The following is a 57,671-nucleotide window of genomic DNA, read 5'->3' as shown; positions in this document are numbered from 1 at the left end:
AAACCACTAACAAAAATATACATTCAAAACACCATAAATAAAGAGATTGGGATACCGGTAAACAAAAAAAGAAAAAGCTAGATCCAGTCTATTTTTTTTACATAATCACTTATTATCGGAAATTACTTTTAAAAGTTTCTCCAATTTTTGTTCTCCATCTTAAAAAGTTCTCTATTTATAAGAATTGAATGGTTCTGGTGCAGACACTCCAAAACGCTTGTAAGTAACCTCCTAAACTTGGACATACTGATACTAGTATTCTAAAAAGGATGTGATGGGTATGGAAAAGCAAAATCTATTCAAGTGGAAACATTATCAACCGGATATTATTTTATTAACCGTGAGATGGTACCTACGGTACAACCTCAGTTTTCGTGATTTAGTCGAAATGATGGAAGAACGCGGGCTATCCCTTTCCCATACAACTATCATGCGATGGGTTCATCAATATGGTCCCGAATTAGATAAGCGAGTACGACGTCATCTGAAGTCAACCAATGATTCTTGGTGAGTCGATGAGACGCATGTGAAAGTCAAAGGTCAATGGATGTACATATATCGTGCTGTTGATTCAAAAGGAAATACAATTGATTTTCATTTAAGCAAAACAAGAAATCATAGGGCTGCAAAGCGTTTTTTCAAGAAATCTTTGCGGTCTTTTCATGCTTCAAAGCCCCGTGTGATTACAGTAGACAAAAACCCAGCCTATCCTATAGCAATTGAAGAGTTGAAGAAAGAGAAAAAGATGCCTGTAGGCATCCAAATAAGGCAGGTAAAATACCTGAATAACATTGTAGAGCAAGATCATCGTTTTATTAAAAAGAGAGTACGTTCAATGTTAGGATTGAAGTCTTTTCGTACAGCTACATCTATTCTTTCAGAAATAGAAGCGATGCATATCATTAAAAAAGGCCAACTTATGTTACGAGACAAGTCTGGCCAAAATGAAATGAAGTTTATTCATCAACTATTCGGAATGGCTGCATAAGAATAGATTCCATTAGGAATCTATATACCTCTTTCAAATAAATGCAATCTTTGCAACAGAATCGGTACATCCATTGACTCTTTACTTTTATATATGTTTCATCAACTCTCCAAGAGTCATTGGTTTGCTTGAGATGACGACGGATTCTTTTGTCTAATTCAGGACCATACTGATTAAGCACCTGTTTTAGAGTAATAGTATCAGTATGTCCAAGATTTAGAGATTACTTGAAATTATCTTGAAGTTTTTGCACCAGAACCTTATTTAGTACTGCATTATAATCTACAAATTATCAGGAAATCAAAACCCGATTTTTAAAAAGTGGTTTAGCCAATAGAATCAGAAGTTATTTCTACACCCTTAAATTGTTTTAATAATTTCATATCATTCTCAACATATTCTTTTATATCTGATGAAAGATTGATGATACCAGCAACTTCATAGGATATTGTTGTATTTTTAACTTCCTGATTTATATCAACGAGCCATTGTATATTTGCTTCGCTTTGTAGAGAAGGAATATTAATTTTCTTTACTATACCATCAGTTTTTGGGAATTTAATCCATCCAGCATACTTTCTTTGTTTGAAAGCAGAAATCTCAATGGGATCTCCAAATTGAATTTGATACATAATCTTATTAAAATCTAACCCAATTGCATCCCTAATTGAGGGAACAATCCCTCCTCCTGCTGGTCGAGCAGCTATTTCAATAAAAACTAATTCATTTTCTTTAGTCAAAAATAATTCTAAGTGCGTAACACAATCCGGGGTGTTTAGAGCATTTAGTACCTTAGAGTTAAATTCTAGAACCTTATTTCTAACTGGATCTTCTTCATCTAAGATTAAACTTCCAACATTTTTTCCGTGCATTATCATTAAGTTGGGATAGGTATATTTACTTACTTCGGAAATTAGAATTTCTCCATTAATAACAACAGAATCACAATGATAAAAATCACCTTCAATAAATTCTTCCAACTCATAGACATCTAAATCAATATCATTATATTCTATTATATCAATGAAATGTTGAATATCTTTTATGATGTAAGTATTTTTACTCCCTTCTCCCTCGATAGGTTTTAAAACTTGTGGAAATGATAAATCGCTGAATTTTGATGCTAAATACTTATTATCCTTTAGTTCATTTGATAGTTTTTGGAAAGAAGGAACTCTAATATTATTCTCTTTTAATATATTTTTCATTACAATTTTATTTCTAAATGGATTAATTTGAGTCGGTTTAGGCCCTTTTAAATTAAAATATTCCCTCAATTCAGCTGCTAGTAATAAATCACATTCTCTTGTACATACAATAAACACATTTTCTTTAGAACTAGCTAATTTAATTTCTTTTTCTATAATCGGCTTAATTTCCTTAAAGTTAAGGGTTTTTACGTGTACTAACTCATCAAAAATATTTTTATATTCATCTGGGAATAATGAATAATATCTGTCATTTAAAATAAATACAAAGCGTTTTTCTTTCGGATTATAAAACTCATGGAAATTCCCTTTAAAATAGTTTTTCTGATCTAAAATAATATATGTTTTCATATATCTATACTCCCTTTTTAATTATAAAAAGCATTTTTACTAGTTTAGTAAAAATGCTTTTTCAATAATTTCAATAAAGCCAGCGACAGGGATTGAACCTGTGACCTTCTGATTACGATTCAGTTGCTCTACCATCTGAGCTACACCGGCGTCTAGATAAATAATACAATATTTTAAATTAATTGTAAATACTTTTTCTGAACATTTTATTAAATTAGAATATTCGTTTGATTTAATTACAATAAATGGGTTATTATGTTTTATAGAAATAATAAATATAAAAAAGGAGTAGGTACTTTTGAATAATAATTCACAGTCAACAGAATACGAAATACCAAAAGATTATGATCCATTGTTATTTAAGATTCGCCATAGCGCTGCACACATTCTTGCTCAGGCTGTAAAAGAAAGATTTGATTTTAATGATCAAATAATGTTTGCTATAGGCCCTCCTATTGAAGAAGGATTTTATTATGATTTTCTATTACCACGTTCTATAAATGAAGAAGATCTTGGGTGGATCGAATCTAGAATGAAAGAAATCATAAAAGAAAATCATATGTTCCAAAAGAAAAATATTACAGTTTCAGAAGCAAAGAAGAAGTTTGAAAATCAAAAATATAAATTAGAAATCATTAATGATTTAATCACTAAAGGTCATGAGGAGGTAACAATTTATCAGCAAGATCATTTTTATGATTTATGTCGAGGACCTCATGTAGAATCGACAGGAAAAATTGATAGTAGTGCAATAAAAATTTTAAAAACATCAGGTGCGTATTGGAAAGGTGATAATAAAAATGCAATGCTCACTCGTATTTATGGAACAGCATGGCTTAACAAAAAAGATTTAAAAAAATACATTTGGAAAGTGGAAGAAGCCTCCAAAAGAGACCATCGGAAAATAGGAAAGGAATTGGAGCTTTTCCATATTGATCCTACAGCTCCAGGTATGCCATATTGGTTACCAAATGGGTTAAAAGTATTAAACGAATTGATAAATTTTTGGAGAGAAGAACATGAACAAAATGGTTATCAAGAGATATCAACTCCATTAGTTAATGAAAAGAGTCTCTGGGAAACCTCTGGACACTGGGATCATTATAGAGAGAATATGTTTACAATTCCTGTTGACGAACACAGTACGTATGGATTAAAACCTATGAATTGTCCAAATGCAATGTTAGTGTATAACTTGAAAATTCGAAGTTATAAGGATTTGCCTTTAAGGCTCTCTGATGTAGATGTATTACACCGGAAAGAATCTTCAGGTTCTCTACATGGCTTATTAAGAACTCAAAAATTTCAACAAGACGATGCTCATATTTTCTTGACAGCAGATCAGATTGGTATAGAATTCAAAAACATTTTAGCAATTGCTAAAAAATTCTATGAAATATTTAACCTAAAATATACTTTCAGGTTAGGGACACGCCCTGTAGATTATATAGGTGATTTAGAAAGTTGGAATACAGCGGAAAATACATTAAAAGAACTCCTAAACGAAATGGTGGGACAAGAAAATTATTATATTGAAGAAGGTGATGGAGCTTTTTATGGTCCTAAAGTAGATATTATTATGGAAGATGCGATAGGAAGAAAATGGCAAATGGGGACTATTCAATTAGATTTCCAATTACCAAGAAGGTTTAATTGTACTTATGTAGATTCAAATGGAAATAAACAGCATCCTATAGTAATTCATAGGGTTATTTATGGATCGCTAGAACGTTTTATGGGAGTACTTATAGAACATACAATGGGGAAGTTTCCTTTATGGTTGTCTCCACTTCATGTTAAAGTAATCCCAGTCACAGAGACATTTGATAAATACGCTCAACTTATTGTTGATAAATTAAAGATAAATAACATAAAAACAGAATTATCAGACTCATATGACGGTCGTTTGAATGCGAGGATTAGAGAGGCACAGTTAATGAAAACCCCTTATATGCTTATTATCGGTGAAAAAGAGCTAGCTAATTCAACTGTCAGTGTGAGAAGAAGAGATGGAGAAAACATTGGTGAACTTAATATCGAAACATTTATTGACAGAGTAAAAAAAGAAATCAATACTAAGTTGAATTTTTAATACTAAGATTTAAGGGAGGTTTGCTAAAACTGATGGAGGAATTGCTAAACAGGGATCAAGTTGTAACAAATATAACATCAAAACATATCGTTCTACTTCCTAGTAGCGGGGAAGAAATTGTTATAAATAAAGATAATTTAAACAATATTAAGGATTATAAAAAAGTATATAAGCTTGTAAAGCATAAACTAACCAAAGCGGCTAATTCAGAGAAAGATAACGTTAATAATCACATACAAAAGTTTGGATGGATAGGATACGAACCAGCGTCAGATAGTGGCCATTTACGATATTATCCTAAAGGATCTTTAATATTTAGTCTTATTAAAGATTGGCAGGAAGAATTACTGCTTAATACTTTAAAGGCTGCAGAAATAAAAACCCCAATTATGTATGATTGGTCTAAAAATGATATTAAAAGTCAAGCAGGAACATTTTACGAAAGATTGTATTATGTTAGTACACATAATAAAGATAAGGATTATGTTTTAAGATTTGGGGGTGACCTTGGTTTATTTAGTATGTTAAAAGATATGAAAATTTCATATAAAAATTTACCCCTTAGATTTTATGAATTTACAAACAGTTTCAGAAATGAAAGAAGAGGAGAATTAAATGGCATAAAAAGAGCTAGGTCATTTTCTTTTTTCGATATTCATAGCATATGTGAAAACTTATATAGTGGATGGAAAGAATATAGTTCCTTTTTTAAATTTCAAGCTGATTACTCCAAACAACTCGGAATAGAATTTGCAATTGAATTTACTGTTGAAGAAAAATTTTATAAAGAATATAAAAAAGAAATTCAAGAGTTAGCAATCTATATAGATTCACCAATATTAATTGAAATAATTTCTTCTAAAAAACATTATTGGGCAATTAAACATGTTTTTTACGATGATAATAATTATAAATTTTTCAACTCACAATTAGATTTCGACAACTCTGATATATACGGTATATCGCACACTTCAAAAGAAGGGCAAAAACACGGATGTACAATTTGTCATCATTCTTTAGCTTCAATAGAAAGATGGATTTGTATTTTTTTAGAAAGAGCAATTAAAATGGAAAAGCCTGTTATGCCCATATGGCTTGCACCAACTCAAGTTCGTTTAATTCCATTAAATAATCAAATGACTCAAAAAACAGATGAAATCTTCGAAATATTAAATGCAAGTAATATTAGAGTAGATATCGACGATAGGTTTCGGAAAAGTATAGGATCGCGGATTAAAATGGCTAGTGAAGAATGGATCCCCTATACTTTAGTTGTGGGAGAAAAAGAATTAGAAACAGAAAATTATTTTTTCAAATGCAGGCATACAGATGATAAATATATGTCTATTGAACAATTAATAAATGATGTACGAAAATATACTGAAAAGAAACCTTTTAGACCTATATTTAATAAATTCCTTTCAGAATCGCCTACAATATAAAGAATAACTTTCTGTATTTTTTGTGAAAAGGTGGGGGGATATGATTTATTTCATTTCTACATTACTCTTTTTTCTTTTTTATTCAGTATATAAACATTTAATACTGCCATTGTTTTTTTTGAAGAAGATATCTCTTAAAAAAAATTTCATTGGAAATTTTAAGATAATAGATGTAAGAGACTCTATTACTTCATATAATGAACCATTTATAGGAGCAGAAAATATTCCTCTTTCTATTTTAAATAGAGAGATTAAAAAGCTATCTTTAAAAAATGAGATATTAATTGTAGTAAAAAATAAAAGACAAGCGCGATTAGCAACAAAAATATTTTTAAAAAAAGAGCGGAAAAATTATAACTTTTTAATTGTATAGTTTTAACAAAAATGTTTACATATTACTGCTTTTCGAATATAATATATTTTGTATTCGAAATTTACTGAATAATTTAATATTAGGATGGGGGAATTTTTGTGTTAGAACAAACAACGATTAAAGTAGGTACTGGAGAAATTCATGTTGAAAAATTACACCAAGGAGATATCTTTGATGTCACAGAAGGTATGTATCCTAGTAAATTAATTGGTTACACTGGAGAGGGAGTTTTAAAAGTAGGTGCTAAGACTTCAACTACATATGGATATGTTCAAAGTGGAACCGTCAAAATTAAAGGTCAAAAAGAATGGGAATTAGAAACAGGTTACTACTTTAGCTTTAACGAAGAAATTGAAGTCAGTGGAAATGGATCTGCTGTATTCTATGAAAGATATGGTTTTAATGGACCGTTTAATATCGGAGGCCCTGTAGAAAAAAGAGGCCGTTTAGCTTACATTGATGGATGTAGTGATTCTTTATTAGTATATCCTCCACGTTTAGGGGATCCTTGCTTAAATTTATTGGTATTCCCAAAAAATATTCATCAAACAATGCACATCCACCCATCAGTTCGCTTAGGATTAGTTATCGAAGGGAAAGGTGTATGTATTACTCCGGAAGAAACGATTGATTTAGTAGAAGGATCTGTATTCTGTCTAGATGAAATGAAGCAGCATTGTTTCCATACAGATGAAAACAACCATATGAAAATTGTGGCATATCATCCTGACAGTGATTGGGGTCCATCAGATGAAAATCACCCAATGCTAAATAGAACGTTTATCCAAAAATAAATTTGTTTGATATTGAGGTAAAACCATATGGGTTTACCTCAATATTTTTGCAACATAAAAATGGAGGGGAAATTTGATATGACAACAAAAAATATAATAAAACCTAATACTATTCATGGTCCAGTAAAGCTACCTTTAAAAATAAATAATGAATATTCCGATTTCAATTTGTGGTATTTTGAATTTAATGGAGATAGATGGGTTGCATCTATTAAAGGCGATATTGACCCAAATAAACACATCCCACTACGTATCGAATCAGCTTGTATCTTTGGACATGTATTCCATTCTGATAAATGTGATTGTGGTTATCAGTTAGATAAAGCCCTAGAACGGATTCATAGTCTTGGGGAAGGAATGGTTATCTATGGAATTGATCAAGACGCACGCGGTTTAGGGATAGAAGCTCATTTTAATATATATGTCCTAAGACAATTAGAAAATTTAGATACTGATGGTGTATATGGACGATTAAATAAACCTGTAGATGCAAGGAGTTATGATCCTGTTGCATTCATTTTAAACAAATTTAATATAAAAAAGGTATTATTACTTTCTAACAATAGAAAACGAATTAAATTCTTAAAAGAAAATGGATTTGAAGTCCAAAATGAAAAACTTGAGGCTCCATTAACCAAAAATAACATGCCAACTTTAATGCTTGAAAAAGAAGATTTAGAATATGATTTCTCATTTAAGACCCATGGTGATTGGTTAAAACCTATCCAAGATAAAGTAGATGGGAAACAAGATGTAACTATAGGTCGTTTAGTTTTTGAAACACATAAATTACTAAATGAAGTAACAACAGATAAAAAAGATCAATGGGGAATGGCTTACAATTTATATGAGGAGTATGGACATGAACAACAAGAACAAAATTCAAATTATGTAGCTTATAGTACGGACTTTCCTAGAATTGATGAATTAAATATATATAAAAAAATGGGTGTAACAACATTAGTAGTTCCGTTTGCTAAAATCCCTAATTGGCTTAAGTTAGCTGGTGAAGAATATGGTATCCATATCCAAGATTGGGAACGTAAAAATAAATATCAACATGATCGTGAACAATGGAATTTAGTACAAAACAACGACCATTTTGATGTTTACATTAAAGATGGTAAAGTAAGATATTTACAATTACAAGGTAAAGAATCTTCATTTTCACTAAATCGTATAAAAGGTTTATATCAAGAAGATGTATTTAAATACTCCTCCCAAACATATTTATATGAAGTGCAGAATAAACATTGCCATTGGTTAGAATTTGAATTAATTAATGAAGGTACAGCTAGACAATTGAATAAAAAATTAATTTCAGAAAATAATCTTATACTTAAAAAAGATAAAGATTCAAACTTATATTATCTTGGCAATTACAAAGGGGAGTAGTTGTATGAGTAAGGTACTAGATCTTATTAATACTATGGCCGTAGATAGAGCAACAGGGGAAAAACTATTACTTGATAATAATAAATACCTTTGCATTGATAGTGCTGATGTAGCACCAGAATCTATGAAAAAATATAAAAGCTTTAACCCTTTTAACTACAATAAGTATCTTACATACCCAGTTCCAAAAATGAATGACTTTTTTTCTCATTCTATTGAAAGTATCTGGCAAGGGTTAAAGATTATAGAGAATAAAACTGATTTTAATCTATTTAAAGTACAACCATATAAAAGACCTTCCATGGTTGAGAGAGAAAATAAAGATTTTTACTATGAAAATACACAGTTTCTATATGGAGATCAAATAATAGATCTCTTAGAGGCTCGTTTTTTGATATACTGTCCGGTTTATTTGTATAACTTGGAAAAAATTTGCCCAAAAGAATTAATTAATACTATTGGTGATGCTATTAATCAAAATAAAGTTGTTATCTTTTATGATTGGGATGATAATTTTCAAATTGAAGATGTATCATCCCCGTTTAGCCATTCTTCCCTACTAGCTGCTTGGTTTAATGGCTCTTTAGAAACAACATTATTAAATAAGGCAAAAAACTATCTCTCAAATTCATTTTATCAAGAATTTGAGAAAATATATTTTCAATATACTCAAAGGTATACTCAATTTCATGAAAGAGGAAGATGTTTAGGATGAAAATGCCAGAAACAGTAGCCAAATATTTATACTGGAAAACACAAGATTTACGGGGCAGAAATGAAATCAAACAGCGACTCGAATGGTTAAATGAAACACAATGGTGGACTCCTAAACAGCTCCAAGAACTTCAATTTGAAAAGTTCAAACAAACCATAGAGCATGCATATAATACTGTACCTTATTATAAGCGTTTATTTGAAGAAAGAGATATCACCCCAAATGATATATCTAGTTTTAAAGATATAAAGAAACTTCCTTTATTAACACGAGAAAAACTTTTAGACAATCAGAACATGTTGGTTTCAACAGAAGCTGATTATGATACCCTACAAACCAATTTCAGCAGTGGTTCTACCGGGAGAAGAGCAGAATTTAAACAAGATGTCAATTTTAGATTATGGATGAAAGCACATCAACTTCGTACATATCAATGGTGTAATAATTGGGATTTGGGAAAACCTTTTGTATTACTATGGGGATCTGAAATTTATTGGTCTTTCAAGGAAGTTATTGATAAAGCCGAAAATTTGATGACCAATCGTAAAGAATTCAACACATTTAATTTAAGTAAAGATTTAATTAGTGACTTTTTAATAAAGTTATGTAAATATAAACCTTACTTAGTAAGTACATACACTAATGCAATGTATTTGATAGCAAAGGAAGCTGAAAAACAAAATTTACAAATAGAAGGTTTGAAGGCTATTCAAGCTACCTCAGAACCTGTACCTATCGCAATGAGAAAAGACATGCGCAGAATATTTAATTGTGAGGTATATGATAAATATGGTAGTAGAGAAACAAATATTATTTCTCATGAAAGTCCTAATCATGAAGGTAATCTTATTCAAGTAGAAAATGTTTTTGTAGAGTTTTTAAATGAAAAAGGTGAAGATTGCCAACCGGGTGAAAAAGGACGTATTGTTGTTACAACCCTTAATAATTTATCTATGCCACTCATAAGATATGAAACTAGTGATTTAGCTTCTCCTTTAGAAGGTTATTGCTCTTCTGGTCTAGGGTTTCCTAGAATGTCTGATGTACATGGTAGAATTCAAGATTTAATATTAACACCAAGTGGAGAACATATAGATGCTTATTTCTTCTCCTTTTTATTTATGCGTTTCAAAGAAATACATTGGTTCCAAGTTGTTCAACAAAAAATAGATCACTTGCTAATTAGATTGTATGTTCCAAATGGGGTATCACAAAGTATCTTAGATGAAATTACTAATAGAATTCATCATCATACAGGTTTTCCATACAATCTAGAATTTGAAAAATTAAATAAAATGCCAGAATCTCCAACTGGTAAATTTAGATTATGTATTTCAGAATTGGGTGCGTATACATGGAAGTGATATATACATGATATTTCCAAAGTTGATTGATTCTGTAGAAAATATTGAGACTGAAACTCATCGCCAAAAACATAGCACAAAAGATTTCTTGAAATGGGATGCAAAAAAAAGAAAACAGCTAGTTATTGATGACATTATTGCAAAAGAAAACTACTATACACAGGGGGAATTTTCTTCTGCCTTAAAAAAAGCCAATATTTTAGATAACAAAGCTGTTAATTTACCAGGCAATCTGGTTTTATTACCTTATGGAGTCAAATTAATTAAATTATTTTCAAAATATATAGAAGCGGCCTTCGAAAAGTATAACATGCAGGAATATTCATATCCTGTAACAGCTCCTTTAGATATTTTTGAAGCTGAAAAAAATTTTTTCAGTCTACAAAATAAACTTTTATATATTGCAAGTGATTCAGAACTAGAACAAAGTACTCCTAGAGGAGTACTTTGTCCAACTGGAGAAGCTACCATTTATACTCATTGGAGTAAAGAAGTTAAAAATATTTCTGATTTACCTATAAAAATGTATAGAAGAACCAGTTATTTCAGACCATTCTCTTCTGGAAAACATGCTGGAAGAGGGGTTTTTCGTTCATTAGAAGCGGGTGATGTATTCGAATTTCACTCCTGTTTTTCAGAGAAAAGTCAAGCCCTTCTAACTATAGAAGAGTATTTCAAAATGTTACGTGAAATATCAAACCAATTGTATGTGCCAACTTTATGGACAATTCGCCCGCCATGGACCAATAATGAAAGTTTATTTGAATGGTCAATTGGTGGAGATGTACCATTACCAACTGGAAATACAGTCCAAACGACAACTTTATACAATCAAGGGGAGGTATTTTCTAGGGCATATAATATTACTTTTAAAAATGCTAACAAGCAATATTACACACAACAAGTCACAGGTTGTGTAACTAGAAGACTTATTTTAGCTCATTTAATGCTTGGAATAGATGTTGAAGGGAATTTATTCATTCACCCAGATTTATCTCCTACACAAATATCTATCATTTTCAAGAAATATAACGTTGTTAACGATCATCCAATTTATAAATTTAAAGATATTGTATCTGCTAAATACAGAGTAGAGTCCGTATTTACTGATGATAAAAAAACAATTCTTAAAAACAGGAAAAAAAATAAGATACAAGGGGTTCCCTTAGAAATATTTATTCAGGATAAAAGGCATAGTACTGACAAATATAAAATAATATTAACAAGATCTGATACTTTAGAAGAAGCAATACTATATGTTGATTGCATGGAAGATGTATTAAACTCAATTTCTCCTGTAATAAAACAAATAGGAACTACCTTTGAACAAAAAATGGATAAATTCTACAAAAATCAGTTACTAGAATTAAATAATATAGAGCAAATAAACAGTGAGAAAAATAAAGTAAAGATATTTCCTTTATTATTTAATAAAGAATGTTGCCTAAAAGTAGAAAGTTTATTTAAAGGAGAAATATTAGGTTTTACAGAAATGGACAGTGAAGAAAACTGTATATTAACAGGTGAAAAAACAAGCTATAAAGCTATTTTTTCTAGAAGGATATAGTATAAGAAAAATGAGGGATAAAAATATGAAAACAAAACTGATTTTAATAACAGGTGCTCCTGGTGTAGGGAAAACAGAAACAGGTAAGAAATTAATAGATTTTTGTCCTGATAGATCGGCTTTAATTGATACAGATAATATCGTAGGTATTCAGCCATTTAAAATAGACGATGATTTCTATGAATTGGTAGGTAAAAATCTCAAATCTTGTATTACAAATTTCCATAATCATAACTATAAATTAATTATAGTTACTGGTGTATTAATACCTGAGGGGATTTATAAACAAATAATAGATTTTATTAGTGACAACAAAAAATTTGAATATGTAATATATGGACTTCAAGCAAACAAAGAAATCATAATTAATAGAATTGAGAATGATATTAAACCTCAAAATTCATATCAAAGAAAACAATGGTTACATGTAAATGATGAAATTTTGGAAATTAAAGGTTTAAAGACTATTGATACTAGCACGCTTACTATAGATGAAGTTGTAAATACTATTAGAGAATTAGAAGAACTTTAAATCTTAAGTAAAATACTAAATTCGAATGTTTATAAGAGATAATTATGTACAAGCTGCCCAACTGGCTACTCTTTTGAACGAAATAAAATTACTCTAAGAGGTTATATGTTAAGAAATGAATTTCAACTGTATACGTAAGTATAGTTGAAATTACTTAAGATCTTTCTTATCTGAGTAAATTAAGAATACTTTTTTAGGATTATTCAAAAAAGAAGGTGTTTAATATTACCAATATAGAATCCGTTATTGAACTTGAAATTAGCTATGTAAGAAAGGTCTGTTTGAAACTACTAGTAAACAAGGGTACTCCTTTAGACATTGCGGAAATAGTTGTAAGTCACTTGATCACTAGTGAAATGGAGGGGCACTTATCACACGGGATTTTAAGAATATTAGAATACGTGAAAAAAATAGAAAACGGTTTAATTTCCGTAAAATCATCCCCTACAATACAGAAAGTAAGCAATCTGTCCAGCATGGTTATAGGAAATAAAAGTTTTGGAGCACTCACATTAAATTATGCGATAGAAGAACTCTTGGAAATTTTAAAAAAACAATCTATAGCAATTGTAGGGATTCAAGAAAGTAATCATTTGGGCAGAATAGGTCATTTGACCTCACAGATATCAAGTAAGGGATTTATAACATTAGGATTTGTAAATTATATGGGGGGAGGACAAAATGTTCCTGTATGGAAAGGAACAGAAGGTAGATTTTGTACTAATCCCATCACTATAGGTTTTCCAAAAACAAGTTTATTTGATTCGATTGTCATAGATATGAGTACAAGTAATGCTGCAGAAGGAAAAATCAGAAAACACAAAATATACAATCAAGCACTAAGTGACGAAACTTTGATTGATAAAAAATGGAATTACGTAAACAATCCAGATAAATTTTACAAAGAACCAAGAGAAGTATTTTTGGCTCCACTGGGTGGTAAAAACTATGGATATAAAGGATATGCATTGGCTCTTGCAGTAGAAATATTAGCTGGTATCCTTACAAATTCAGGGTTTTCGCAAGAGAGTTCGAAAGATAACGATGGTAATGGTGGTCTTTTTATTGCTATAAAACCAGATATTCTGGGGATAAGTGTAGAAAAAGTCCTTTCAGATATTGAGGATTTAATTTCATATCTCTATGAATCGGAAACTTTAGAAAAAAGTGTCTTGCTTCCAGGAGAAAGATCCAGAAAATTATATAAAAAAAATGAAAGCAACGGATATTTAGCAATAAAAAAACAGCTATGGGATAAAATTTTATTTATATCAGGAGAGGATAATTATGCATCCACTTAAAAAAGTCGAGAATACAACCAAAATGAAGTTAGCGAAAAATCAGACTACTATAGGGCTATTTCATGTTTCAAATAATTCGATGATCGCTGAAGCCTGTTCAACTTTACCAATTGATTGGATTATGATTGATTTAGAAGCATCTACCGCTTCTAAAGAAAGTACATTACACATATTACAGGCATTAAGTGGTACAAATGTTACCCCTCTTGTTAGAATACCCTTTCTAAAAAAACATTATATTGAATCTTTTTTAGATTTAGGTGCTCATGGAATCTTGGTTCCAAAGATTGAATCTAGAGAGGAGGCTCAGGAATTAGTCGATTCCTTTTATTACCCTCCAAATGGAAAAAGAGGAATAAACCCTATTCGTGCTACAGGATATTTTAGTAATACAAATACTTATTTAGATGAAGCAAATAAAAATCTTTTATGTATGATTCAAATTGAAACTTTAAAAGGAATTGAAAATATTAAAGATATTGCTAGTGTGCAAGGTATTGATGTGATTTTTATTGGTTGTGGAGATTTAGCTTCTGATTTAGGGACGCCAGGAGATTTTACAAGTCAAGAATTTAATGAAGCACTAAATAAAATATTAGACGAGACTTTAAAATCCGGAAAGATACCGGGTATTTTTGCATATAATATAGAATTTGCTAAACAGTATGCCCAACAAGGATTTAAATTTATAGCAATCGGAAATGAAATTAAATCCTTAACAAATGGAATAGAAAATGATATACAGGAATTTTTCAAATAAAATTATTAAAAGTAACCTGTAAGGATTGATTAGAATATGGAAATTTTTAAAAGCAGAAACTCTTTTTTATTTATACTAGCAACAGGAATTACTTCGATAGGAGATGGTATGTACTTTATAGGCCTTTCCTGGCTTGGTTATTCTTTAACTGGAAGTGCTGGATCTGTAGCAGTAATTGTTGCCCTAGGAACATTGCCAGGACTGATAGCGTCCCCTTTTTCTGGTGTAGTAGCAGATAGATTTAACCGGAAACTAATAATTATATCCATGGATATATTTAGAGCAATAGTGTGTTTATTTATTCCTGCGATTATGTTATTTGGAGACCTTAAAATTTGGCATTTATATATTGTAGCTATAACTCTTACACTAGGAAGTAATTTTTTCCATCCAGCTTTATCGGGATTAACAAAGTCATCCATACCTAAAAATTTAATAATACGCGTTATTAGTGCCAATGCAACTCTACTGCAATTAGGTATGATAATTGGTTCTGGTCTTTCAGGATTTATTATTAGTCAAACCTCTGTTGAATATATTTTTTATGTTAATGCACTTACATATTCCATATCAGCTCTATTATTTGCCTTTATGAAATATGAATATATAAAAAAGGATTCCACCCATAAAAATATATATCAGCAATTTTTTTCTGATTTTAAAGAAGGTTTAAACTATATATTCAATAACAAGTTCTTAGTTCACGTTTTTATTATTGGCTTTTTCCCTGGTATCGCTATACATGTTCTTAATTCCTTATTAAGTGCTTATACTAAAGAAAGCTTACACTTAGGTGTTAAGGAGTATGGATTACTAGATTCCTCGTATGCCCTAGGTGCTGTATTTATGGGTTTATGTATATCTATTATTAATAAGAAATTTACTAGAAAAAATGCTATTACATATTCCTCTTTACTATTTATGTTTAGTTTCTTAATTATAGGATCTGCACCAAACTTTTTTATTGCGGTTATTGGCTTATTCCTTTTAGGACTGACAGTAATGCTTGAAGGTGTTAATAGGAGAGGCTTATTAATTGAATATGTCGATAATGACTATATAGGTAGAGTGCAAAGTCTAAATTGGACTGTCTATTCTTCATTAGCTCCAACTTTTGCTATAATCACCGGATTTTTATCAGACCATTTTGGTAATAGACAAGTATTTTTTCTTCTGGCTATTATAGCTATGCTAGTATTTTTGTATGCAAAAAAATCACTGCAACTTCCCTCTAGCATAGAAATTAAAAAAGATACGTATAATCAATAATTATATTTATTTTGTATTATAAAGGAGAATTAACTATGAATGATAACCACATTATACTGATTTTTGGGGATAAATGGCATTTGATGTCACTTCAGAATAAAGGCTTTAAAGTGACAAATATACTATTGAAGGAGACATATGCATTTAAGGATCCCTCCAGTGATACTTTTATGTTATCTGAATCTACAATTGTTTTAGAAAATATAAAACACCTTGAAGCCTATGTGAGTCTTCTATGTAAAATACACAATATTAAAGCTATCATATCTTTAACGGATACAAATGATGGTGTTTACCATGCTCATTATTTATCTCAAAAATTTAACATCGGAAACCCTACACAGATTAATCCATTAAAAAGTGTTGAACTACTCAAAAATAAAGGATTGACAAGAAAACATTTAGAAGACCATGGAATTAATTCTATACCATATAAAATTGTGTCTTCATCTGAAGAAGCTATTGCTTTTTTTAAAGAACATAACAGCTCATTTATTTTAAAACCGTTAGACTCACAAGGCAGTCAATATGTTAATAAAGTGGGAAGCATTGATGAGATTGAAAGATATTTTAAAAGGATAGAATTATCTAACATTTTAATGGAAGCGTATATAGAAGGGCAAGAATTTAGTGTAGAAGCAGTAAGTTTTAAAGGTAAACACCATATTTTAGGTATTACAGAAAAACAAATTTTAGGGCATAACGATTTTGGTCATAATACATATGTAGAAAAAGGCCACACATTCCCTGCCCCTATACTTGAAAAAGATAAACAATCTATTGAAAATTATGTAAAGACATTGCTAGACTCTCTTGAAATTAAATCGGGTCCAAGCCACACTGAAATCAAGTTAACCACACAAGGTCCTATATTAATAGAATCTCACTTAAGACCTGGTGGAGACCTTATACCTAGGTTAATAAAAATATCTACAAATTTGGATATATTTAGTTTAGCCGTCGAATCTTATTGTAAAGAGACACTCTCTCTAGATACAATTGAAAAAAAACTAGAAGCTAGTATTTGCTTCCTCACTCCCAAACCTGGAAAAATAAATGACATTATAATTCCAGAATCACTCAAAAATAATCCAGAAATTTATAAATTGAATTTAAAGAAAAAAATAGGAGATACTATTTCAATAATTACAGAAACAAAAACTCGGAATGTCGGATATATTGTAGTTAAAGGAGACCAAAATACTTATGAGAAAGCAAACGATTATATAAATACTGTTAAAATAAAAACTTCTAATATCAAATAAAATTTCAATTCATTTGATATAGCATTTTATAATATATTTCCCATCAAAATTCACATAAATATTCCAATTTGTATCTTTTTTTATTTAAAAAGATGTAGTTTTAAATATGAAAATATAAATGAAACTTTATTTATTATTTAGGAGGAAAAATGAATAAAATAAATATACTGATGATAGGATTGGGTAATTTTGGATTGCCTATAGCGAAAAATTTAATTGCCTCTAATTATAATATATATTGCACATTAATAGACGGCCATGGTAAAAAAGGTATGGAAAAAATAATCCCTTTTGGTGGAAAATTCATAAAGGAAAGTGATTTCCAAAGTATAGATGCGTTAATTCTATGTTTACCTAGACCGAAAGATGTTCAAGCAGTCATCCATAAACTGAGAGATAAGATACCAAAAGTGATTATTGACTTATCTACTGGTGATCCAACTATAAGCAGAAACCTAGAAAAAGATCTTAAAAGTGATGGCATTACATATATTGACTCCCCAGTATCAGGTTCAATCGAAGATGCAAGGAATGGTAATCTTACGTTGTTCGCTGGAACAAAAAGTTCTATTAATGTACCTATTAAGAGAATACTACAGACAATAGGAAAAAATATCTATTTTTTTAATCAGTGTGGTAATGGCCATAAAGCAAAATTGATTAACCAATTGATACATCTCTCTAATATAGCAATTATTGGTGAGGCAATAAAAATCGCTAAATTATCTGACTTAGATCTTAATACCCTTATTTCTTCTTTAAAAACTGCATCTGCAGGAAGTAAAATGCTGGATAGATTTGGTGATAGCATTATTAAAAATGAATTCACTCCGCATTTCAGTTTGGAATTAGCTAATAAAGATTTAAACCTATTAAATCATTTTATAGAAAATTCCCATTATAAATTGTTGTTTGGAGAATTAGTTAGGGAAATATATAAAGAAAAATTGGATGAAGGTAAAGGAAGTTATAATTTCACGATTGTATGTGAGTAGTATAGTTCTCAATTAATAAATGCTTCCAATACGATTCATCCATGCTAAGGGGAATGACAGGGTTCTTACTATACACGGCTAAGTAAACCCCTTTAATTGTATAAAATAGTAATATTATTTACTAAAACTGTTCCCAAAATTGTACAATAACCCTGTCATTATCCCATATTCATCAACTTTAGAAATAAAACAAAAAAGGTATTAAAACACTTTTAAAACGCTATTTTTTTCTTAAAAAGAAGCATACCAAATAAACATAGATGGATATCATTTTTAAGAATTATGTAGTTTTCTTGTTTTTTTATTCATAGACAACACCATAATATCAAAGACTGTTTTCTTCTTATACCGATGAGATTTCTCTCCATTCTTCTTTTTCCTTTTCCTTTTCCTACAATCTTCTTATGTCGCTTTTGAATTTATTTTTTATCACCAATATAAGCATGTTTTAATTCAAATGTTTTTTTGTTCTGTTTCACATTAATTTATATATATATTTGTATTTAATTTCAATTAAAAAATATTCTGTATTTCATTTAAGTATTTCAATAAAAAGTAACATCTATTATAAATATATACCCCCTCCAGTCGTAAGGTATTTAAGCAATCCATATTAAATGTTTTGTCATCAGTATCTCTTATCCCAACTTAAAAGTTGAAAAATTTCCACACTGTAAATAGGTACCTTGGATACAAATTTGCAGGAAAGCAAAGAAGAGGTGTTTATAAATTTTCTTTTCTTTCCTTTTTTGTTATAACGGTAAAGAAAAATATATATAGCAAAACTACTTTTATATTTAAATTTTCATGTAAGTTCTCAGGACTGAGTAAATTCCCCTATTGTAACGATACAGCCTATTACATTATCAGACTAAAAAATTACTTGTGTCCCTTTGATTAAGCCGGATCTACATGGCAGCTAAGTGTAACATATCTTTAGAATCCTTCGACAAATAGTCGTAGTTCATCCTGAAGGGAGAGAGTTATAACAAAAATGCCTCTTTTGTAATCTATCTTATTTAAATAAAATGTTATTTTTAGTACTTTGGGTAAAATCTCTGAAGTTGGTGATAGACCTACAAATAATTTTATGCAAATGATTCGGAGAAAAGTTACTCCTATTGTAATGCTTCTTATTAATTCTAAAGGATAATGAAGAAATTTATAGCTATACCAACTTAAATCCTAAATATGCTCAGATTGCTGCTACCATTTTATATACCTACAATAACTTTTACTTAGGAATTAAAACAAGTTAGTTCCTTGGTTTCAGACAAAATTACTTTATATTAAAGGATAGTTTGTATTCAAAATATCCACACTTCATTTTTTGAAAAATAAGGAATATTTTTTATAATAGATATTCGATTGCATGTTAAAATACTACTAACACTAAACGGAATTATTTTTGTAATACATTAATAAAATTTGGATTATTTGGGGGAATAATTTTATGGTTGAACTAAAGGAAATAGTCTCTAAATTAGACGATGAACTTGACATAAAATCATTTGGAAAAGATTCTTCTTTTAGTCGATTCATTCCAAAGGTTTATGAACCTTTAAACTTTGAGTGGCAAACCAGTTTTGAAAAAGACTTTGTCGAATTATTTAATGGTTTGATGTTAAAAGGGAGTTCAATTGTTGAGAAAGTTTTTCTTGCTGTTTTCCCTACCGATAAAGTATTAGAACGGTTTATAGAGGAAAGCAATAGTGGAGACTTATTATTTATGCACCATCCCTTGTTGATGGAATGCGGCGACCCAAAAGGGGAATGGGGAAAAGGATTCTTACCAATAAAAGAAAGATATATCACTAAAATTAGAGAGAAAAATATATCGGTTTATACTTGCCACATCCCCTTAGATTGTCATAAGCAATTAGGAACTAATATAGCAATAGCAAAAGCACTAAATGCACAAATTCTTGCTGATAATACATTAAATAAAAAAAATGAATATGTCTTATATTGTAGTATTGAAAAAACAACAACTACCAATCTGATTTCCATTTTAGAAAATACTTTTGAAATTCCTTATGTTGATTTTGAGGGAAAAAAATTAGAAGACATTCAAAGGATCGCGATTGTTGCTGGTTGTGGAGATGTAGTAGACTGGATGAAAAAAGCAGAAGAAAATGGTATCCAAGCCTATATTACTGGTGAAATTCATTGCCATATTGGTAATGATTATGGTAAAAAAAAATATAAACAAGTAATGGAATACGCTTCAAACACTTCAATGTCTTTAATCGGTGTTTCCCACTCAGCATCAGAATATCTTGTCCATAAAACTTTGATGAAAGATTGGTTCGAGAAAAACTTTAATATTAAGACAGTCTTAATTCCACAAGAAAAATGGTGGGTATAGATGTAGTAAATGGCATCGTTGCATGCCCATCAAGCTAAGACTTTGAAGTACCCTTAAAATGAAAATCTTCTTTTTCTATGGTTAGCTACTTTGAGCAGACAGCTCTTTATTTATTTTTGAAGTGAATTTACCTTCTTATGCTAATGGGTGGGTATTATGAGCCCCTGTAGTACTTTATTAATATATTATTTATAAAGTATCTACCTCTAAATATAATTTACAGGATTAAGGTGGTGGAAATTGTATTTAGAGGTAGATGAAAGAAGGGAGACTTTTGACATAGTTTCATACCATGCAAAAAACATTTTAAATTCAATAGAGTTCTTTAAGGTACTTCAACAAAATGGGGCATTATTAGCCATACATAGAAAACCTAAAAGAGTAATGTCTACTAAAGGTTACCTAATAATTTTTTTGTAGAGGAATTCATCATAGAATTGATTTTCTACCTTAATAGATTTAGGTAAAAAACCATATTGCTCAAATCCGTACTGTTCTAAAATTTTACTTTCCTTCAAAAGAATTGTAGTCGCTTCTACTTGCTCAAGTTTAGGAACTAGTAGGGCTTCATCTAAAATTCGTTGGATGAGTAAATGATAAACTTTTTCTTCATCGCAAACAGAGTTATCAATATAGCATCCATAAAGGTAAGCCCTATGATTAATATGTATAGGTTCGTATCGATGAAATCCTAGAATAGCACATAACTTTTCATTATAAAATGCACCTAAAATAAAGTTTCCTATTTTATTTCTATCTTTCAGAATCTCACATACATTCTCATTTGACCGGTCTTGTTCTTCAATTACATCCCGATAGTAGCGCTCTGGGTATTGTTGAAGAGCTTGCAGTCTCATCGATTGATAACTTTCAGAATCTTTTGATGAGAGGTATCTTAATTCTAACGAATCTGTGATTTTAGATTTTTCTATTGATATATTTGAAAAAGACATAATTCCTACCTCCTAATAATTATCTTTTAATATATTAAATTTCAAAGCTTAATTTTAATTTTAAAATATCCTGACGTTTTTTTCAATTAAATAACAGAATATTTTTATAAATAGAGACTGATTTATGCATAATTGATTTATTGACAGTGATACTGTCAATATTTATTGCTTTCAGGCATTATATTTGGGTTACGGAAAAAATTAAATGGTTGATATACTACTACAAGAAACGGAATGGAAAAATTAGGAAACAAAGAAGACATTATAAAAACTAGCACTATTTTTCCTAAAAAAATCTTTTAGATATTTAAATAACTATTCTTAATTATATGTATTAGTTTTAACACTAAAATAACATTTAAAATTATTAATATTCAGATTATTATATTGACTTTTACAAAAAAAGTAATGTACATTAGTAATGGTAAATTAAAACAATTTTGAGGAGGATTTAATATGAAAAAGATTGTGCAGAAAGCTGGACCATTATTAGCATTATCGACTTTAGTATTTACTTCTACTATAGGGTGTAGTGTGGTAGATTCAGATGAAAAAGTTGCAGAAGCTAGCGGGACAAAAATTAAAAATGTAGTTGTTTTAATTGGGGATGGGATGGGTCCCTCTTCCATGGTAGCGCACCGTTATATGAAAGACAATCCGAATACAAAAGAAATGGAGAAAACATCATTTGATCAATATTTTATTGGAACACAAATGACATATCCGGAAGATGAGCATGAAAATATTACAGATTCAGCTTCAGCAGCAACAGCGATGTCTACAGGGGTTAAAACATATAATGCAGCAATTGCGGTGGATAATGATAAACAACCAGTAAAAACCGTATTGGAACAAGCGAAGGAAAAAGGAAAAGCAACAGGTCTAGTTGCGACTGCTCAAATTACACATGCAACGCCAGCAGCATTTGGTGCACACAATGTAAGCCGTAAAAATATGAATGAAATTGCGAATGATTACTTTGATGAAAAAGTGAATGGTAATCATAAAGTAGATGTTCTTCTGGGTGGTGGTTTAGATAATTTTGTACGTGATGACCGGGACTTAACAGAGGAGTTTAAAAAAGTAGGATATAGCTATGTAACAAATCGTGAGCAATTATTAAATGACAAAAATGAGCAAGTTTTAGGTTTATTTGCACCAGGAGGCTTAGATAAAGCAATTGACCGCGATATAGAAACGCCTTCCTTAGAAGACATGACAAAAGCAGCAATTGACCGTTTAAACAAAGACAAAGATGGTTTCTTTTTAATGGTTGAAGGTAGCCAAATTGACTGGGCTAATCACGATAATGATGTAGTTGCAGCAATGAGTGAAATGGAAGACTTTGAAAAAGCATTCAAAGCAGTGATTGATTTTGCAAAAAAAGATAAAGAAACGTTAGTTATAGCTACTGCAGATCATTCTACTGGTGGTTTTACTGTTGGAGTGGATGGCAACTTCAACTTTGATGTAAGCGTTTTAAAATCAGCGAAACGTACCCCAGATTTTATGGCAAAGTTAATTGTGAATGGGGCAAGTGTCGAAGAAACATTAAAAACGAATGTTGATTTAGAATTTACGCCTGAAGAAATTGCATCAGTAAACAAAGCAGCTCTAACAAAAGATGTAAAACAAATCGATAATGCAATTGAGAAAATCTTTGATGTACGCTCTCATACAGGATGGACGACTAGTGGTCATACTGGTGAGGATGTAGGTGTATATGCGTATGGACCAGGAAAGTACGCATTCTCTGGTTTACAAGAAAATACAAACTTAGCGAAACGTGTATTTGATATTCTTGGTGGTGGGGATCCTAATAAAGATCGCTATTAATGAAGTAAAACAGCCAAGCATTGTTGTCGTACTTTTGTTTTTTGTTTAATAAAGAAAAAAGAATTATTATATTTTTTAAAAATTTTTTATTTCAAATATAAACCGAATTTTTATCTAACTCCTTTAGGTAGACAGATAAAAAATAAGAATCTGTTTATCTAAGGAGATTATTTTTAGTTCTAGTGCAAATATATTAAGTTCTTGAAGCACTTATACGGACTTCTGGTGAAATCGAGGTTTACACAGTAATTTCAAGCAACTGATGGATAAATTCTTTATGATTTTGAACAGATTAATTTCGTGAGATAAATTGCTGTTTTTGCATCATATGCCTTGGTACACGGCAAGAATTTATTCTTACTTAAGCTTAGGTTGATGTGCATGGGGGACCACCAGATTTTAACGAAAATATACGAATAAACTTCGACATAAAAGAAGTCAAATTTTTTACTCTAAGAAACTTTCGGCCCCAATTCGTTTAAGTTAGTTGCTACTTTGTTTTCTTCATATTTTTTTACTATTTTATATATGTTCTTGTGGTAATAAGGGAGAAGTCACCCTTTCGAACTTTAGAAGTGGGAACAGATGTAAGGAATGTGCTATTAAACGATTGAGAAATAATTACGAGGATGTCAAGAGGGTATTTAAAGAATATGGTTGTACATTACTAACAACAGAGTATAAAAGCTCAACATTTCAGAAATTAGATTACATCTGTTCTTGCGGAAATCATCATTCTATGAGATTTCTATCATTCCAAAGAGGTGAAAGATGTCCTCGATGTTCATCTATTTCTAAAGGCGAAAAGGCAATACTGCATTTTCTTCAAATGAACAGTATTCAGCACAAGTACCAATTTATTATGAAAGAGTGTAAGAATATTAATCCTTTACCATTTGACTTCGTTGTTTTTGATGGGGCAAACTCAATTAAGTGTCTTATCGAATTTGATGGAAAGCAACATTTTACTCCAATAGAAAAGTGGGGAGGAGATGAATATTTTGAGAAAATAAAGAAGCATGACAAAATCAAAAATGAGTATTGTCATACTAACGGCATTCCTCTTTATAGGATTTCATACAAAGAACTGAGGAAGGTGAAGGCGATTCTTACAGAGCTATTACTAAAGAATAATGACAAATGTATTACTAAATATCTGGCAAAAGTAGATAGTTTAACAGGTTGAAGAAAAAAATTTGAGCATGTTTTTTCAATATCAAAAACAATTAATTTTGTGAATGAATACACTTAAACAAACGGGAGCTATAGTGAAATAAGAGCGTATAAAAATTCCATCTAACTCTAAAACTTAGAATCTATTTTAATCTAACATTTAAATATTCATATCTCTCTCTTGTAATCAACTAAAACACTTTTAAAATCTCTATCTATCGTTTCAATATTACATTCATATAATGTGACTAATTCTTCGTTTGTTTTATGGTCTTGCATACTTTAATTAATGACAGCTTTCAAATCCTTGGCTTTTTGTATTTTTACAATCGACATTGTAATCAATCCTTAATTAATAAATTTCATATTCATCTAATATATCTTTCAATTCAAACCAATCATCATCTGAAAAAACATTATCGAGTTTGGACAACTTAAATTTCACTTTCTGTGCAAAAATAAAAATGCTATCGGCCAATTTTATTAATTGATTATCATCTAACTTATATAGCGTATCACCATATAAATATTGCCATACATATTCTGTTACTTCTTTATCTTGTTCAGGCGAGTTTTCTATACATTCTATAATATAAACAAAATCTTCTTTTATCTTCTCATACACTTCTTCTAATAGTAATTTCTTTGGTATCTCCAGTTGATTTTCCATTAGTGATTTAATTAATTTTTCCTTTTGCTTTTTACTTAAGCTATCGCTATTAAACTTGGTTTTAAAATCCAGTAATCGGTCATATTCTGTATTCATAATATTTATGATTTTCTTCTGATTAACTCTAAGGAAATCAATATCCTTATCCGTGTAAATTCTATCTGTATTGATCCTTCTAATTAAGCTATTTATATTCTTTCCAATATAATTTATTTCTTTAGTTAAATCTCTATAAGCTTTCATATCCACTTCAAGTTTGAAAAATGATTTTGCACTAGCAACTAGAAATGCTGAAACATTTTTATAGCCCAACTCTTCAGATTTATTTTTAATGTATTCTTTATCATTTTCGGTTAATCTCATTTGAAAATAAGTGTTAGTTCTAACCATATTTTATTTCCTCCTGATACTTAAATTTATTAAGCAATTTATCGAGCGACGCGACAACAAATATATAAGTGATTTTGAAAAAATCGCTTATATATATTTGTAAAGGTCGTAGGAATCTCCTACCAAGTCAAAAACAACGTTTTTGGGGTTTGGCATGCCAAACCCGTAGCTTGCCCTTTGCTAAAACTTCCATATTCCCTCTTCAAAATCATACCATCTTTTCCAGTTCAACCGCATAATATGTTAAATATTTCATAAAGAAGTTGGTATGCAAATGGTGACCATAGATGATAACATAAAGATCGTAATGGAAGTCGTAGCAAAAACCTTTAAATTATAAGAGCAATCCTTATTACATGTTTTAAAATCATTAGCAAAGTTACTGGAAAATAAAGAACAACCTCCAAAAAATTATATTCTTGATTAAAGCATCAAAGTTGGTAAACAAAAAAGCAACGAGCTTATTAAAAAACATGATAAAGATGGTAGTGTAATTGCTTTAGATGAAAATTTAATTAAGTGGCAAAGAGGATTATTCTTTCTTCTTCTCCGCAGCACAAGCAAATATAATCAAAAAAGCATTAAAAATGTGGATTTGAAATAAAGTCGTACCGTTTATAAAAATGATGAACCGAAATCGGTACTGTTGCAAAGCTATCTAAATGAGAATACACTCTAGTGTCTTATTAAAAAAATGTTTTAGACTATAGAAAAAAGTATTAGACTATTAAAAAATAGCTGTAGACTGAAAAGGTGTTTTTTGTATATGAAAGTACTTTTCGCTAACATAAAAAATCTCACAAAACATTTAAAAGTCCCTTCAGAGTACTGAAGGCATTTTCTATTCACATAATCAGTGTTTTGGTTGTAAATCAAAAAGCTACTGATTTTCTTGAATAAATAGAAAATACTTTTCTTTTTCTTTTATTTACTTTAATATCAATAAGCTGTGACAATGTAGTCATCGTCCTGGATTGAACGTCCATAAATGTAGCCTGTTTATCCCAAGCAAACTGAATCTCGTATTCTACTTCTCCAGCAGATAAAGATGATTTTTCTTTCTGTAATTCCTTCACCATGTCGTTATGGCGCTTAACTAACATGATTCATTGTACCCGTACTATAGCGGCATACTGGATTATAATGTTTTCCCATAGCATCATATCCATCAGATCTTTCGTTGCGATCTCTTCCATAAAATCCACAACTTCTTCAGGGAAGTGTTTACGAAAGAATCCATGCGGCATAGCGTTATGGTTCTTTTTAGGAGCGCCATGTCCCGTGGCATTCTTATTACCCCATTTAGGATTCTTGTTCCCTGAATTCCCCACTGCATTCTTATTACCAACGGGTGCACCTGTTTTCTTTTGTGTGCGTACTTTTTCGTCTTTTGTATGCACAATATCTGGTCTTTCATGACTTTACGGTATTTACACTTACCTCATATTTTTCAGCCAGTTCCTTATACTTCATGCCTTGCATGTAATCTTCTTGAGCTAGCTCGTGTTTTTGCTTCACTTCACATCACCCACCACCTTCTATATTAATAAGAAGAAACTCGTTATAACTCCCCCTCATGGTAATCCCTAATTTAGTATTGAAATTTTCTAAAACTCGATGTATTATATTTTTGTGTTTTTCTCAGTTCCCAAGCCGAGAATACATCATCACTTCTGAAAAGGACCCGAACTCCATCGGATTCTTTTTGTAAAATAAAAAACATCCATTATATGAACGCTTCATGTTATTATGATAAAGCTGTATTAATTCAGATTGATATGTAGGTGAAACTAATGGAGAATAAACAACCTGAACAAAAGTACGATCTAAGCAAGATATACACATACACAGAACATCCTGACAAAATCAGCGGTCGCTGTGATAATTGCGGAAATACTGCATTCAAAAGTTCCGTTAAAAATTTCATCTTTTTAAGAGAATGCCGTCATTGCGGCATGAAGAAAATCATCTAGCCCCTAGGTAGGGGGGCTTTATAAAATAAAAAAGTAGCTGTTAGGCTACTTAAATTCCGTCTTATCACCAAATAAAATGATACATATATTCTCCCGTTATACTTTCATCAACTCCTGCAACTCTAGCAAATCTCATCAAGTCAGCACCCTGAAGGAAATACATTATTAGCATAACTGGCACCCGTGACCACATAAACCGATAAAGCTCATCCACCCTTTGCTTAGTCGTAACAATTAAATCATTCGCAGGTCCATTAATCCATGCAGTTGTCCTAACTGAAGTAAACGGAAGATCTTTCCCATTAACCACTATCCTCGCCATAATTTGTGTTATATCCACATCGATCCCTCATTCCAAGAACCAAATCTGTTTTCCATATTTACATAAGTATTCAACACTATAAGAAATGTTTAAAATGCTTCTTTATAAAATAAAAAAGCAGCGGATTTGCTGCCTAGCATATTCCCCCAATTCACGGTAATTCCTTTATATTTCATTTTAAATCTATAAATTTCGCTGTATAATTTTTGTAAGAATCTCATTTTTCAGAAACGGAGTGAAAAATATGAAAAGTTTTAGTACGTTAGTAATCTCTACCGTCATTTCAGCAGGCTTATTATATTATAATGTCGATTCCTTATATAACAAATTTTCATCAGGGAATACATATTACTGGGTAAACGGTATCCTAGCTGCTGGATTCCTTATATCCTTAATTATCAACATAAAAGATATCATCAAGAAGAACTACACAACTTCTGAATCAAATTAAGGAGCCTCTTATGGTTCCTTTTTCTATGCAAAATAAAAAAGCAGCGGATTCGCTACTTTAATTCTTTAGCTTTAGCATAAATAGTAGAGCGTGGGACACCAGTCATTTTAAAAATATCATTTACACTTAAACCATTTTCTTTTCTATTAAAAAATAAGTTCATGGCTTGTTTCACTTGTTTTTCATCCTGCCCTTTACGTCCCATATGTTTGCCCATCGCTTTAGCTCTTTCTCTGCCTTCAGCTGTTCTTTCATTAATTAAATCTCTTTCAAACTCAGCAATAGCTCCTAGCATAGTGAACATTAATTTACCTGCAGGTGTAGAGAAATCAATCTGTTCTTTAAGAAATACCACCGCTATTCCTTGATCAGCTAATTGATTTACAATCTTATGCAAATCAAATATTGATCTAGCTAAACGGTCTATTTTACAAACAACAAATTTATCTCCTTCTCTCATATACTCTAATGCCTTTTGCAATTCTTCTCGATCACTATTAGCCCCACTGTACTTTTCAGAATATATTTTGTCACATCCATATTCTGTTAACCTTTCAATTTGCGCATCTAAGTTTTGATCTTTTGTACTTACCCTTGCATAACCAACGATGGCCATCCAAATCACCTCAAAATGGTCTAAAAGTCTTAAGAATTATATACTTTTATTTTAGACTATCTTTTAGACATTAACAACTATATGTTTACAAAGTTTTTACCCTATAAATTTTAATTGTACAAAAGGGTCAACTTTTAGACAGTTAAATAGGACATTTATTTTCGTTCGTTGTGTTCGCTTGTTTTGTTAGGTATTAAATCAAATTGAAACTGTATTCTTAGAATTAATAAGTACTAATAAAAAAGAGTGCCATTAAAATATGCACTCTTTCAAAAGACTTTACCAATCTCGATGGTCACCATGCTCATGTTCACGATCGCGGTCATGATTACGTCTACGACGACACTCATCACAATCGCAGTCACGTCTACAATGACAGTCGTTAAAATCGTTTCTTCTTCGTCTACGGCCGCAACCGCAAAATACTAAATCATCCCAAAATCTATTACAATCTCGAGAATGTCCAAAATTATTATCCCATCCCATAGATATGATTCCCTCCTCTAAAAATAGAATTCATCATATTCTATGATTAAAAGGTAGAAATAGTTTGTTTACTAGTCTATGTTTCAAACTAATAATATTTCAATTTGCAAGTCTATCTCACGTCTTATCTTTCCTTAACAGCAAACAAGACGCCACCCAGATCACGGTAGCGCCTACAATAATTGTTATAAACTTAATCAAATTTATTTACCCTCACATTATTTATTTCTTTGTTTCCATACCCCATTCTCTTTACGATAAGTATTCTTGCCATCCATGAAATCAGCTGTCTTACCCGGAATGTTATATTTCTTATTCTTTTTCTTAGCCTTCTTCTTCAGTCTCTTCTCTTCTTGAACAGCCTGCAAATCAGCCTTCCATTGTTTTAACAAATCCTTTTCACGTCGCATCGAATTTGTACCCCTCGGTTTAAATGTGAATCTAATAATTAGATTCTTCCTATTTATATAGAATCCTTTAATCCAAATGTCCATTTTGTTCAATAAAAAAAGAACACTATAAAGTGCCCTAAGCTTCTGAGTATAAAATATACGACAATGCCTTGCCCGTTCTAATGGCGCAACCTAAAAGAGCTTTATAGCGGAATATATATAGCTCTCGGAAAAGGAATAAGTTGGTTGGCATTGATTCGAGATTGTATGATGAAAGCCTCCTTATGTGCAAACGAAAGAGAGCACTCCCCCAATAAGTGCTCTCTCTTGAAAAAATATAGGGGAACATGTTGGAAACCGTTCAGTGTCATTATATGATACTCATTCCCAACTATGCCTAAGTCATGTATTAAAAGGAGTTAATGTGTAATTTCTATACAACAAAGAAAAAAGCACCCGAATGGATGCTTAAATTAAACTTATTCATTATCAATATCTCTACTTTCATCATTAACTGATTTCGGGTCTAACATGATTCCTATATCGGGCGGCAAAATTAACTCTATACCAGCTACTGGTTGATTGTCCTCATTAAAATAATACTTCTTTATCTTATTCAACTCTTCATTTTTCTTATTTTCACTCATATTATCCCGCCTTTTATGTATGATATTAAAAACATTTCTTAATATGTACATTGAGAGAGATAATATACTATTTTTCAACTCTCACAAAACTTATAAAATTTTTACATAATAAAAGAACACCCATAATTGATAGGTGCTCAGATATATAAAGTGGTTTCTATCCACACATTCCAATATATGCTCGTCCATCTCGAGAGATGCAAACAAAAAAGCACCTCAATAGGTGCCTTTTCGAAACGTATTAACGCGAGTAGCGAACACAATGAATTCTTCTCGGTGTCATTACCATCTTATGTTCGAGATTCTTAAATATGCCTAATCGTTAATGTGTAATTTCTATATAGCAAAGAAAAAAGCACCCGTTATGGATGCTTTTAGTTTTAATTAGTTTGTTTTGAGTTTTCATCAATAGTAACAAATAATTGTAAATTGAGCCTAGAGTGTACATTTATCTCTTTCTCTAACTCTTCAATTTCTTCTGTCAAGTCCTCTATATGCTCTTTAACTTCATCTTGCATTTTTAGGAGTTCTTTTAGCTGATCAGTATCATCTTCACTGGTCGCTCCCATAACCTCTCTAATGCAGTATAATCTAGCATTGAAAATTTCTAACATTTCTTTACTATCTTGCAAAGTACGTTCTCTTTCAGTTTGTTCCTCTTGTAAACTATTTTTCCAAGTTTCCATATGCGGTCTTAAATCGAAATTCTCCAAATCGCTTCCCCCATTATAATTTTATATTCTAATTATACCAAAAGAAAAGCCATCACCGAAGTGACAGCTCTTTTACAATTATAAAAAAATTAAAGGGGATGGGAGAAAAGAGAGAAAACAAATGGCAAAGTTTCTCTTAGATTAAGGCTGATTACTCTCAACCTTCTCAAAACAACCGATACATACAATGCGGCTCAGGTTTTTAGCTCTGTGGCTATCCTGGTTATCGTGTTCGGTTGCTTGGAGAAGGAAAAGACCTTCTCGTTTATACTCCGTAGAGTCGGTCAATACATCAGCTGTCGCAGGGCCTTAGCTGACCAAATCTTTTATATAGCTGGAATTATTATATCCAAGACGTATATGTTTCTTCCGACGCCTTGTTTGAACCAATACACTAGAGGGACGGAAGGGGAATGTTTCCGCTGTATTGGCTCAAACAAAGAGTGGAACTCTTTGCCCTCGTTTTGATCATTAATAAGAATCATGGGTAATTACTAATGTACGAGATACGTATACTTTTTAGCTTTTTAGAATGCAAATGTCACTCAATCATGAGCAACCACCCCCATTCCATTTTCAAGAACCGACATATTAGAGAGAAATAGACTTATATTTATTATCAACCCAGTGGACGCATTCCGAGCTGATTGATAAACATAATAGAAACAGTATGACGAATACGAATTATCTCACACCCGCCAAACTGGAATATGTCATTGTTATACATTTATTGGTCTTTTCATCTTAACGCGGGTTCTTACCGCCTTGCCCGCCCTACTATGCGGTATACGTTACCGTGATATTCTCGCATAAGAACGTTTCACTAATAGGTGTACTAATCCTCTTCGATATGCGTTTGTCAAAGGGCTTGTACATTAAGAATATCGTTGATTTCATTATCAAAATTCCCCCTATTTAGTCCCCAATTTTGTCGGTATTTTGTCGAAGTTTTTAAAAACATAAACATTCCAATTTATTATATTTTTTCTTTTTTTGATAATATTTGTATCCAGTTCAGGTAATAATATCATATAATTAAGCTATTATAATTTTATAAAAAACAAGGATGGTTAGACATGACGGTACAAAAAGAAAAAGTAACAAAGCGCGTGGTTTGTAGGAAATGCAAATCAGATCAAATAGTCGGTAATAAGCGTGGTTATAATTTCAAAAGGGCGTTTTTTATTCTATTTCTTCTGTTAGGTACACTTATAACTATTGGAATAGTTTCTAATTTTTTATATGTTATAGTTCCTCGAAATTCTATGGATGGAGTTGTTGGACTTTCTGCAATTGTTGGTCTTCTTATTGTACTTCTAGGACCACCGATAATTTTATTCAGTGGATTTGTTGGTAGAAAAAATATTGTTAATGGTTGCATGAATTGCGGACATACATGGATGCCTAAAAAATAAAACATAAAAAGCCAAATGGATAGTTAATTAAAAACTGTTAATTTGGCTTTTTTTGTATTATTAAATCATCCCTAAAGATGTCGCGATCAATCGAATCGCATTTTTCTTCTTATAATAGAAGTGATCTTTCTTCATCGATAATTCAGTGTAAATAAAGCTGTCTTTCGGCTTATCTGCATTTAAGTATTTCTTCTTGATGATTTCTGCATCGTCATAGTCTAAAACGTACTCTAAAGCCTTATCGATCTGCTTGAACTTGATATTGCTAATATATCTCGTGTCTCTAATCTCCGGGAACAAACTGATTCCTTCGTGTTTTAACTCCACTTCATTTTCAAAACGCGTTTTCAATGCGCGGTATTCCTTTAGTATTTTCACTACTTCTTTCTGAACCTGTTTTTCTGTCTCTCTATCAATAGTCGGTAATAATGTTAATTGTCTCTCCATGAAGGAATCCCCCTATTTCTGAATTTGTCTTTTTACATTCACATCAGGTACGTGAAATTTTACTATCTCTTTGTTGAATAAGGGAAACATGCATAGCGAATAGTCCCCACCATCCACCTTGCAAGGTTCCGTTATCCATTAAACCCTTAATAATTTACATTTCTTGTTGGCCATCTTCTCTTTTGCTGCTTCAATATTATTCGCTACCTTTTGATAGTCCTGATCAAACTGAATCATTCCATCAAACATGACTGGCGCTACTACTTCATCAATATATTGTAAGTAATCAACTGGCGCTCGTTCTGTTTGTTCTACTAAGTACCCATAAATATCAAAGTCTGCTCTTGGTATAGACTTCTTGCCCTTCGGTTGATGAGACATCCTTACATAAGATTGAATGACTGATAGTGGCACTGCGAATACTGAATTATCCTTACTGAATTCTATAAGGAAGAAGCATATCGCTCCCATCTTCTCCGCTTTCTCCAGCTAATCCAACTGATGCTGTGCAATGTTCTTTAAATCAAAACGTTTATCTTTCTCTGTAGACTTCGCTTCAAATGCTACAGCTCGTCCCTTATACACCCCGTCATAGTCAACTGTACTTTTAGCTTCATAGAATCCATTGATTACTTGGCTACCTCTACTCTTAATCACCTTCACAGGAGTCGGACGCTTGTTTATAAGTGCCACTCCCCCTCTTTGATACATTTCATTCGCTAGATTGATAAGCATTTCAAATGCCATTCCACGGTTACCTTGTCCCATTGTTATTCCTCACTTTCTATTAAAAAGATTATTTTGTTGAATTTTTTATTACCAATCATTAAAAATATCTTATAATCGTTATATACAAACTTATTTTTAGGAGTAGATAGAATGCCAGTTACACTCAAACTTATTCTTTTCATTCTTATAGCAATTAGTGCTGTTGGCTATTTGATAAAAGAATCTCAAAAAACTAAGAAAAGAACCCTTGGAATTTCACTAGAACTTTTAGTTCTTTTCTGGTCAATATGGAGAATATCGACTATCATAATTCAAATTTCAGAATATAATCTCTCGTGAATAAAACTCAATATTCCGTCAATACTGTAGACAACCCATTAAGTTACTTTCTCCTTGTTCCCCCTTGGAGAACCGAGCAGTTAGCTAATTTGGCTAGCTGCTTTGGTGTGTAAAACAAAGCATTTATAAAAAGCTTTCTCAACACCCAATAAATGTAAATTAATTACCTTTTATGGTAATCTGTTGGTAATCCCATAAAGATCTATCGTTCCATTAACAGGACCCGTCCCCCTAATCGGGTCCTGTTAAATGTTCTCTATTAAAACAGTGTTTTTGTTTAACTATCCTCTGCGCTTCTTCACATCCTACAATTCCATATGCAATATTACATATCCTATATGTTCAATTTATAAACATGTAATAATTGGTTTATAAAATATTTAAAACTAATATTGAAAGGAGAATACTAAATGTCTTTCTTTTCGTGGTCTCCTCTTATTTTCTTAGCAGTTGTTGCAATTATCATTTCTATTAAAAAGAATAAGAAGCAATAGTTTTAAATAGTTACAATAATTTATTTCTAGGAGGTGTATTTATGTCATTTACAGTATGGAGTGCAATTTTTATGACTTTAATCGGCGCAATGTCCGGAGCAATCTTTGGTACAATTTCTTCTAAGAAGAGTAAAAATACCAACTAAAAACCTACTAATAAAAATGAATTTTTATTTTAGTGACAGCTGATACGCTTTTAATATTTCAGCTGTCATTTTCCATTCAAATAACTATTTTGTTCACTTTTTTGATACATTTACGAAACATTTATGTGTTATCTTCAGTAAGTTCTTTTCTTTTCATAAAATTGTGTGAGTTATACCGACACAAGAAGCCCTAGATCCCTAAATCTAGGGCTCCTTCGTTTTAATAACCATTTTGTTTAACTTGATGTATAGACAACTATATATTTAGATGTTAAAATATTATTGTGATTCCTACTTGGTTTCACATACGACTTTTTTTCTTCGATTATGGGGTTCTTACGTAATAGTAAGGACCATTTTTTTATTTAGTGCCCATAGCCAGTAAATCCGAATCCCATATTTATTCCTTCTGATTCCAATAATCCCAACGTTTCTACTAACGCTATGACGCCTACTGGTGCCTTGTTCAATCAAATGAGTTTCTACCCTTTAAATACGTCATAACGCTATGTCTCCTAATCCAAATTCATTATCTCTTCTAAGGTTCTATCGGAAATATACGTGGTGATAATCTGTATCTTTCCGTATTTTCTTTTAACCATTTCTATAGCTTCGCTCTCGGACTTCGCCTCAAACCAACGAAGCTTCCACTTCTCGTCTTTGTCGTAAAACTCTACTGAGTACGTCATAACGCTATTACGCTTCAAGAATTTGTCCACGGTACTTGTTGCGGTATAATCAAAACTTCCGACTACATCCTCCAGTGTTAGTTGCTTCATGCCCCTAACCCCATTGGACGCGATTTGATTTTGTTCTTATCTGCCTGATCCATAATTAATGCAGCGATTTCTAGTTGATGCCTTCCTAACTCTTTTGCTATTTCAAGAATATCTTTATCCTCATCCCACATTTCTCTTAATTGAATCACTTCGCTTTCATCAAACACTAAATCCAACTCTTCTAAAGCAATATATAAGTTACGACGCGATTTCTTCATGTACTTCCCCTGCTGCAACGCCATTGTGTAATTCTCCTTTTCCAAATCCATTCCAAGTCGTGGCATCCCATTTCCCCTTCAGTTGTAATTGATGAATTTCTCGTAACTCCGCCATAACGACATGACGTATCCTATCCACTTCTTCAGAACTGCGATTCCCTGCTTCGCAAATACACGGTGCAAATTGATAGCAGCCATTCCCCGTATCTTTGCTAATTACGCCCGTTCCTTCACATACGCACATTGTTATTCCCCCTTCTTAAAATTTCGTAATCTATAATTATCGCCAAACATTTCTAGCGTTTCCGCGTTTTCCATCATTCTGCTAAAATCACGTTCTCCGTACATTTCAGCTAACTGATCTACACTAAAATTAGTTGTGAATAAAGTACTCTTTCCAATCCGACTATCTACAATCTCATTCGTCTTCGTTTGCTTCCAGGTAACGCCTTCTTTATCTTTTTCCGTAAATTCTGCTCCAAAATCATCAATAATAAGAACATCAACTTTAGCAATGAGTGACATAAGCTTGTCCTCTGTTAATTCGCTATTTTTATTCCATGTAGACTTTATTTTTGTAAATAACTTGTTCATCTGAATGAACATCGCGCTGTATCCACGTTTCATTAGTTCTTTAGTGGCTGCTACACATAAATGGCTTTTACCAACCCCGTAATCGCCTGTAATGATCATGCTTGTTGGATCCTCTTGGCTGTATGTAGAAACGAAATCCATAATTGCCTTTTTTGCATCTGTTAATTCTTTTGTAGGAGGGACGTAGTTATCAAAAGTAGCCTTCTTTAACTTGTCATTGATTAGGCTATTGTCAGCAAACGAATCGTATAAACTGATAACTTGATTCCTCTTTTGTATTACAAGCGTTTCTTGAGCTAACTGAACGTCCTGAGGGGCAATCTCTTTACAATGCCAGCAGTAAGCTTTGTTGTTTTCATCAAGAAACCTTTTACGTCTGCATAAATCACATCTTTCATTTGCGACCTTTGGTAAAGTCATATTTGTTGATGAAGCTACTATCTTTGCTACCGACTCTGCTACTGCTTGCATTAGAACCCGCTCCTTTTGTTTTTTCGTTTAAATAACCTTCGAATTTGTTACCGAATAATGTTTCTGGTCTTAAGTACTGGCTCATATTCGAATCAGTAAGCCATTGTGCTGCTTTTATATCAATAACTTTTTTAAAATCATCTATAGTAAAACCGTCTTTGAATCTAGCTTTGATTAACGATCTAGTTTTCGCTGTTTTATGTTTAAAAGATTTATCTACTTTTTTATTAAGATAAGAAACGACATCCTCATAAGGGATGCAGCCTTTTGACCGTTCTTTTTGGTCAGAAGACATATTATCTTTTAATGTAGTAATCTCTGTTGTAGTCTTTGTAGTAATCTCTGTTAAAGAATTAACCCTTTCGGTAAGTTCCATTTCACCCTTTCGGTAACTTCGGAAATATTTAACTTAATGTGATTTGTAGGGGCTCCGTTGAATTTAAATTTCTTAACTTCTACAAATCCTTTTTCAATTAGTATTTTGATAGCACGATCATACTGTTTCGGTGTAATTCGAATTTCTTCTTTCCACTCTTCACGACTCTTCGCTAACCAAAACTCACCATTCTTTTTAACTCGCAATTTGGTCTTACCTTGTTCATTGGGCATGTACCAATAAACAATTTGTCCTAGCAAAATTCCTGCAATTAAATCTTCAGTTATATCTACATAAGCGAGTCGCACCATATATCCGCTTCTTGCAAATGTTTCTAGTTGAAATATATTATTGTTCATTTAGTGCACCTTCTTCATCCAACATTCATAGCTCACATTGTCTTCCATGCCAGTAAACCGAACCTTTTCTCTCCCTCTGAACTTACCTTCATGATAAAAAGTTCTTTCTGCCCTATATATTCGTTTAATTGGCGTTACATAGTCATAACCCCGTTTTTCTAAATCACGCACCGCTATTAACATTTCTTTCATTGATCCACGTCTGATAGGTATCTTAAACATCACGCATTCTCCCGAAAATGACAGCGAAAATCTAGATGAAAAACGAGGGTTCATTTATCTAATTGAAAATTCATTTGTTGATATCACAAATATTTTAAGCAAATTTGAAGATGATAGCATATTAGAATTACTCGCATATAACAGACGAAATATATTTATTGATATGTATAATCTTTTCTTAGATTTTAAGAAAATGCATCCACAAAAATTCCGCGAATGTTTAAAAGAATTAACTGAAGAGTATCATACTTATTTTAGTAATATAGCAAGCGAACAACACATTCCTAAAGAGACTCTACCTACAGACACATTTTACGAAATTGTTTATAATGCTTACGTTCATAAAATTATTGAATCTAACAAAAAACTACAACAGATATACAATCAAATAGAAGATGTTTGTGATGAAGTGTTTTTATATCTATCTATTCTTCAATCTTTCTTAAAAAATGTATTAGATGGTACTGAACACTTTTATTGGTTCAACAAAATAATGCCAATGTTCAAATATGCACCAATATTAAGTTTTGATCGTGGGCGTAACCAACAAGGTTTATTTATATATCAAACTTATTTAAACTATATATCCGAAACTATTAATATTCCTATGTTACCTCGACAAAGAATCTTATCAGATAAAATAATTGTCATTAAAAATAAAGCAAAAATTCTTGAAGAACTTGATTTTATGGGGATTAACGAAAAGTTTATCTATGGTGATTACGATTATATTGCTTCTTACATAAGAAACAAATGTCGATAAAATATAGATTTGAACAACATTTCTCAATGTGTGAAACAACTAAACGTAGTAAAATAATATTTGGATGGGAGTCCCATACATATTATTAAAATTAAAGTGGTTCAAGTCGGAAGGCACCTTGGGGTGTCTTTTCTTTTATACACCAGTGAATATTCTTTCTATTCTGTTTTTGTGTAATTAATGGTATATTTTGTATATAAATATTAAGGGGGAATATAAATGCAGTTACAAAATATCGATCCAGAACTAAAAGAATTTCTTTACCAACAAATTCATGTACATAAAGTCGGGTCAATCGATACCCTACTTGTAGAAGGTTATATGTTTGATGAACAAGAGATACGACAAGCGCTAGATATATTTATGAGAAATGAACTTATAATACCTACAGTATCTACAATGCAAATAGGACAGAAAAAAGTAGATTTTATGCGTAATGATGAAAAATTTATGGTTTTAAAAGAAAATGATCAGTTATAAAAAAACGGTAAATAAACATAGTTAAAGTCGAAAAGAGGCACTTTTGAGTGTCTTTTTTTATGATTAACAATAAGTTTTAAATTTTACAATGACATTCAAGGGGCTTATGAGGAGCCAGACAGACGTCAGCAAGGCCGTTTTGAAAAACATTACCAATTTATCCAATGAGGGCTTCGATTCTCTTTTTTATTTACTCTTTTTCAACTAGAACCTTTTTATACAACCTTCATAATATATATGGGACAACCTTAAACTCTTTTTTGAGAGGAATGATTAGATATGGCAGATTATTTCTGTAAAGATGGAAAGAAATATTACAAGAAAAAAGAAAAATCATGTAACTCTTCAAACTCCAATAACTGTTTCATAGAGACATTTACAATTTTCGGCTCTGAAACTACCCCTACAAGCCTTGAAATTCCACCCGGTTCTACAATTACCTTATTTGAAAATTTTACAAATAATCACAATAAAACTCTAATTCGCTTTAGTTTTAGCCCTGTATTTGCTGCGTTTGTTACATTGACTATTAGAACATTTAATTCCACAACTCCACAAACAATTACATTAACACCAGGAGATAGAAAAACTTTCTTATTTGAGGATGTTCAAAGTATTACTTTCTCAAATGCTACTACAGCTAACGCTGAACTTAGTCCATTATTTATCCAACAAACAATATGTATTTGTTGTGGTGAATCAAATTCATATTACTATGAGAGTAGTGACTATGGTTATTAGTAGTTATTATAGAGGGCTTCGGCTCTCTTTTTTTATTCACAATTTCTAGTACAATTAAAATAATTATGAGATGTATAAAGGAACGCGGCCGCTCTTAAATGCTGAAGAAAAAGAACTAATCAAGAACATGCTGTTCTGTTCCTTATTATCTGAAGAAGAAATACTAATTACATACTACAAAGGCGGTTATTTACTCTCTAGCTATATGACTGTTGTTGGTATTGATCAGCAAAACAGTCATGTTATATGTACCGATGCTTTTTATAACAAGATGAAACTGTAATTTTCTAATATAATAGATGTAAAATATTTCATTTAAAAAAGCCAATTCTCTCAAGGAAATGGCTTTTTCGTTCTCTTCTATAATACCAATATTATTAATAAGTATTACTCGGTAAAAATCTAAAATGCGAGAAGCATGCTTGTTGGATAAGTATTTGTTCAGTGAAAAACTTATTTTATATTTGATTCGGTTCAGTTTAAACATTTCTAAACGCAAAAATTAAAAACATCTCGTAGGTGACTTAATTTTATGACAGCGACTTAATACGATGCACATTAATGTAATAAATTCATAGTTTGCCACCCAAAAATAATTCTGGTTATTTTTGTAAAGATATTCAACTAATCTCTTTCTTCATCTCTTTCTGCCGCTACTTCGTCTAAACTTGCTCTTAAGCTTTTAATAATTGGGTCAAGTTTAGAGCCATACTGTGGTTCTATTCCTATGGCCATGGTAAAATCTTTTATTGCCTCTTCTTGATTACCCTTACTATTAAACACAATTCCACGATTATAATAAGCCAATGCATAATCTGGTTTCAATTCTATTGCTTTTGTATAACCCCTTATTGCCTCTTCTTGATTACCCTTACTTTCAAACACAAGACCGCGATTATTATGGGCCTGTGCATAATCTGGTTTCAATTCTATTGCTTTTGTATAATCTCTTATTGCCTCTTCTTGATTACCCTTACTGCTAAACACATTTCCGCGATTATTATAGGCCTGTGCATAATCTGGTTTCAATTCTATTGCTTTTGTATAATCTCTTATTGCTTCTTCTTGATTACCCTTACTGTTAAACACAAGACCGCGATTATTATAGGCCTTTGCATAATCTGGTTTCAATTCTATTGCTTTTGTAAAGTCTCTTATTGCTTCTTCTTGATTACCCTTACTTTCAAACACAAGACCGCGATTATTATAGGCCTTTGCAAAATCTGGTTTCGATTCTATTGCTTTTGTAAAATCTCTTATTGCTTCTTCTAGATTACCCTTATTTTTAAACGCAATTCCACGATTATTATAAGGCTCTGCATAATCCGATTTCAATTCTATTGCTTTTGTAAAATCTTTTATTGCTTCTTCTACATTACCCTTACTGTTAAACGCAATTCCACGATTATTATAGGCCTTTGCAAAATCTGGTTTCAATTTTATTGCTTTTGTAAAATCTTTTATTGCTTCTTCTACATTACCTTTACTGCCAAACACATGTCCGCGATTATTATAGGCCTTTGCATAATTCGGTTTCAATTCTATAGCTTTTGTATAATTTCTTATTGCTTCTTCTAGATTACCCATATCTTTAAACGCAATTCCACGATTATAATAAGGCTCCGCATAATCCGATTTCAATTCTATTGCTTTTGTATAATCCCTTATTGCCTTCTCTTGATTACCCTTACTGTTAAATACAGTTCCGCGATTATTATAGGCAAATGCATAATCTGGTTTCAATTCTATTGCCTTTGTAAAATCTCCTATTGCTTCTTCTGGATTACCCATATTTTTAAACGCAATTCCACGACTATTATAGGCCAATGCAAAATCCGGGTCTAATTTTATAGCTTTTGTAAAATCTCTTATTGCTTCTTCTAGATTACCCATATTACTAAAAACTAATCCACGATAAGCAAAAGTAATAGGATTGTTTGGATTTAGGATAATAGATTTTCCAAAGTCGTCCAAGGCTTTATGTGGCATGTTATTTTTTCTATAAACATTACCACGCATAGCATATGACCTCGACAAAACTAATGAATCCTTTTCATTTTCAATAATATCTGTGAGTACAATTATCTGTTCATCACTCTTATCAAGTTGATTGATCTGATCAAATTTTATCTTCCAATCCTCTTCTTGATTGACCGTTTCGGTCAGTCTTTTGTTTTCTACGCTAAATTCCTCTATTTTCTGGTTGTTTTTTGATAAGCTAAACAAAACAAGTCCTAAACTTGCAATTGTTAAAGCATTACTTATTGATGATGAGCTTATTTCAAGAGAGAAAAAGTCATTAAGCCCCATCATCTTTTCTTTTAAGAATACATGGATAACTTTCAATTGCAGGATTTGAGGAATTGTTATTGAAAATAATATTCCTAAAAATAACATTAGGCCACTTTTTTTAGCAAACATTTCATATAAGGTAAAAAACAAACCTGAAAAAGCGAACGAAATTAAATATGAAACATTATTAAATGCTCCAACAAATGCAATTGGAATCAAAATAAAGAAGGATATAGCAACATAGAAAATGAAAGAATTAGATGAATCAATGTTTTCTTTAAAAAATCTCTTAGCACTCAAAGTAGTAAATAGTTTCAAATGTATTAGTCTCCTTATTTTCTAGACATGTAAAAAGTCTGTATAATTTGATATATTAATTTATCAAATATGAAAAGCCATCTCAATCTCAAGATTGCAATCTAAATTCATCTGGTTCAATTGTTATATCATCTACTGTAATATTCAACTTACCGCTCCATCCAAATATAAAAGAATATATTAGATTCCTCAAATTGATAATATCAAAAAAATGACATAATATCCCTAAGAATTTTACAATTCCTGCTGTTTTTAGGTAAATGCAATAACTTTTTCTCTTATTCAAATAGTAACATTCCATAAGAAAGATTCAGCCAACTATGATAAATACGGAAATTATAAACAAGTTGAACAAATGACTCTAGAAGAGATCAAAAAAGAAGCTGAAGAGTTCATGGCAGATTATTTAAATCGATAAAATATAGATATAAACCACATTTCTCAATGAACAAAGCAATTTAACATGGTAAAATAATATTCGGATGGGAGTCCATACATATTATTAAAATTAAAGTGGTTCAAGTCGGAAGGCACCTTAGGGTGTCTTTTTTATTTTTGTTCGACAGAATATGACAACATACGAATAAATAGTTTGCTATTATCATATGAAAATCTTACATTTATCTACATAATATTATTATGTTTTAAAGTTTTTAAATGTAAAAATTTCCGATGTAAATACATACCATTTAGGGAGATGGGGAAAATCCTGAAAAAATTATTAGCTTCAGCAACAGCGGTAACACTATTAACAGTGGGGTACAGTTCTGCTGCATTTGCAGAAAAAAATCCAAACGACAAGAATTGCGGTCACTTTAAAAACAAACAAGAAGTTATGGAATTCTGGCACAGCAATGGATACAGTGCAACTAACGATCCTCATGACTTAGATCGTGACAATGACGGCTTACCTTGTGAAGTTAAAAAAGGGGACTACGATCAATTTTTAGCTAGCAAGTAAACTACTAAAAAAGATGAAAACAAACCTCAAGAACAAACTAAGCCTCAAACAACTGCAAAAGAAACAAAGAAAAATACTAATACAGTTGTGAAAAAAGAAACGAAAAAACAAGGTGAAAAATTACCTAATACAGCATCAAACGGTGTTACAATGATGTTAGTAAGCTTAGGCTTAGCATTAGCTGGATTTGTATTAATGTTCCGTCGTAAAAAGACAAACGCATAAAATAGTTCCTTAAAACGGCAGGAGAAATCCTGTCGTTTTCAAATGGAGTGATAAAAATGAATAAAAAGCAATGGATAGGCTTATGTTTAACTGTTATTGGACTAACTATCTTTTCCTATTATTTTCTAGAATGGTATGGTGCTAGACAATCAGCAGAGTCGCTAACGACCAACGAAGCGAAACACTATGAGACCTCCACACCTTCTAAAGAAAATGAAACAACAAATATCAATCAAACAGAGACAAACACTGAGACTTCATTACAACCTGCAGAACCTGTACAAATTCCAGCTTCAACGGTAAACCATCAATTAGGAGATAAAGTAGCATATTTAATTATCCCTAAAATACAAAAGAAATATTCTGTATATTGGGGAGCTGATGATAAAGTACTAAAAAAGGGTGTAGGTATGTTTGTTAGTGACTTAACTACTACACCATCTGGAAATGGCCATACAGTTTTAAGTGGACATAGAGATACTGTTTTTACCGAGCTTGGTCAACTAAAGGAAAATGACCAACTTATCGTGGAATATGAAAATAAAACATATACATATGAAATTAATAAGCATTGGATAACGGATTCAGAAGATCGAACAGTTATTGTAGACAAAAGTGAGCCAACATTAACCTTAACAACTTGCTATCCTTTTGACTATATAGGAGACGCTCCAGATCGGTACATAATTGAATCATCTCTACTTTCCATCCGGTGAGGATTGGCGTCCAATACATATTATTAAAATTAAGATGGTTCAAGTCAGAGGAAGGCGCCTTAGGGTGTCTTTTCTTTATTTCCAAAAAGGGTATCGAGGGACTAGCCTTTTCTAATTTGAAAGTAAACTTTTGAATATAAATTCACAAAAAAAGTTTGAGTTCTATACTTCTTACTCCATAAATAATTTAGTTTTCTTCCAATCATTGACTTGAGATTCACTACTAATAGAACTAATTATTTTTAAATCTTTTCACATTAATTGTATAGTTTGAATATTCAATTAAATATTTATAAATAAATTCAAATGTTATAAAATATAAATAATATGGTATTGTTATTTATGTAATATTCATTCCAAAAAAGGGGGATTTTTCATGTTCAAGAAAGTAATAATTGGAACATTAGCAACTGGAATTATGTTATCTGGTGCTGGAGGAGTATTTGCGGAAACACCTACTGATACAGGTGTAAAATTAAAAACGATTGATAATAAAAAAAGTTTTGTTAAGAAAAAAGAAAAACAAGACTTTCCTGGTTACAAATCAAAAGGGGAAATACCTACTGTAAAAGAGTGGGATGGAGTGACTTGGTATTTAAAAGGAGCAACTGAAGTAAGTAAAAATTCATGGACAGGACATTATGAAGGATGGCGAACAAGTAATAATTAAAAAACTTTAATTAAGTTTTCCAAGAAAACAAGTAAACAAATAAAAAGAAGACCGAACTAGATTGTTATTCTAGTTCGGTCTTCTTTTTATTTTAAATTCATTAATAATTAATTTTTTCATATCACTATAAAATACCATTATTAACATCCCTAATATAGTTATAAATAAAGAAATTCCTTCAATGCCATTTTTCAAAATTAAGATGGTTCAAGTCCCAGTAAGGCACCTTGGGGTGTCTTTTTTTCTACCTGTAACTGTTTAATTGTTATATAATAATATTACTGTATTTTAGGAGGAACATAAATGAACAAAAAACTAATCATTGGAATTATCGCGGTACTAGTAGCTATCATTGCTTCCGTAGCTATTTTTAAGGATTTCAAATCAGAAGATATGAAACCTAAGTATTCACAAAAAGATATGGATAAAATTATCGATAAACACTTTAATGAACAACAAGAATTAAAAACACAAATCAAAGAGTTGAAATCTAAAGTAGACTCCTATGAAAAAGAGCAAACTAGTTCACTTCAAAAAACTACACAGCCGAGTCAAGAAACACCTAAACCACAAGAACAAGAACAGCCTAAAAAAGAAGACGTAAAGCCGGAGTCTCAACCGGAAAAGAAAGAAGTACCTAAACCGGAACAAACTACTGGAACATTAGCGAACCCAGTAAAGAACATCGACAAAACGGAAGCTATGAATAAGGTTAAAGAAAAAGCTAAGAAAGACTTCCCAGATGATTATTCTACTCAAAATTATGTTGCAAATAAACAATCCAAAGCATTTGACTATTTAAATAACATTGAAATTAAGTCGCAAGAAGAATTAAATATTATAAATAAGGCACTACGTGATTTTCCTACTGATTTTTCAACAGCAAAATATGTATATGAAAAACAAATGAAAGCTAAAGGTGAGCAAGAGGCCCAGTAATAATTTAATAAAATACATAATAAACATGGGAAAATAATAATTGGATGGGAGTCCAATACATATTATTTTAATTAAGATGGTTCAAGTCAGAGGAAGGCACCTTAGGGTGTCTTTTCTTTATGAATAAGAGATAGATGGAAAAAATAAATTATAGGACAGCAATATAGTCTAAAACTTCTAAACTATCTTTTTATTTCCTTTTGACATAATATGACAATATAAAGATATTTAATTTGTTATTATTAACGTGGCAATCTTACATTTTACATAATTGGAGGAACAAACGTGGGAAAAATATTTAAGTTTGGATGCCTAGGCATTATAGCTTTATTTGTAATCGGAATAATTGCTATGGTTGCTGGTGGTGGAGATTCAACAGAAAAAACTTCAACAGATACTAAAGCAGTATCAAAAGAAGGTGTATCTTCTGATGTGAAAATCTCTGTAGGATCTATGGAAACAGTAGATTCTGTGGGTAATGAATACTCAAAAGAACAAGCACAAGGTGTCTTTAAGATTTTAGAAGTTACACTTACTAATAATCAAAAAGACGCTATCACTGTTGATACTAACAGCTTTAAATTGGTAGATAACAAAGGTCGTGAATTCACATCTTCTGTACAAGGTCAATCATCTTTTGACTTAGCTAACGGTGGAAAAACTGACTTCTTCTTAAAACAATTAAATCCTGGTCTAACACAGACAGGGAAAGTTGTATTTGATATACCAAAAGATGCTGAAGGACTTTTCTTAAAAGCTAGTGGCGGTATGACAGGTAAAGAAATTAATTTAAAAGTAGAATAGGAAAAAGGTACTCGAAAGAGTGCCTTTTTTTCTTAACAACTGACATTACTTAATGTAGTAAAATATTATTTGGACGAAAGTCCAAATGCATATTATTAAAATTAAAGTGGTTCAAGTCGGAGGAAGGCACCTTTGGGTGTCCTCCTCCGACTTGAAATTCATAAAATTCCTATGTAATTAAAATAAAATTTTATACATTTCCATCAAACAAACTACTAATTATTTTCTTGATTTAATTCTTTTTCCTTAGTCTCCAAATAAGCCATGCACTCGTGCCAATCATTAAAACTTAGCTTATCCTCTTTCCCTTCTAACAACTCCAACGTCTCTCTTGCCTTTTTTAAATCTTCTACGTACAAATAAGATACTCCTAATATATAAACAAGATCATTTTGTAAATTCTTCTTATTTTTTAAAATATTAATTATTTCATTGTATTTAGGATTTTCACTACTAAACTCTAAATATGCTATATATTCTTCAACATCTAGAACTTTAAATACATATGGGTTTTCTTGCTGTTGTTTTTTTATTTCTTGAAGCAGATCAATACTTTTTTGAATGTTTTGCTCCTCACCAATATCCACTAACACTTCAGCTAATAAATATTTACAAAATGTATCATCTGGGTTATCTACTAAACTACTCTCAAAACATACTTTTGATTTCAATAAATCTCTTTTTGTACCTTTATAAAATACCAACCCTGCTAAAACCTTATCCTCAAAAATTTCTAGATAATCATCATTATCCAAATTATGCTTAGCTCTTATCTTATCGTAATCTTTTTGTTCTAAATTTCTTAATGCAAATATCCATTCTTTCCCCTCATATATCTGTTCCTTATATTCCACAAGGATTGCGAATACTCTTTCAAATGTCAAAAATATAGTAACTGTTAAAAATAGCAAACTTATGGAACCTTGTGTTTTATTTTGTAAAATATTCGAAATTACAATAGGTATAAACACTATAAATACGACAAATCTTTTCGCTCTAATACTATCTTTATTAAAACTTGAATACGTAATTAAAATAGCATAAATAGCTGTCCAAAAAAACAAAATCTCCAATATATGGGTTACAAAGAAAGCATCTGGCACCATTGCATATGTAATAAATAATGTAACAAAAATAAAAATTGACCCTATAATAACTAAAGATTTTTCTATTTTTAAATTTATAACTACTAAACGTAATATACTATTACTTATCGCTAAAATTTTCACCATTCTAAACTCATTATTATCTTTATTTAAATAAACTATAATAGCTGAAATAAATGCTATTAAAATTAACCATAAAAATATATCTTTAAAGCTTATATCTGGAATTGGTATTATAAGTAAGGAAGGTGGTAAGAATTCTCCCTCTCCTGTAAAGATATATCCTAAAGTTTTTACAAAAGATACAATAATGCTATTAAAAGATGGTAAGAAAGTAATAAAAACATATAGTAATGCCCCAAAAAGATACGAAAGTAATAATAATGCCATTAAATCAATAGCATAAATACCAAATTTCTTTTTAAATTTATTCTCCGATTCATTCAATTCGTTTTCCAACTCATTAAATTTTAATAGGGCATTATCAAGCACCTTTATAATTAATAAAAACATTCTCAAAAAAGCCATAAATTATATTCTCCTTCCTGCAAAATTTCCTATTAAATTTAATAAATAATAGATCATTTAACTATATAGAGAAAATATTATTCAATCTATATGTTAAATTTAAAATATAAATAATCCCATTTATTGATGGTATAATAAGCTTACTCGATAATTGTTGTATTTTTAGCAATACAATACCTGCTTAGCACCAAATGTCCAAGTAAAAGAGAACTCATAAAACGCCTTAAATTATTAAATTTAAATATCATAATTTTATTATAAAATAATATATTAATATTAACACTAAAAATTTGTTATAATTAGTAAAGAATTCTATTAATTAGATAGAGAGGATACAATATTATGGGTTATAAATTTCGTAGAATTATCCAGTTTTCCCCGGGTGTGAAAATTAACTTTACATACACAGGTACGGGAGGGAACTCTATTCCACCTGAATCAAGAACGACATCTTATATACCTGGAACTGGAATCTCGTATACACCACGAATAGCTGAGTCAAACAACTATTATATACAACGAGGATATCAAGGACCAAACACTTCCTATCCCACTATGGATGAACAAGAATACAATACGGTAAATGCATTTGAGCCAGTAAAAGAAACCCAAACTTACCTTGTTACTGCTTTTCGTAAAAAGGATAATCAAGTAAACTCCGTAGGTAGAAAACTAATGAAACCACTTTCCATAATTACAGGCGTGTTTGCGGGCCTATTCTTAATTATGATGCTTATTATACCTGCTCTAATCATGGCATTCTTTTCTTTCCTATGCTATAAAAATATAAAAACACCATTTGCAGTTGTATGCCCAGAATGTGATGCTGAGAATCTATTCATTTTTGAAGAAGAGAAGATTGCTTGTCGTAAATGTGAGAGTACTCTTATAATCCAAAAATAAATGGTTCTCAAATTAACATCTCTTTATTAGTCAAAACAATATAAATCTAATTATAAATATAAATAGATAAAAAGAGGGATAAGTGAATATCATTATTAACTTTGAAGCGTTTAATCCAACTATAAACGACTTAGCTATCAAACTTGCTATGGTACTGTTTATACCGTTATTCTTAGCATTGATTGTCAAAGTGATACTTATGAAATTTATGAAAGAATCAATTGCTGGCAGATTAGCAAGTCTATCTTTGTTATTCTTTATGTACTATGTATTTAAATTTATTACAGCGTAAAAGGCACCTTTGGGTGTCTTTTTTCTGCATTAAAAATGCCTACCTATTTCCCTAGGTAGGCATTTTGTGACTTTGTATTTGCAAACGATGATATTATGACAAAACTCCTTAATCCCCAAACTCTCTGATCGTTCTTCTGCAATACGCTTAAAATGGTTCTATGTATACTAGTCTAAAGTACGAGCAGCTGCATAGAACGATCCAGAACCACCATTTCTGTGAGTAACTTTAAGCTTATATTTACCTTTTGAAAGAGTATTGTACGTATTTGTAAAACCCTTTCCTGCTGCTAACGATCCAGAACCAATAACATTACCTTTTGAGTCTTTTAAAGACCAGTCAAGTGTACCTTTAGTATTGTTCGTCATATGAACTCTCATATCCGCTTTTTTTACATGCTCGAACGGTACTTCTCTTTCACCATTTATCAGACTGAAATCATCTTTAAGTATTTGGGTACGTTGGATAATTGGTGCTGAATTTTTAGTATTATCTACACCTTCTTTACTTGCTGATGCTGCTCCAATCCCTCCAGTTAATACGATACCAGTTGCTAATGTTCCTACTACTAATTTCTTAAACATAATAAATCCCCCTTAAATATGTTTTATAACTTGCACCTTAAATGTATCACTTTTGTAACTTTTGTAAATATTTTCAATTTATATAAATATTTATTTAATTATTAACAATATTGGAATTGAATTTTATCAAATGGAAAATAGAGGGATTTGAAGAGTTATGTAACAATGCATAATAAATCAAGCAAATATCATGATATACTCTCAAAGAGCTGATACAAAATTTCTTTAGATTGGAAAACTAAAGTCTTATCTACCTAAAAGGAAGGCGCCTTATGGCGTCTTTTTTCTATCTTCAAAAGGACCTGCTCAATTCATTCTTGAAAACATAAGGTAAAGTGAACCCATTAAAATCCATGGAATGAACCCTAGTTTTTCCCTCTAATCTAAAGGAGGCACTATTGTTATGGGATATGGTGGTAGTTGCGGCGAAGGCTGCGGTTTTGCTGGAGGATTCGCTTTATTAGTTGTATTGTTTATTTTATTAATCATTATCGGATGCAGTTGTTTCTGCTAAAAACTATTGGAAAAGGCACCCTTATATGGGCGCCTTTTTGTATATTAAAAACCTACCTATTTCCATAGGCGGGCTAGATGTGATTTTGCACAATTGATTTATAGCAAAATCATTTATATTGAAAGTAATTAAAATTAACTTAGTAATCCTAATACCTTAATAATCTCAATTGTTTTATTATCTTTTATTTTGAAATAAAGCCTTTTCCCTATACGTTCACTAATTACAATATTTCCAAAGGCTAATTTACGCAAATGTTGTACAATCAAATCCTCTGTAATTCTTGTTTGCTTACTTAAATCAGAAACTGACAACGATCCATATGTAATCAATTTACAAACAATTGATAAGCGAGTAGAATTCCCTAATAACCCTAAAACTTTTATACTTTCGGTATAGAAACTAAAATCCATATGAAAAGCATGTAACAGATCTTCCAACCTCCTAAAATAAGATGAATATCAACCAAAATATCTTAACATAAAAATAGTAAAAAACACCCTAAAATATACCAATTAGTCATTGAGAAAAATGATACTTGAATGGGAGTCCAATACATATTATTAAAATTAATGTGGTTCAAGTCGGAGGAAGGCACCTTAGGGTGTCTTTTTTTTTGTTAAACACACAATGTTTTAATACGTTTGACAAAAAATAATCCCAATAAATTAACTAATTAAAGACTTCAAGCACTTTGACTAGCTTTTGTCCTTGAAAACTAACCTTCAGTAGTTGGACCGTTCCTATTAATTTCTCTATCTCAATCCCTATTCCCTGAAAGACGCTGTCTTACTGCCTCATTACATTGTTTAGGATATTTTATATTAGGGGTAAAGAAGCAATAATATGTAATTATGCATATTTGTAAAAAGTTGTTTATTTTTAGCAAATAATATCTTATTATATCAATATTGCGTTAAAAAATTATTGATATATTTAACTTAAATAGAATTTTTATACAATTTTGGGTGGGGATATTATGAAGTTAAAAAAAGTTCTTATAATCGGATTCCTATGTACACTTGTTGTTGCATTAAGTGGCTGTGAGTTTTGGGAAGGATATAAAGAAGGACTTGGTGTAAAAACTGAAAAAGTTGACAAATAATGTATAAGAATTTATTTTCTTATACATTTTAATAACTATTCATAGATTGGAGGAATAAGATTATGTTTAACTTGGAAAGATTAGAAGGTATAGTAGCTCCATTCATACCTACAGGTCCAATTAAAGCGTTAAAAAAGTTTTTCTTTTAATCTATAAATTTATATATTTTAATCATTGACTTTTAATTAAAGATATATTAGTATAATGAACGATTAATAGTTCTTATAATTTATATATATGGATATTAACATTTTATTTAATACAGGAGGAATTGACATGGAATTTAAAATGGAAAGATTAGAAGTAGTTGCAGCACCAATTAAAGTGAATTGGGGGCGAGTTGCTGGTTATGCAGCAGGATATGGAACTAAGTGGTACATCTGTGAAAATACAGGCGTTTGTTGGTAATAAATAATATTTAGGAGGATTACAAATGAATTTTCAATTAGAACGATTAGAAGAAGTTACAGCACCTAAAGGTTTCGGCAAGGTTTGGAAGAAAGTTAAAGGACCAGCGATTGAATTTGGTAAAGGGTTCCTTGAAGGTTTCCTATAAGAAATAAATTATAAAAACATTAAAAAATGAGCATTTATGCTCATTTTTTTCAATATTATCGAAAAGGTGAATGAGTTTGTATAATGAATTGCAGCAAGAAATACAAAGTGTAGAAATTACATATATGGAAGATCACTTCATTATTAAGAATGGGGAAGTATTTTTTAAAGTTGGGATAAAAGAAGGACAAATCATACAAGATTTACAACAGGGGTTAGATAGGGAAGAACTTTTAAACAAACATGGATTAACAATTACTGATTTTGATAAATTTATAAACGAGTTGCGGAGAATAGAGATTTTAGGAGAAATAAAAAAAGAACCCTTTAATATATTGTTTTTAAAGTATCCTTTTTATAATCCAACATCTGTTTTAGAAAAAATTAATAAGTTACTTCATAATAATTATATAAGGTTTCTATTACTATGGGGCTCTATTTTTATTATCTTAAGTGCTACATATGTTTTAATTAATAATATGAATGTAATGGTTGATCATGCATTTCAGAATGTATTACATTTAAATTGGTATGAATATTTAATTTTGTATGTATCTATATTTACTATTTCTGTAATACATGAAATGGGACATGCAATAACTTGTAGGTATTATGGTGGGGAAGTTAAATATATTGGTTTTTTACTTCTATGTTTCTCACCCGCTTTATATACTGATGTAAGTAGCACCCGTCTCTTTAAATCTAAAAAAGAGAAAGTTATTGTGTTTTTAGCAGGAGCCTATTTTGAACTAACAATATTAGCTATCCTTATATTATTTAGAGGATATTTAGAACAATATCAATTACTAATCAATATTTTTGTACTAGGGAATCTAGTTGCTATGATTATGAACTTCATACCATTTATTAGATTAGATGGGTATTGGATATTATCAGCTGTCACAGAAATTACTAATTTATATTCTAAATCATTAAAAGTAGTGATTTATGTAATTAGAAATAGACAATTACCACAAGCAAAAAATGTTAACGTTAAATTTATTTTTATTTACGGTATCTTAAATTTTGTATTTTTAATTTTTTCAATTATTACAGGACTATATATATTTGTTGAATTCTTCTCATATGAAGGAATTGCGGGTTGGCTGAAAGTTGCAGTAATTATATTTGAATCAACCATCTTAGCAATAATTAGTTATCAAATTTGGAAATCATTTAAAAATAGCATATTAAATGATGGCACAAATTAATACGAAATAGCTCTTTAATAAAAAATCCGACTCATTTTTTAATGAGTCGGATTTTTTATTAAAGAATAGTGCTAATTTTGTGGTTCGGCACCATCTAAATTTGGAAACCATGAAAGTATAGGTACTCTATATCCACGTAAAGTAAAATCGTAATTTTTTCCTTCTTTTATGTTTGCTTGCAGATCCGCTGAATTAAACTTCATCATAAGAAGGCTATCCTCATTAGAAATAACTTTTTCGGTTCCATTTTTTTGCTCAACGACTATATAAAATTTATCTTGTTTTCCATGCCTTTTAGAATATTTATCAGTAACAGTTCCTTCAAGATGTGTTACATGAATGTAATTAACCACTGCGGTGATTATTAATATCGGAACAATTATGAGAAATAATATAATACCTAATTTACCCTTATCTGTATCTGTCATGAATCTTTTTCTCTCTCCTCAAAAACATATAAAATTTTTAATTTATAAAACTATTATAATATAGTGATGATTTACATTCAATAAATTAATATTCTTTTATAGAACTATATTGATTTTAAATGAAGATAGTTCTATTCGGAGGAAGACACCTTGGCGTATCTTTTCTTTTGTACATTATATCTATTACGTGCTCATTGATTTTTTATGTACGTTTGATATAATTACTGTAGTAGTATTACAGTAATAGCTTGTGTATATAATAAAAGAAGAGATGCGCTAACATCTCTTCTAATAACTGCTACCGTCAGGGTGGTGGTTATATCATTTATTTTTTACGAAACCCACCCTTTTGCTTTGGACGGCGACGAGGAGTGGGTTTTTTGTTATCTTTTTCTAAAATTTGTTTCCTAAAAACATACGCAGAAACTTCACGTACAATGGCTTTCACAAATTCTTTTAGAAGCTCAAACAAAAACTCCATAGGTATATCACCCCCTTTCCTTCCAAATGGAAAGAAGGGATAACCAATCACCCTCACAATATACAGTTAATCCTATTCTATCATACTAGTACAATCTCACCAATATAAAAAAGACCACCATTACTGGCAGTCCTTTTTGGGTAGTTTTAGAAATTAAATTATAACATATTAATATACGGATGATAAATATGTTTTTTTCCTAAAGATACTATAAATTTTTTATAATTCTTGATTTCTCAATCTTCATTGCATGTTAAATTTTCCTATAAGGATTAACAAATAACATTAAAATTATCCATCCACTAGATTATTAAAAAAAACTGGGTATCTATATAATTATTTGGTAAAATATAGATATAATTTAAGAGGGTAAAGTTAATATAGATCAACTAAGTAATACAAAAAATGTTTTATTGCATAAAAAAGACTCCATTGCTGGAGCACTCAAAATAAACAAACGAATTAAAACAAGAAACAGACAATTTAACTATATAGATAAAATATAAATAAATCTATATATATGCAAAAATAAATATAAAAATTCTATTTATTGATGCTATAATAGACTTACTCGATGATTGTTATATTTTTTATGGTTATTAAGCAATACAATACCTTCTTAACACCAAGTGTACAAGTAAAAGAAGACATCTTAATCGATGTCTTCTTTTCTTACATAATAACAACATAATAAAATTAAGATGGTTCAAGTCAGAGGAAGGTACCTTAGGGTGTCTTCTCTTTATGAGGGATAATCCTATACAAAGAAAAAAGCCTCAGATATTGAGGCTTCCCAGTAAATATTTTAGTATTTTCTTCCTTCATAATAAGCTTCATATTGTCCATCCATGTCTTTGATACCTTTAAGGTACCACGTAATCCCTTGATTATCAGTATATGAATTTGCAAATATTCTTTGGCTCTTACATTCATATTTATAATATATACCACTTCCTTTCTGAGTTTCTTGAGGTTGTGTATTTTTACACTGCATAGCTATTTCGCTTGCTGTATTCTCTGTACTTGCTGATGCTGCTCCAATCCCTCCAGTCAATGCAATACCTGTTGCTAATGCTCCAACTACTAATTTCTTGAACATAATAAATCCCCCTTTAATAGTTTTTTATAACTTGCACCTTTAATGTATTATTTTTGAAAATATTTTGAATATGCAGAAATATTTATTTAAATTTTGGTAATATACTTTATCAAATGGAAAATAGAGGGATTTATAATGATATGTAATAATGCATGTTCATTCAGCAAAAAATCGTGATAAAATCTAAGCACCTGTTCTATTTTTTTCAATTAAAATGGAAACCTTACTTCTTATTTACCCAAATGGGAGGCGCTTTATGGCGTCTTTTTTTATTTTCAAAAAGCCATGCTCATTTAATCCATAAAAACATAAAGTAATTTGAATCCATTAAAATACATGAGTGACTCCTTATTTTTCTCCTACTCTTTAAAGGAGGAATTATTATGGGCTTTGGTGGTAGCTGTGGCTTTGCAGGAGGATTTGCTTTATTAGTTGTATTATTTATTTTATTAATTATTGTGGGAGCTTCTTGCTTCTGCTAAAAAACCATTAGAAAAGGCACCCTTATATGGGCGCCTTTTCTTTATGTATATTATTTATTATCCAATTCATTGATTTTATTATAAACACATTTTATTTCTCCAAAATTTCACTATTACTGATAGTCTTTTTAGGTAAATTTAGAGATATTAATTATATTATAAAAATATTAGGATGAATAAATTGTTATTATTCTCTTGTAATCTTTATCATCCACCATTTAAAGTTTCTTTAAACTATTACATAACATATGTTTTTTTGTACCATGCTTTGTTAATGCATTTAACCTTCTTAGATATTGAGGTTTTAGAATTATCCCTTGGTATAGCTATATCATTAGAACATCCTGCGATATTTAAACAAAATGTAGCCAATAAAGACAATAATATTAATTTATTCAAATAATCACTTCTAACTCTTTTTTAATTAACATTTTGATATAAAATAAACGTCTCACTAATTTTACATTAGATTAAAAGTTGAAAACTATTCTTATAATCATAAAATGTTAAATTTTTGTCCAATGAGATAGTAATACCCCTCCTAAAAACCTGCTTATTTCCCTAGGTCAGTCTTCTTAAATTCTTCAGCATCATGAAATCCTAAATCGAACGAATACAACGTTTCTAATGTCTCTGAAGCTCCAATATATTTCAAAATACTCTCTATATCTTTGTATGATTGAAAATATAAAATTTTTGCTTTTGGTATTTTCCCGTCAGTTTGTAATTTTTTCTTCTTAATACCTAATTCTTCAAACATAAAATTATTTAAATGCTCCAAGATATCTTCAGACCCATGAATACGAAAGCGTGGTCTAACATAAATTTTATTTTCAGATCGTTTAACTTTTATCGTGCCAAGTTCATGCCTCAATAAAACATATTTTTTAATGAATATTTTTTTATTAAACTCACCTTTAGGAAATAACCTAGATTTTCCTCGTATCGGTGTCCAACCAAATTCTTTTACCTTTGTAATAAATGGATGGTCACTATTCATAGACATATACCATTCCACATACCCTTTATCTTCACAATATCTTGATCTTGTTTCTTTCCCAAAGAAATCAGCAAACTTTTTTACTATCACTTGTGACTTATGAGTGAATTGAAAATAACCTCCTGATTCATAACCATTACGCCATACCATACCTAAAGCCTCTGAAAATACATCTGTTTTAATAAAATCATCTATCCAATTCTTCTCTATAAGATTATTAGTCATAAAATATTCCCCTTAAATTTTATCCTTCTAATCAATTGTAAAATAATACTTTATTTCTATAAACAAGAAATTAACCTTATAAATTTCACGTACTATATCCGATGTGTAAAACCAAATCTTGCAATAAAACCTATTCTACCATCCGTCCCCTTATCCTCTAACCAAAAAAGTAGTAAATCCTCTATTTATTCCTCTATCTTAGTGATTCATTCCCCCATGAGTTAAACACTCTCATATTTTTCTGCTTTTCTTCATAATT

The 57,671-nt window shown here is 30.8% G+C and carries 60 protein-coding genes, 1 tRNA gene and 8 pseudogenes; 40 read left to right on the top strand and 29 right to left on the bottom strand.

Translation table 11 applies throughout. The annotated features are described in order from the left end of the window. Positions 1-280: 280 nt before the first annotated feature. Positions 281-988 (top strand): annotated as a pseudogene (locus ACUXVC_RS27920) (IS6 family transposase). 46 nt (positions 989-1,034) lie between these two features. Here ACUXVC_RS27920 and ACUXVC_RS27915 read toward each other — a convergent pair. From ACUXVC_RS27915 to ACUXVC_RS27905, 3 genes and pseudogenes are all read right to left on the bottom strand, one after another. After that, a pseudogene (locus ACUXVC_RS27915) lies at positions 1,035-1,208 on the bottom strand (IS6 family transposase); the annotation flags it as partial. Between the two features lie 106 nt (positions 1,209-1,314). Then, complete coding sequence (locus ACUXVC_RS27910; protein ID WP_098661819.1) at positions 1,315-2,547, bottom strand: ATP-grasp domain-containing protein; 1,233 nt, start codon at positions 2,545-2,547, stop codon at positions 1,315-1,317. Positions 2,548-2,624: 77 nt separating this feature from the next. Continuing rightward, positions 2,625-2,697 (bottom strand) — tRNA-Thr (locus ACUXVC_RS27905). 148 nt (positions 2,698-2,845) lie between these two features. Here ACUXVC_RS27905 and thrS point away from each other — a divergent pair. The 15 genes from thrS (at position 2,846) to ACUXVC_RS27830 (ending at position 20,779) form a co-directional block, all read left to right on the top strand. Then, entirely contained in the window at positions 2,846-4,639 is a 1,794-nt protein-coding gene (gene thrS, locus ACUXVC_RS27900; protein WP_098661820.1) for a threonine--tRNA ligase, read from the top strand. A 32-nt stretch (positions 4,640-4,671) separates the two neighbouring features. Beyond that, positions 4,672-6,081 carry a His/Gly/Thr/Pro-type tRNA ligase C-terminal domain-containing protein gene (locus ACUXVC_RS27895; RefSeq protein ID WP_098661821.1) on the top strand — a complete coding sequence of 470 codons (1,410 nt, stop codon included), beginning with the start codon at positions 4,672-4,674 and terminating at the stop codon, positions 6,079-6,081. Positions 6,082-6,121: 40 nt separating this feature from the next. After that, positions 6,122-6,454: a rhodanese-like domain-containing protein gene (locus ACUXVC_RS27890; RefSeq protein WP_098661822.1), complete on the top strand. Its 333-nt coding sequence runs from the start codon at positions 6,122-6,124 to the stop codon at positions 6,452-6,454. A gap of 98 nt (positions 6,455-6,552) precedes the next feature. Beyond that, entirely contained in the window at positions 6,553-7,248 is a 696-nt protein-coding gene (locus ACUXVC_RS27885; protein WP_098661823.1) for a hypothetical protein, read from the top strand. Between the two features lie 78 nt (positions 7,249-7,326). Then, the gene (locus ACUXVC_RS27880; protein ID WP_176544107.1) at positions 7,327-8,643 is read left to right on the top strand and encodes a hypothetical protein; all 1,317 of its coding nucleotides are present in this window, start codon (positions 7,327-7,329) and stop codon (positions 8,641-8,643) included. 4 nt (positions 8,644-8,647) lie between these two features. Then, complete coding sequence (locus ACUXVC_RS27875; RefSeq protein ID WP_098661825.1) at positions 8,648-9,358, top strand: DUF6939 family protein; 711 nt, start codon at positions 8,648-8,650, stop codon at positions 9,356-9,358. Continuing rightward, positions 9,355-10,722 carry a phenylacetate--CoA ligase family protein gene (locus ACUXVC_RS27870; RefSeq protein WP_375853538.1) on the top strand — a complete coding sequence of 456 codons (1,368 nt, stop codon included), beginning with the start codon at positions 9,355-9,357 and terminating at the stop codon, positions 10,720-10,722. The genes ACUXVC_RS27875 and ACUXVC_RS27870 overlap by 4 nt, the downstream gene beginning before the upstream one ends. A gap of 22 nt (positions 10,723-10,744) precedes the next feature. Beyond that, positions 10,745-12,289: an aminoacyl--tRNA ligase-related protein gene (locus ACUXVC_RS27865; protein ID WP_446026164.1), complete on the top strand. Its 1,545-nt coding sequence runs from the start codon at positions 10,745-10,747 to the stop codon at positions 12,287-12,289. After that, complete coding sequence (locus ACUXVC_RS27860; protein WP_446026163.1) at positions 12,246-12,821, top strand: hypothetical protein; 576 nt, start codon at positions 12,246-12,248, stop codon at positions 12,819-12,821. The genes ACUXVC_RS27865 and ACUXVC_RS27860 overlap by 44 nt, the downstream gene beginning before the upstream one ends. 215 nt (positions 12,822-13,036) lie before the next feature. Beyond that, positions 13,037-14,122 carry an Ldh family oxidoreductase gene (locus tag ACUXVC_RS27855; protein ID WP_098661782.1) on the top strand — a complete coding sequence of 362 codons (1,086 nt, stop codon included), beginning with the start codon at positions 13,037-13,039 and terminating at the stop codon, positions 14,120-14,122. Next, positions 14,109-14,882 (top strand): HpcH/HpaI aldolase family protein, encoded by a 774-nt coding sequence (locus ACUXVC_RS27850; RefSeq protein ID WP_098661783.1) that lies wholly within the window; start codon positions 14,109-14,111, stop codon positions 14,880-14,882. The genes ACUXVC_RS27855 and ACUXVC_RS27850 overlap by 14 nt, the downstream gene beginning before the upstream one ends. A gap of 36 nt (positions 14,883-14,918) precedes the next feature. Further along, entirely contained in the window at positions 14,919-16,151 is a 1,233-nt protein-coding gene (locus tag ACUXVC_RS27845; RefSeq protein WP_098661784.1) for an MFS transporter, read from the top strand. A 35-nt stretch (positions 16,152-16,186) separates the two neighbouring features. Then, on the top strand, positions 16,187-17,416 hold the full coding sequence (locus tag ACUXVC_RS27840; RefSeq protein WP_446026162.1) for an ATP-grasp domain-containing protein: 1,230 nt from the start codon (positions 16,187-16,189) through the stop codon (positions 17,414-17,416). A gap of 149 nt (positions 17,417-17,565) precedes the next feature. Further along, positions 17,566-18,411: an NAD(P)-dependent oxidoreductase gene (locus ACUXVC_RS27835; protein ID WP_098661786.1), complete on the top strand. Its 846-nt coding sequence runs from the start codon at positions 17,566-17,568 to the stop codon at positions 18,409-18,411. 1,453 nt (positions 18,412-19,864) lie between these two features. Further along, entirely contained in the window at positions 19,865-20,779 is a 915-nt protein-coding gene (locus ACUXVC_RS27830) for a Nif3-like dinuclear metal center hexameric protein (RefSeq protein ID WP_446026161.1), read from the top strand. Between the two features lie 398 nt (positions 20,780-21,177). Here the strand turns inward: ACUXVC_RS27830 and ACUXVC_RS27825 are convergent, their stop codons facing one another. After that, on the bottom strand, positions 21,178-21,732 hold the full coding sequence (locus ACUXVC_RS27825; RefSeq protein WP_446026160.1) for a GNAT family N-acetyltransferase: 555 nt from the start codon (positions 21,730-21,732) through the stop codon (positions 21,178-21,180). A 456-nt stretch (positions 21,733-22,188) separates the two neighbouring features. On the opposite strand from ACUXVC_RS27825, the gene ACUXVC_RS27820 reads away from it, so the two are divergent. After that, positions 22,189-23,568 carry an alkaline phosphatase gene (locus ACUXVC_RS27820; protein WP_098661790.1) on the top strand — a complete coding sequence of 460 codons (1,380 nt, stop codon included), beginning with the start codon at positions 22,189-22,191 and terminating at the stop codon, positions 23,566-23,568. An 829-nt stretch (positions 23,569-24,397) separates the two neighbouring features. Further along, positions 24,398-24,754, top strand: coding sequence for a DUF2726 domain-containing protein (locus ACUXVC_RS27815; protein ID WP_255289728.1), 357 nt, complete (start codon positions 24,398-24,400; stop codon positions 24,752-24,754). Between the two features lie 161 nt (positions 24,755-24,915). On the opposite strand, the pseudogene ACUXVC_RS27810 reads toward ACUXVC_RS27815, so the two are convergent. The 3 genes and pseudogenes from ACUXVC_RS27810 to terS form a co-directional block, all read right to left on the bottom strand. Next, positions 24,916-25,077, bottom strand: a pseudogene (locus ACUXVC_RS27810) (relaxase/mobilization nuclease domain-containing protein); the annotation flags it as partial. Between the two features lie 16 nt (positions 25,078-25,093). Then, a complete protein-coding gene (locus tag ACUXVC_RS27805) occupies positions 25,094-25,801 on the bottom strand; it encodes a hypothetical protein (RefSeq protein ID WP_098661791.1) in 708 nt (235 codons plus the stop codon). Between the two features lie 941 nt (positions 25,802-26,742). After that, positions 26,743-27,319, bottom strand: a pseudogene (terS, locus tag ACUXVC_RS27800) (phage terminase small subunit); the annotation flags it as partial. Positions 27,320-27,594: 275 nt separating this feature from the next. On the opposite strand from terS, the gene ACUXVC_RS27795 reads away from it, so the two are divergent. Further along, positions 27,595-27,774, top strand: a complete 180-nt coding sequence (locus tag ACUXVC_RS27795) for a hypothetical protein (RefSeq protein WP_113760479.1) — start codon at positions 27,595-27,597, stop codon at positions 27,772-27,774. A 64-nt stretch (positions 27,775-27,838) separates the two neighbouring features. Here the strand turns inward: ACUXVC_RS27795 and ACUXVC_RS27790 are convergent, their stop codons facing one another. Further along, a complete protein-coding gene (locus ACUXVC_RS27790; protein WP_098661826.1) occupies positions 27,839-28,096 on the bottom strand; it encodes a hypothetical protein in 258 nt (85 codons plus the stop codon). A gap of 244 nt (positions 28,097-28,340) precedes the next feature. Here ACUXVC_RS27790 and ACUXVC_RS27785 point away from each other — a divergent pair, with 244 nt between their 5' ends. Continuing rightward, the gene (locus ACUXVC_RS27785) at positions 28,341-28,547 is read left to right on the top strand and encodes a hypothetical protein (RefSeq protein WP_098661795.1); all 207 of its coding nucleotides are present in this window, start codon (positions 28,341-28,343) and stop codon (positions 28,545-28,547) included. 52 nt (positions 28,548-28,599) lie between these two features. Here ACUXVC_RS27785 and ACUXVC_RS27780 read toward each other — a convergent pair whose 3' ends face one another. The 5 genes from ACUXVC_RS27780 to ACUXVC_RS27760 form a co-directional block, all read right to left on the bottom strand. After that, positions 28,600-29,163, bottom strand: a complete 564-nt coding sequence (locus tag ACUXVC_RS27780; RefSeq protein WP_001018889.1) for a recombinase family protein — start codon at positions 29,161-29,163, stop codon at positions 28,600-28,602. Positions 29,164-29,442: 279 nt separating this feature from the next. After that, the gene (locus ACUXVC_RS27775; protein WP_082682420.1) at positions 29,443-29,649 is read right to left on the bottom strand and encodes a hypothetical protein; all 207 of its coding nucleotides are present in this window, start codon (positions 29,647-29,649) and stop codon (positions 29,443-29,445) included. 218 nt (positions 29,650-29,867) lie between these two features. Beyond that, a complete protein-coding gene (locus tag ACUXVC_RS27770) occupies positions 29,868-30,059 on the bottom strand; it encodes a hypothetical protein (protein WP_086404364.1) in 192 nt (63 codons plus the stop codon). A gap of 461 nt (positions 30,060-30,520) precedes the next feature. Beyond that, positions 30,521-30,688: a hypothetical protein gene (locus ACUXVC_RS27765; protein WP_001293569.1), complete on the bottom strand. Its 168-nt coding sequence runs from the start codon at positions 30,686-30,688 to the stop codon at positions 30,521-30,523. Between the two features lie 380 nt (positions 30,689-31,068). Next, positions 31,069-31,374, bottom strand: coding sequence for a hypothetical protein (locus ACUXVC_RS27760; protein WP_446026189.1), 306 nt, complete (start codon positions 31,372-31,374; stop codon positions 31,069-31,071). Between the two features lie 1,103 nt (positions 31,375-32,477). Between ACUXVC_RS27760 and ACUXVC_RS27755 the strand changes: the two genes are divergently transcribed. Next, positions 32,478-32,816 (top strand): hypothetical protein, encoded by a 339-nt coding sequence (locus ACUXVC_RS27755; RefSeq protein WP_061660538.1) that lies wholly within the window; start codon positions 32,478-32,480, stop codon positions 32,814-32,816. A 60-nt stretch (positions 32,817-32,876) separates the two neighbouring features. Here ACUXVC_RS27755 and ACUXVC_RS27750 read toward each other — a convergent pair whose 3' ends face one another. After that, positions 32,877-33,263 (bottom strand): ArpU family phage packaging/lysis transcriptional regulator, encoded by a 387-nt coding sequence (locus tag ACUXVC_RS27750; protein ID WP_446026188.1) that lies wholly within the window; start codon positions 33,261-33,263, stop codon positions 32,877-32,879. Between the two features lie 138 nt (positions 33,264-33,401). Then, a pseudogene (locus ACUXVC_RS27745) lies at positions 33,402-34,031 on the bottom strand (Holliday junction resolvase RecU). 111 nt (positions 34,032-34,142) lie between these two features. Here ACUXVC_RS27745 and ACUXVC_RS27740 point away from each other — a divergent pair. Further along, on the top strand, positions 34,143-34,331 hold the full coding sequence (locus ACUXVC_RS27740) for a hypothetical protein (RefSeq protein ID WP_098400902.1): 189 nt from the start codon (positions 34,143-34,145) through the stop codon (positions 34,329-34,331). 450 nt (positions 34,332-34,781) lie between these two features. Further along, a pseudogene (locus ACUXVC_RS27735) lies at positions 34,782-34,971 on the top strand (hypothetical protein). Between the two features lie 515 nt (positions 34,972-35,486). On the opposite strand, the gene ACUXVC_RS27730 reads toward ACUXVC_RS27735, so the two are convergent. From ACUXVC_RS27730 to ACUXVC_RS27705, 6 genes and pseudogenes are all read right to left on the bottom strand, one after another. After that, a complete protein-coding gene (locus ACUXVC_RS27730; RefSeq protein ID WP_446026187.1) occupies positions 35,487-35,750 on the bottom strand; it encodes a hypothetical protein in 264 nt (87 codons plus the stop codon). Further along, positions 35,747-35,992: a hypothetical protein gene (locus ACUXVC_RS27725; RefSeq protein ID WP_002099119.1), complete on the bottom strand. Its 246-nt coding sequence runs from the start codon at positions 35,990-35,992 to the stop codon at positions 35,747-35,749. Before ACUXVC_RS27725 ends, ACUXVC_RS27730 begins: the two co-directional genes overlap by 4 nt. After that, a complete protein-coding gene (locus ACUXVC_RS27720) occupies positions 35,949-36,212 on the bottom strand; it encodes a hypothetical protein (protein ID WP_446026186.1) in 264 nt (87 codons plus the stop codon). The genes ACUXVC_RS27725 and ACUXVC_RS27720 overlap by 44 nt, the downstream gene beginning before the upstream one ends. Positions 36,213-36,214: 2 nt before the next feature. Beyond that, a complete protein-coding gene (locus ACUXVC_RS27715; RefSeq protein ID WP_446026185.1) occupies positions 36,215-37,033 on the bottom strand; it encodes an ATP-binding protein in 819 nt (272 codons plus the stop codon). Next, positions 36,957-37,768, bottom strand: a pseudogene (locus tag ACUXVC_RS27710) (conserved phage C-terminal domain-containing protein). The gene ACUXVC_RS27715 and the pseudogene ACUXVC_RS27710 overlap by 77 nt, the downstream one beginning before the upstream one ends. After that, entirely contained in the window at positions 37,769-37,990 is a 222-nt protein-coding gene (locus ACUXVC_RS27705) for a hypothetical protein (protein ID WP_446026184.1), read from the bottom strand. Positions 37,991-38,183: 193 nt separating this feature from the next. Here ACUXVC_RS27705 and ACUXVC_RS27700 point away from each other — a divergent pair, with 193 nt between their 5' ends. The 4 genes from ACUXVC_RS27700 (at position 38,184) to ACUXVC_RS27685 (ending at position 40,257) form a co-directional block, all read left to right on the top strand. Next, the gene (locus ACUXVC_RS27700; RefSeq protein ID WP_446026183.1) at positions 38,184-38,753 is read left to right on the top strand and encodes a hypothetical protein; all 570 of its coding nucleotides are present in this window, start codon (positions 38,184-38,186) and stop codon (positions 38,751-38,753) included. A 219-nt stretch (positions 38,754-38,972) separates the two neighbouring features. After that, the gene (locus ACUXVC_RS27695; protein ID WP_322368732.1) at positions 38,973-39,233 is read left to right on the top strand and encodes a hypothetical protein; all 261 of its coding nucleotides are present in this window, start codon (positions 38,973-38,975) and stop codon (positions 39,231-39,233) included. 279 nt (positions 39,234-39,512) lie between these two features. After that, positions 39,513-39,974 carry a hypothetical protein gene (locus tag ACUXVC_RS27690; protein WP_446026182.1) on the top strand — a complete coding sequence of 154 codons (462 nt, stop codon included), beginning with the start codon at positions 39,513-39,515 and terminating at the stop codon, positions 39,972-39,974. A 70-nt stretch (positions 39,975-40,044) separates the two neighbouring features. Next, positions 40,045-40,257 carry a YolD-like family protein gene (locus tag ACUXVC_RS27685; protein WP_446026181.1) on the top strand — a complete coding sequence of 71 codons (213 nt, stop codon included), beginning with the start codon at positions 40,045-40,047 and terminating at the stop codon, positions 40,255-40,257. A gap of 341 nt (positions 40,258-40,598) precedes the next feature. Here the strand turns inward: ACUXVC_RS27685 and ACUXVC_RS27680 are convergent, their stop codons facing one another. Further along, positions 40,599-42,584 carry a tetratricopeptide repeat protein gene (locus ACUXVC_RS27680; RefSeq protein ID WP_446026180.1) on the bottom strand — a complete coding sequence of 662 codons (1,986 nt, stop codon included), beginning with the start codon at positions 42,582-42,584 and terminating at the stop codon, positions 40,599-40,601. A gap of 709 nt (positions 42,585-43,293) precedes the next feature. Here ACUXVC_RS27680 and ACUXVC_RS27675 point away from each other — a divergent pair. From ACUXVC_RS27675 to ACUXVC_RS27655, 5 genes and pseudogenes are all read left to right on the top strand, one after another. Continuing rightward, positions 43,294-43,770: pseudogene (locus ACUXVC_RS27675) on the top strand (excalibur calcium-binding domain-containing protein). Between the two features lie 56 nt (positions 43,771-43,826). Further along, on the top strand, positions 43,827-44,486 hold the full coding sequence (locus ACUXVC_RS27670; RefSeq protein ID WP_243341515.1) for a class D sortase: 660 nt from the start codon (positions 43,827-43,829) through the stop codon (positions 44,484-44,486). Positions 44,487-44,862: 376 nt separating this feature from the next. Next, a complete protein-coding gene (locus ACUXVC_RS27665) occupies positions 44,863-45,156 on the top strand; it encodes an LCI fold-containing protein (protein WP_000475232.1) in 294 nt (97 codons plus the stop codon). Between the two features lie 303 nt (positions 45,157-45,459). Then, positions 45,460-46,095, top strand: a complete 636-nt coding sequence (locus ACUXVC_RS27660; RefSeq protein WP_446026179.1) for a hypothetical protein — start codon at positions 45,460-45,462, stop codon at positions 46,093-46,095. A gap of 285 nt (positions 46,096-46,380) precedes the next feature. Beyond that, complete coding sequence (locus tag ACUXVC_RS27655) at positions 46,381-46,899, top strand: DUF4352 domain-containing protein (protein WP_446026178.1); 519 nt, start codon at positions 46,381-46,383, stop codon at positions 46,897-46,899. A 215-nt stretch (positions 46,900-47,114) separates the two neighbouring features. On the opposite strand, the gene ACUXVC_RS27650 is transcribed toward ACUXVC_RS27655, so the two are convergent. After that, positions 47,115-48,533, bottom strand: a complete 1,419-nt coding sequence (locus ACUXVC_RS27650; RefSeq protein WP_153593547.1) for a hypothetical protein — start codon at positions 48,531-48,533, stop codon at positions 47,115-47,117. Between the two features lie 342 nt (positions 48,534-48,875). Here ACUXVC_RS27650 and ACUXVC_RS27645 point away from each other — a divergent pair, with 342 nt between their 5' ends. Both ACUXVC_RS27645 and ACUXVC_RS27640 read left to right on the top strand, forming a co-directional pair. Then, complete coding sequence (locus ACUXVC_RS27645) at positions 48,876-49,436, top strand: DUF4236 domain-containing protein (RefSeq protein WP_153593546.1); 561 nt, start codon at positions 48,876-48,878, stop codon at positions 49,434-49,436. Positions 49,437-49,518: 82 nt separating this feature from the next. Continuing rightward, entirely contained in the window at positions 49,519-49,728 is a 210-nt protein-coding gene (locus ACUXVC_RS27640; RefSeq protein ID WP_001021325.1) for a hypothetical protein, read from the top strand. A gap of 167 nt (positions 49,729-49,895) precedes the next feature. Here the strand turns inward: ACUXVC_RS27640 and ACUXVC_RS27635 are convergent, their stop codons facing one another. Beyond that, the gene (locus ACUXVC_RS27635) at positions 49,896-50,312 is read right to left on the bottom strand and encodes a hypothetical protein (protein ID WP_446026177.1); all 417 of its coding nucleotides are present in this window, start codon (positions 50,310-50,312) and stop codon (positions 49,896-49,898) included. Between the two features lie 403 nt (positions 50,313-50,715). On the opposite strand from ACUXVC_RS27635, the gene ACUXVC_RS27630 reads away from it, so the two are divergent. After that, the gene (locus ACUXVC_RS27630) at positions 50,716-50,826 is read left to right on the top strand and encodes a YjcZ family sporulation protein (protein ID WP_000540371.1); all 111 of its coding nucleotides are present in this window, start codon (positions 50,716-50,718) and stop codon (positions 50,824-50,826) included. Between the two features lie 134 nt (positions 50,827-50,960). Here ACUXVC_RS27630 and ACUXVC_RS27625 read toward each other — a convergent pair whose 3' ends face one another. Then, a complete protein-coding gene (locus tag ACUXVC_RS27625) occupies positions 50,961-51,239 on the bottom strand; it encodes an ArsR/SmtB family transcription factor (RefSeq protein ID WP_000347623.1) in 279 nt (92 codons plus the stop codon). Positions 51,240-51,805: 566 nt separating this feature from the next. Between ACUXVC_RS27625 and ACUXVC_RS27620 the strand changes: the two genes are divergently transcribed. The 4 genes from ACUXVC_RS27620 to ACUXVC_RS27605 all read left to right on the top strand — a co-directional run bounded on the left by ACUXVC_RS27620 (position 51,806) and on the right by ACUXVC_RS27605 (position 53,697). Continuing rightward, complete coding sequence (locus ACUXVC_RS27620) at positions 51,806-51,931, top strand: hypothetical protein (protein WP_255255515.1); 126 nt, start codon at positions 51,806-51,808, stop codon at positions 51,929-51,931. 276 nt (positions 51,932-52,207) lie between these two features. After that, on the top strand, positions 52,208-52,339 hold the full coding sequence (locus ACUXVC_RS27615; RefSeq protein WP_255255514.1) for a hypothetical protein: 132 nt from the start codon (positions 52,208-52,210) through the stop codon (positions 52,337-52,339). Between the two features lie 25 nt (positions 52,340-52,364). After that, complete coding sequence (locus ACUXVC_RS27610; protein WP_254914842.1) at positions 52,365-52,487, top strand: hypothetical protein; 123 nt, start codon at positions 52,365-52,367, stop codon at positions 52,485-52,487. 76 nt (positions 52,488-52,563) lie between these two features. Next, positions 52,564-53,697 carry a peptidase M50 gene (locus tag ACUXVC_RS27605; RefSeq protein WP_446026176.1) on the top strand — a complete coding sequence of 378 codons (1,134 nt, stop codon included), beginning with the start codon at positions 52,564-52,566 and terminating at the stop codon, positions 53,695-53,697. Between the two features lie 71 nt (positions 53,698-53,768). Here ACUXVC_RS27605 and ACUXVC_RS27600 read toward each other — a convergent pair whose 3' ends face one another. From ACUXVC_RS27600 to ACUXVC_RS27590, 3 genes are all read right to left on the bottom strand, one after another. Then, positions 53,769-54,125 (bottom strand): hypothetical protein, encoded by a 357-nt coding sequence (locus tag ACUXVC_RS27600; RefSeq protein WP_095691736.1) that lies wholly within the window; start codon positions 54,123-54,125, stop codon positions 53,769-53,771. Positions 54,126-54,450: 325 nt separating this feature from the next. Then, a complete protein-coding gene (locus tag ACUXVC_RS27595) occupies positions 54,451-54,606 on the bottom strand; it encodes a hypothetical protein (RefSeq protein WP_000394762.1) in 156 nt (51 codons plus the stop codon). An 805-nt stretch (positions 54,607-55,411) separates the two neighbouring features. Next, positions 55,412-55,705: an LCI fold-containing protein gene (locus tag ACUXVC_RS27590; protein ID WP_098361006.1), complete on the bottom strand. Its 294-nt coding sequence runs from the start codon at positions 55,703-55,705 to the stop codon at positions 55,412-55,414. A 383-nt stretch (positions 55,706-56,088) separates the two neighbouring features. Between ACUXVC_RS27590 and ACUXVC_RS27585 the strand changes: the two genes are divergently transcribed. Then, positions 56,089-56,187: a YjcZ family sporulation protein gene (locus tag ACUXVC_RS27585; RefSeq protein WP_446026175.1), complete on the top strand. Its 99-nt coding sequence runs from the start codon at positions 56,089-56,091 to the stop codon at positions 56,185-56,187. Positions 56,188-56,740: 553 nt separating this feature from the next. Here the strand turns inward: ACUXVC_RS27585 and ACUXVC_RS27580 are convergent. Continuing rightward, positions 56,741-57,412 (bottom strand): hypothetical protein, encoded by a 672-nt coding sequence (locus tag ACUXVC_RS27580; protein WP_095691730.1) that lies wholly within the window; start codon positions 57,410-57,412, stop codon positions 56,741-56,743. Positions 57,413-57,671 lie beyond the last annotated feature (259 nt).

The organism is Bacillus sp. N6 (assembly GCF_052805735.1).
This window is presented reverse-complemented; position numbering and strand designations above follow the sequence as displayed.

Excerpts from the sequence above, each read along its gene's own strand:
- ACUXVC_RS27650 (WP_153593547.1), bottom strand. The coding sequence starts at position 48,533 with ATGGCTTTTTTGAGAATGTTTTTATTAATTATAAAGGTGCTTGATAAT.
- ACUXVC_RS27725 (WP_002099119.1), bottom strand. The coding sequence starts at position 35,992 with ATGGCGTTGCAGCAGGGGAAGTACATGAAGAAATCGCGTCGTAACTTA.
- ACUXVC_RS27720 (WP_446026186.1), bottom strand. The coding sequence starts at position 36,212 with ATGTGCGTATGTGAAGGAACGGGCGTAATTAGCAAAGATACGGGGAAT.
- ACUXVC_RS27775 (WP_082682420.1), bottom strand. The coding sequence starts at position 29,649 with ATGGGATGGGATAATAATTTTGGACATTCTCGAGATTGTAATAGATTT.
- ACUXVC_RS27740 (WP_098400902.1), top strand. The coding sequence starts at position 34,143 with ATGCCAGTTACACTCAAACTTATTCTTTTCATTCTTATAGCAATTAGT.
- ACUXVC_RS27620 (WP_255255515.1), top strand. The coding sequence starts at position 51,806 with ATGAAGTTAAAAAAAGTTCTTATAATCGGATTCCTATGTACACTTGTT.
- ACUXVC_RS27790 (WP_098661826.1), bottom strand. The coding sequence starts at position 28,096 with ATGGCGAGGATAGTGGTTAATGGGAAAGATCTTCCGTTTACTTCAGTT.
- ACUXVC_RS27585 (WP_446026175.1), top strand. The coding sequence starts at position 56,089 with ATGGGCTTTGGTGGTAGCTGTGGCTTTGCAGGAGGATTTGCTTTATTA.
- ACUXVC_RS27625 (WP_000347623.1), bottom strand. The coding sequence starts at position 51,239 with ATGGATTTTAGTTTCTATACCGAAAGTATAAAAGTTTTAGGGTTATTA.
- ACUXVC_RS27755 (WP_061660538.1), top strand. The coding sequence starts at position 32,478 with ATGACGGTACAAAAAGAAAAAGTAACAAAGCGCGTGGTTTGTAGGAAA.
- ACUXVC_RS27690 (WP_446026182.1), top strand. The coding sequence starts at position 39,513 with ATGGCAGATTATTTCTGTAAAGATGGAAAGAAATATTACAAGAAAAAA.
- ACUXVC_RS27665 (WP_000475232.1), top strand. The coding sequence starts at position 44,863 with ATGTTCAAGAAAGTAATAATTGGAACATTAGCAACTGGAATTATGTTA.
- ACUXVC_RS27630 (WP_000540371.1), top strand. The coding sequence starts at position 50,716 with ATGGGATATGGTGGTAGTTGCGGCGAAGGCTGCGGTTTTGCTGGAGGA.
- ACUXVC_RS27880 (WP_176544107.1), top strand. The coding sequence starts at position 7,327 with ATGACAACAAAAAATATAATAAAACCTAATACTATTCATGGTCCAGTA.
- ACUXVC_RS27815 (WP_255289728.1), top strand. The coding sequence starts at position 24,398 with ATGAACAGTATTCAGCACAAGTACCAATTTATTATGAAAGAGTGTAAG.
- ACUXVC_RS27750 (WP_446026188.1), bottom strand. The coding sequence starts at position 33,263 with ATGGAGAGACAATTAACATTATTACCGACTATTGATAGAGAGACAGAA.
- ACUXVC_RS27705 (WP_446026184.1), bottom strand. The coding sequence starts at position 37,990 with ATGTTTAAGATACCTATCAGACGTGGATCAATGAAAGAAATGTTAATA.
- ACUXVC_RS27890 (WP_098661822.1), top strand. The coding sequence starts at position 6,122 with ATGATTTATTTCATTTCTACATTACTCTTTTTTCTTTTTTATTCAGTA.
- ACUXVC_RS27840 (WP_446026162.1), top strand. The coding sequence starts at position 16,187 with ATGAATGATAACCACATTATACTGATTTTTGGGGATAAATGGCATTTG.
- ACUXVC_RS27760 (WP_446026189.1), bottom strand. The coding sequence starts at position 31,374 with ATGGAAACTTGGAAAAATAGTTTACAAGAGGAACAAACTGAAAGAGAA.
- ACUXVC_RS27895 (WP_098661821.1), top strand. The coding sequence starts at position 4,672 with ATGGAGGAATTGCTAAACAGGGATCAAGTTGTAACAAATATAACATCA.
- ACUXVC_RS27765 (WP_001293569.1), bottom strand. The coding sequence starts at position 30,688 with ATGAGTGAAAATAAGAAAAATGAAGAGTTGAATAAGATAAAGAAGTAT.
- ACUXVC_RS27910 (WP_098661819.1), bottom strand. The coding sequence starts at position 2,547 with ATGAAAACATATATTATTTTAGATCAGAAAAACTATTTTAAAGGGAAT.
- ACUXVC_RS27635 (WP_446026177.1), bottom strand. The coding sequence starts at position 50,312 with ATGTTTAAGAAATTAGTAGTAGGAACATTAGCAACTGGTATCGTATTA.
- ACUXVC_RS27695 (WP_322368732.1), top strand. The coding sequence starts at position 38,973 with ATGCAGTTACAAAATATCGATCCAGAACTAAAAGAATTTCTTTACCAA.
- ACUXVC_RS27590 (WP_098361006.1), bottom strand. The coding sequence starts at position 55,705 with ATGTTCAAGAAATTAGTAGTTGGAGCATTAGCAACAGGTATTGCATTG.
- ACUXVC_RS27700 (WP_446026183.1), top strand. The coding sequence starts at position 38,184 with ATGCATCCACAAAAATTCCGCGAATGTTTAAAAGAATTAACTGAAGAG.
- ACUXVC_RS27825 (WP_446026160.1), bottom strand. The coding sequence starts at position 21,732 with ATGTCTTTTTCAAATATATCAATAGAAAAATCTAAAATCACAGATTCG.
- ACUXVC_RS27845 (WP_098661784.1), top strand. The coding sequence starts at position 14,919 with ATGGAAATTTTTAAAAGCAGAAACTCTTTTTTATTTATACTAGCAACA.
- ACUXVC_RS27595 (WP_000394762.1), bottom strand. The coding sequence starts at position 54,606 with ATGGAGTTTTTGTTTGAGCTTCTAAAAGAATTTGTGAAAGCCATTGTA.
- ACUXVC_RS27830 (WP_446026161.1), top strand. The coding sequence starts at position 19,865 with ATGGTTGAACTAAAGGAAATAGTCTCTAAATTAGACGATGAACTTGAC.
- ACUXVC_RS27715 (WP_446026185.1), bottom strand. The coding sequence starts at position 37,033 with ATGCAAGCAGTAGCAGAGTCGGTAGCAAAGATAGTAGCTTCATCAACA.
- ACUXVC_RS27580 (WP_095691730.1), bottom strand. The coding sequence starts at position 57,412 with ATGACTAATAATCTTATAGAGAAGAATTGGATAGATGATTTTATTAAA.
- ACUXVC_RS27685 (WP_446026181.1), top strand. The coding sequence starts at position 40,045 with ATGTATAAAGGAACGCGGCCGCTCTTAAATGCTGAAGAAAAAGAACTA.
- ACUXVC_RS27875 (WP_098661825.1), top strand. The coding sequence starts at position 8,648 with ATGAGTAAGGTACTAGATCTTATTAATACTATGGCCGTAGATAGAGCA.
- ACUXVC_RS27770 (WP_086404364.1), bottom strand. The coding sequence starts at position 30,059 with ATGCGACGTGAAAAGGATTTGTTAAAACAATGGAAGGCTGATTTGCAG.
- ACUXVC_RS27610 (WP_254914842.1), top strand. The coding sequence starts at position 52,365 with ATGAATTTTCAATTAGAACGATTAGAAGAAGTTACAGCACCTAAAGGT.
- ACUXVC_RS27730 (WP_446026187.1), bottom strand. The coding sequence starts at position 35,750 with ATGAAGCAACTAACACTGGAGGATGTAGTCGGAAGTTTTGATTATACC.
- ACUXVC_RS27780 (WP_001018889.1), bottom strand. The coding sequence starts at position 29,163 with ATGGCCATCGTTGGTTATGCAAGGGTAAGTACAAAAGATCAAAACTTA.
- ACUXVC_RS27645 (WP_153593546.1), top strand. The coding sequence starts at position 48,876 with ATGGGTTATAAATTTCGTAGAATTATCCAGTTTTCCCCGGGTGTGAAA.
- ACUXVC_RS27835 (WP_098661786.1), top strand. The coding sequence starts at position 17,566 with ATGAATAAAATAAATATACTGATGATAGGATTGGGTAATTTTGGATTG.
- ACUXVC_RS27805 (WP_098661791.1), bottom strand. The coding sequence starts at position 25,801 with ATGGTTAGAACTAACACTTATTTTCAAATGAGATTAACCGAAAATGAT.
- ACUXVC_RS27670 (WP_243341515.1), top strand. The coding sequence starts at position 43,827 with ATGAATAAAAAGCAATGGATAGGCTTATGTTTAACTGTTATTGGACTA.
- ACUXVC_RS27785 (WP_098661795.1), top strand. The coding sequence starts at position 28,341 with ATGAAAAGTTTTAGTACGTTAGTAATCTCTACCGTCATTTCAGCAGGC.
- ACUXVC_RS27870 (WP_375853538.1), top strand. The coding sequence starts at position 9,355 with ATGAAAATGCCAGAAACAGTAGCCAAATATTTATACTGGAAAACACAA.
- ACUXVC_RS27660 (WP_446026179.1), top strand. The coding sequence starts at position 45,460 with ATGAACAAAAAACTAATCATTGGAATTATCGCGGTACTAGTAGCTATC.
- ACUXVC_RS27600 (WP_095691736.1), bottom strand. The coding sequence starts at position 54,125 with ATGACAGATACAGATAAGGGTAAATTAGGTATTATATTATTTCTCATA.
- ACUXVC_RS27850 (WP_098661783.1), top strand. The coding sequence starts at position 14,109 with ATGCATCCACTTAAAAAAGTCGAGAATACAACCAAAATGAAGTTAGCG.
- ACUXVC_RS27795 (WP_113760479.1), top strand. The coding sequence starts at position 27,595 with ATGGAGAATAAACAACCTGAACAAAAGTACGATCTAAGCAAGATATAC.
- ACUXVC_RS27820 (WP_098661790.1), top strand. The coding sequence starts at position 22,189 with ATGAAAAAGATTGTGCAGAAAGCTGGACCATTATTAGCATTATCGACT.
- ACUXVC_RS27615 (WP_255255514.1), top strand. The coding sequence starts at position 52,208 with ATGGAATTTAAAATGGAAAGATTAGAAGTAGTTGCAGCACCAATTAAA.